At 63.7% G+C, this 57,249-nt stretch carries 48 protein-coding genes and 1 tRNA gene (2 of these 49 cut by a window edge); 27 read left to right on the top strand and 22 right to left on the bottom strand.

Features of this window, described 5'->3' with window-relative positions; genetic code table 11:
• On the bottom strand, positions 1-1,591 hold the 5' portion of the coding sequence (nirB, locus tag ACQ4WL_RS02145) for a nitrite reductase large subunit NirB (protein WP_436507753.1). The gene continues 974 nt to the left of window position 1, outside the view; only the first 1,591 of its 2,565 coding nucleotides appear in the window; it begins with the start codon at positions 1,589-1,591; the stop codon falls past the left edge of the window.
• Between the two features lie 10 nt (positions 1,592-1,601).
• Positions 1,602-2,909: an MFS transporter gene (locus ACQ4WL_RS02140; protein WP_436507751.1), complete on the bottom strand. Its 1,308-nt coding sequence runs from the start codon at positions 2,907-2,909 to the stop codon at positions 1,602-1,604.
• A 402-nt stretch (positions 2,910-3,311) separates the two neighbouring features.
• Here ACQ4WL_RS02140 and ACQ4WL_RS02135 point away from each other — a divergent pair, with 402 nt between their 5' ends.
• Complete coding sequence (locus ACQ4WL_RS02135) at positions 3,312-4,928, top strand: CehA/McbA family metallohydrolase (protein ID WP_436507749.1); 1,617 nt, start codon at positions 3,312-3,314, stop codon at positions 4,926-4,928.
• Positions 4,929-4,935: 7 nt separating this feature from the next.
• Here ACQ4WL_RS02135 and ACQ4WL_RS02130 read toward each other — a convergent pair whose 3' ends face one another.
• A complete protein-coding gene (locus ACQ4WL_RS02130; RefSeq protein WP_436507748.1) occupies positions 4,936-5,877 on the bottom strand; it encodes a LysR family transcriptional regulator in 942 nt (313 codons plus the stop codon).
• Positions 5,878-6,022: 145 nt separating this feature from the next.
• On the opposite strand from ACQ4WL_RS02130, the gene ACQ4WL_RS02125 reads away from it, so the two are divergent.
• Positions 6,023-6,418, top strand: a complete 396-nt coding sequence (locus ACQ4WL_RS02125; RefSeq protein WP_436508341.1) for a RidA family protein — start codon at positions 6,023-6,025, stop codon at positions 6,416-6,418.
• Between the two features lie 190 nt (positions 6,419-6,608).
• Positions 6,609-8,720, top strand: coding sequence for a prolyl oligopeptidase family serine peptidase (locus ACQ4WL_RS02120; RefSeq protein ID WP_436507747.1), 2,112 nt, complete (start codon positions 6,609-6,611; stop codon positions 8,718-8,720).
• An 81-nt stretch (positions 8,721-8,801) separates the two neighbouring features.
• On the opposite strand, the gene ACQ4WL_RS02115 is transcribed toward ACQ4WL_RS02120, so the two are convergent.
• The gene (locus ACQ4WL_RS02115; RefSeq protein ID WP_436507746.1) at positions 8,802-9,425 is read right to left on the bottom strand and encodes a glutathione S-transferase family protein; all 624 of its coding nucleotides are present in this window, start codon (positions 9,423-9,425) and stop codon (positions 8,802-8,804) included.
• A gap of 210 nt (positions 9,426-9,635) precedes the next feature.
• On the opposite strand from ACQ4WL_RS02115, the gene ACQ4WL_RS02110 reads away from it, so the two are divergent.
• Together ACQ4WL_RS02110 and ACQ4WL_RS02105 are read left to right on the top strand one after the other, a co-directional pair.
• Complete coding sequence (locus tag ACQ4WL_RS02110) at positions 9,636-12,341, top strand: M1 family metallopeptidase (RefSeq protein ID WP_436507745.1); 2,706 nt, start codon at positions 9,636-9,638, stop codon at positions 12,339-12,341.
• Between the two features lie 535 nt (positions 12,342-12,876).
• Positions 12,877-13,614: a YceI family protein gene (locus ACQ4WL_RS02105; RefSeq protein WP_436507743.1), complete on the top strand. Its 738-nt coding sequence runs from the start codon at positions 12,877-12,879 to the stop codon at positions 13,612-13,614.
• Here ACQ4WL_RS02105 and ACQ4WL_RS02100 read toward each other — a convergent pair.
• Complete coding sequence (locus ACQ4WL_RS02100; RefSeq protein WP_436507741.1) at positions 13,577-14,206, bottom strand: LysE family translocator; 630 nt, start codon at positions 14,204-14,206, stop codon at positions 13,577-13,579. The two genes, ACQ4WL_RS02105 and ACQ4WL_RS02100, sit on opposite strands and share 38 nt — an antisense overlap.
• A 94-nt stretch (positions 14,207-14,300) precedes the next feature.
• On the opposite strand from ACQ4WL_RS02100, the gene ACQ4WL_RS02095 reads away from it, so the two are divergent.
• Positions 14,301-17,261: a hybrid sensor histidine kinase/response regulator gene (locus ACQ4WL_RS02095; protein WP_436507740.1), complete on the top strand. Its 2,961-nt coding sequence runs from the start codon at positions 14,301-14,303 to the stop codon at positions 17,259-17,261.
• 79 nt (positions 17,262-17,340) lie between these two features.
• On the opposite strand, the gene ACQ4WL_RS02090 is transcribed toward ACQ4WL_RS02095, so the two are convergent.
• Entirely contained in the window at positions 17,341-20,484 is a 3,144-nt protein-coding gene (locus ACQ4WL_RS02090; protein ID WP_436507738.1) for an NAD(P)-binding protein, read from the bottom strand.
• A 199-nt stretch (positions 20,485-20,683) separates the two neighbouring features.
• Between ACQ4WL_RS02090 and ACQ4WL_RS02085 the strand changes: the two genes are divergently transcribed.
• Both ACQ4WL_RS02085 and ACQ4WL_RS02080 read left to right on the top strand, forming a co-directional pair.
• Positions 20,684-21,226 carry a phosphohydrolase gene (locus ACQ4WL_RS02085; RefSeq protein WP_436507737.1) on the top strand — a complete coding sequence of 181 codons (543 nt, stop codon included), beginning with the start codon at positions 20,684-20,686 and terminating at the stop codon, positions 21,224-21,226.
• Positions 21,227-21,586: 360 nt separating this feature from the next.
• Positions 21,587-22,186, top strand: coding sequence for a hypothetical protein (locus ACQ4WL_RS02080; RefSeq protein WP_436507735.1), 600 nt, complete (start codon positions 21,587-21,589; stop codon positions 22,184-22,186).
• A 417-nt stretch (positions 22,187-22,603) separates the two neighbouring features.
• Here the strand turns inward: ACQ4WL_RS02080 and ACQ4WL_RS02075 are convergent, their stop codons facing one another.
• A complete protein-coding gene (locus ACQ4WL_RS02075; protein ID WP_436507734.1) occupies positions 22,604-23,047 on the bottom strand; it encodes a hypothetical protein in 444 nt (147 codons plus the stop codon).
• On the opposite strand from ACQ4WL_RS02075, the gene ACQ4WL_RS02070 reads away from it, so the two are divergent.
• Both ACQ4WL_RS02070 and ACQ4WL_RS02065 read left to right on the top strand, forming a co-directional pair.
• Complete coding sequence (locus tag ACQ4WL_RS02070; RefSeq protein WP_436507732.1) at positions 23,046-23,633, top strand: chromate transporter; 588 nt, start codon at positions 23,046-23,048, stop codon at positions 23,631-23,633. The genes ACQ4WL_RS02075 and ACQ4WL_RS02070 overlap by 2 nt on opposite strands.
• Positions 23,630-24,214 carry a chromate transporter gene (locus ACQ4WL_RS02065; RefSeq protein ID WP_436507731.1) on the top strand — a complete coding sequence of 195 codons (585 nt, stop codon included), beginning with the start codon at positions 23,630-23,632 and terminating at the stop codon, positions 24,212-24,214. Before ACQ4WL_RS02070 ends, ACQ4WL_RS02065 begins: the two co-directional genes overlap by 4 nt.
• 2 nt (positions 24,215-24,216) lie before the next feature.
• Here the strand turns inward: ACQ4WL_RS02065 and urtE are convergent, their stop codons facing one another.
• From urtE to ACQ4WL_RS02035, 6 genes are all read right to left on the bottom strand, one after another.
• A complete protein-coding gene (urtE, locus tag ACQ4WL_RS02060) occupies positions 24,217-24,915 on the bottom strand; it encodes an urea ABC transporter ATP-binding subunit UrtE (RefSeq protein ID WP_436507730.1) in 699 nt (232 codons plus the stop codon).
• A 3-nt stretch (positions 24,916-24,918) separates the two neighbouring features.
• Positions 24,919-25,749 carry an urea ABC transporter ATP-binding protein UrtD gene (gene urtD / locus ACQ4WL_RS02055; protein WP_436507729.1) on the bottom strand — a complete coding sequence of 277 codons (831 nt, stop codon included), beginning with the start codon at positions 25,747-25,749 and terminating at the stop codon, positions 24,919-24,921.
• Complete coding sequence (urtC, locus tag ACQ4WL_RS02050; RefSeq protein ID WP_436507728.1) at positions 25,746-26,867, bottom strand: urea ABC transporter permease subunit UrtC; 1,122 nt, start codon at positions 26,865-26,867, stop codon at positions 25,746-25,748. The genes urtD and urtC overlap by 4 nt, the downstream gene beginning before the upstream one ends.
• The gene (gene urtB, locus ACQ4WL_RS02045) at positions 26,864-28,450 is read right to left on the bottom strand and encodes an urea ABC transporter permease subunit UrtB (protein ID WP_436507727.1); all 1,587 of its coding nucleotides are present in this window, start codon (positions 28,448-28,450) and stop codon (positions 26,864-26,866) included. The genes urtC and urtB overlap by 4 nt, the downstream gene beginning before the upstream one ends.
• 138 nt (positions 28,451-28,588) lie before the next feature.
• Positions 28,589-29,842 carry an urea ABC transporter substrate-binding protein gene (gene urtA / locus ACQ4WL_RS02040; protein ID WP_436507726.1) on the bottom strand — a complete coding sequence of 418 codons (1,254 nt, stop codon included), beginning with the start codon at positions 29,840-29,842 and terminating at the stop codon, positions 28,589-28,591.
• A gap of 200 nt (positions 29,843-30,042) precedes the next feature.
• Positions 30,043-30,849 (bottom strand): DUF4349 domain-containing protein, encoded by an 807-nt coding sequence (locus ACQ4WL_RS02035; protein WP_436507725.1) that lies wholly within the window; start codon positions 30,847-30,849, stop codon positions 30,043-30,045.
• A gap of 321 nt (positions 30,850-31,170) precedes the next feature.
• Between ACQ4WL_RS02035 and ACQ4WL_RS02030 the strand changes: the two genes are divergently transcribed.
• From ACQ4WL_RS02030 to ACQ4WL_RS02020, 3 genes are read left to right on the top strand one after another with little or no spacing between them, the layout of a single operon-like run.
• Complete coding sequence (locus ACQ4WL_RS02030) at positions 31,171-31,740, top strand: DUF2760 domain-containing protein (protein ID WP_436507724.1); 570 nt, start codon at positions 31,171-31,173, stop codon at positions 31,738-31,740.
• Positions 31,737-33,608: an Hsp70 family protein gene (locus ACQ4WL_RS02025; RefSeq protein ID WP_436507723.1), complete on the top strand. Its 1,872-nt coding sequence runs from the start codon at positions 31,737-31,739 to the stop codon at positions 33,606-33,608. The genes ACQ4WL_RS02030 and ACQ4WL_RS02025 overlap by 4 nt, the downstream gene beginning before the upstream one ends.
• Before the next feature lie 2 nt (positions 33,609-33,610).
• Positions 33,611-36,388, top strand: coding sequence for an Hsp70 family protein (locus ACQ4WL_RS02020; protein ID WP_436507722.1), 2,778 nt, complete (start codon positions 33,611-33,613; stop codon positions 36,386-36,388).
• 29 nt (positions 36,389-36,417) lie between these two features.
• Here ACQ4WL_RS02020 and ACQ4WL_RS02015 read toward each other — a convergent pair whose 3' ends face one another.
• Positions 36,418-37,986, bottom strand: a complete 1,569-nt coding sequence (locus ACQ4WL_RS02015; RefSeq protein WP_436507720.1) for a CHASE2 domain-containing protein — start codon at positions 37,984-37,986, stop codon at positions 36,418-36,420.
• A 79-nt stretch (positions 37,987-38,065) separates the two neighbouring features.
• Positions 38,066-39,385, bottom strand: coding sequence for a serine hydrolase domain-containing protein (locus ACQ4WL_RS02010; RefSeq protein ID WP_436507719.1), 1,320 nt, complete (start codon positions 39,383-39,385; stop codon positions 38,066-38,068).
• A 238-nt stretch (positions 39,386-39,623) separates the two neighbouring features.
• On the opposite strand from ACQ4WL_RS02010, the gene ACQ4WL_RS02005 reads away from it, so the two are divergent.
• Both ACQ4WL_RS02005 and ACQ4WL_RS02000 read left to right on the top strand, forming a co-directional pair.
• On the top strand, positions 39,624-40,766 hold the full coding sequence (locus ACQ4WL_RS02005; protein WP_436507717.1) for a sigma-54-dependent Fis family transcriptional regulator: 1,143 nt from the start codon (positions 39,624-39,626) through the stop codon (positions 40,764-40,766).
• A gap of 143 nt (positions 40,767-40,909) precedes the next feature.
• A complete protein-coding gene (locus ACQ4WL_RS02000; protein ID WP_436507716.1) occupies positions 40,910-42,718 on the top strand; it encodes an NAD(P)-binding domain-containing protein in 1,809 nt (602 codons plus the stop codon).
• Between the two features lie 143 nt (positions 42,719-42,861).
• Here the strand turns inward: ACQ4WL_RS02000 and ACQ4WL_RS01995 are convergent, their stop codons facing one another.
• Positions 42,862-43,428, bottom strand: a complete 567-nt coding sequence (locus tag ACQ4WL_RS01995; protein WP_436507715.1) for a YceI family protein — start codon at positions 43,426-43,428, stop codon at positions 42,862-42,864.
• Positions 43,429-43,454: 26 nt separating this feature from the next.
• Between ACQ4WL_RS01995 and ACQ4WL_RS01990 the strand changes: the two genes are divergently transcribed.
• The 5 genes from ACQ4WL_RS01990 to ACQ4WL_RS01970 all read left to right on the top strand — a co-directional run bounded on the left by ACQ4WL_RS01990 (position 43,455) and on the right by ACQ4WL_RS01970 (position 47,010).
• Positions 43,455-43,682 carry a hypothetical protein gene (locus ACQ4WL_RS01990; RefSeq protein WP_436507713.1) on the top strand — a complete coding sequence of 76 codons (228 nt, stop codon included), beginning with the start codon at positions 43,455-43,457 and terminating at the stop codon, positions 43,680-43,682.
• 215 nt (positions 43,683-43,897) lie between these two features.
• Entirely contained in the window at positions 43,898-44,356 is a 459-nt protein-coding gene (locus ACQ4WL_RS01985) for a YbaN family protein (protein ID WP_436507712.1), read from the top strand.
• A gap of 324 nt (positions 44,357-44,680) precedes the next feature.
• A complete protein-coding gene (locus ACQ4WL_RS01980; RefSeq protein ID WP_436507710.1) occupies positions 44,681-45,490 on the top strand; it encodes a methionine ABC transporter ATP-binding protein in 810 nt (269 codons plus the stop codon).
• The gene (locus ACQ4WL_RS01975) at positions 45,483-46,157 is read left to right on the top strand and encodes a methionine ABC transporter permease (protein WP_436507709.1); all 675 of its coding nucleotides are present in this window, start codon (positions 45,483-45,485) and stop codon (positions 46,155-46,157) included. The genes ACQ4WL_RS01980 and ACQ4WL_RS01975 overlap by 8 nt, the downstream gene beginning before the upstream one ends.
• Before the next feature lie 25 nt (positions 46,158-46,182).
• Complete coding sequence (locus ACQ4WL_RS01970) at positions 46,183-47,010, top strand: MetQ/NlpA family ABC transporter substrate-binding protein (protein WP_436507708.1); 828 nt, start codon at positions 46,183-46,185, stop codon at positions 47,008-47,010.
• A gap of 91 nt (positions 47,011-47,101) precedes the next feature.
• On the opposite strand, the gene ACQ4WL_RS01965 is transcribed toward ACQ4WL_RS01970, so the two are convergent.
• Positions 47,102-47,716 carry an OmpW/AlkL family protein gene (locus ACQ4WL_RS01965; RefSeq protein ID WP_436507707.1) on the bottom strand — a complete coding sequence of 205 codons (615 nt, stop codon included), beginning with the start codon at positions 47,714-47,716 and terminating at the stop codon, positions 47,102-47,104.
• 366 nt (positions 47,717-48,082) lie between these two features.
• Between ACQ4WL_RS01965 and fur the strand changes: the two genes are divergently transcribed.
• From fur to ACQ4WL_RS01930, 7 genes are all read left to right on the top strand, one after another.
• Positions 48,083-48,520: a ferric iron uptake transcriptional regulator gene (fur, locus tag ACQ4WL_RS01960; RefSeq protein ID WP_426070441.1), complete on the top strand. Its 438-nt coding sequence runs from the start codon at positions 48,083-48,085 to the stop codon at positions 48,518-48,520.
• A gap of 71 nt (positions 48,521-48,591) precedes the next feature.
• On the top strand, positions 48,592-48,957 hold the full coding sequence (locus ACQ4WL_RS01955) for a MerR family transcriptional regulator (protein ID WP_436507706.1): 366 nt from the start codon (positions 48,592-48,594) through the stop codon (positions 48,955-48,957).
• A 72-nt stretch (positions 48,958-49,029) separates the two neighbouring features.
• The gene (locus ACQ4WL_RS01950; RefSeq protein WP_436507705.1) at positions 49,030-49,620 is read left to right on the top strand and encodes an NAD(P)H-dependent oxidoreductase; all 591 of its coding nucleotides are present in this window, start codon (positions 49,030-49,032) and stop codon (positions 49,618-49,620) included.
• Positions 49,621-49,800: 180 nt separating this feature from the next.
• Positions 49,801-51,006: a SpoIIE family protein phosphatase gene (locus tag ACQ4WL_RS01945; protein ID WP_436507703.1), complete on the top strand. Its 1,206-nt coding sequence runs from the start codon at positions 49,801-49,803 to the stop codon at positions 51,004-51,006.
• A gap of 65 nt (positions 51,007-51,071) precedes the next feature.
• Positions 51,072-51,629 (top strand): SiaB family protein kinase, encoded by a 558-nt coding sequence (locus ACQ4WL_RS01940; protein ID WP_071322933.1) that lies wholly within the window; start codon positions 51,072-51,074, stop codon positions 51,627-51,629.
• Between the two features lie 22 nt (positions 51,630-51,651).
• Positions 51,652-52,050, top strand: a complete 399-nt coding sequence (locus ACQ4WL_RS01935; protein WP_436507700.1) for a DUF1987 domain-containing protein — start codon at positions 51,652-51,654, stop codon at positions 52,048-52,050.
• Positions 52,051-52,053: 3 nt separating this feature from the next.
• Positions 52,054-52,794 carry a GGDEF domain-containing protein gene (locus tag ACQ4WL_RS01930; protein ID WP_436507698.1) on the top strand — a complete coding sequence of 247 codons (741 nt, stop codon included), beginning with the start codon at positions 52,054-52,056 and terminating at the stop codon, positions 52,792-52,794.
• A gap of 14 nt (positions 52,795-52,808) precedes the next feature.
• On the opposite strand, the gene ACQ4WL_RS01925 is transcribed toward ACQ4WL_RS01930, so the two are convergent.
• From ACQ4WL_RS01925 to fdhE, 5 genes are all read right to left on the bottom strand, one after another.
• Entirely contained in the window at positions 52,809-53,522 is a 714-nt protein-coding gene (locus tag ACQ4WL_RS01925; RefSeq protein ID WP_436507697.1) for a substrate-binding periplasmic protein, read from the bottom strand.
• Positions 53,523-53,677: 155 nt separating this feature from the next.
• Positions 53,678-53,773, bottom strand: a tRNA-Sec gene (locus tag ACQ4WL_RS01920).
• Between the two features lie 12 nt (positions 53,774-53,785).
• Positions 53,786-55,741, bottom strand: coding sequence for a selenocysteine-specific translation elongation factor (selB, locus tag ACQ4WL_RS01915; RefSeq protein WP_436507695.1), 1,956 nt, complete (start codon positions 55,739-55,741; stop codon positions 53,786-53,788).
• Positions 55,738-57,159, bottom strand: coding sequence for an L-seryl-tRNA(Sec) selenium transferase (gene selA, locus ACQ4WL_RS01910; protein WP_436507693.1), 1,422 nt, complete (start codon positions 57,157-57,159; stop codon positions 55,738-55,740). The genes selB and selA overlap by 4 nt, the downstream gene beginning before the upstream one ends.
• Positions 57,156-57,249: the end of a formate dehydrogenase accessory protein FdhE gene (gene fdhE, locus ACQ4WL_RS01905; protein WP_436507692.1), read on the bottom strand. It continues 962 nt past the right edge of the window; 94 of the gene's 1,056 nt are visible here — the last part of the coding sequence; the start codon falls outside the window, past its right edge; it ends in the stop codon at positions 57,156-57,158. The genes selA and fdhE overlap by 4 nt, the downstream gene beginning before the upstream one ends.

Genomic DNA, 57,249 nt, shown 5'->3' with positions numbered 1-57,249 from the left:
GTTTGCACACGTCGCAACCGAGACCCTGGCCATGCGCGGACAACAGCGCGCCGAAGCTGCGAATCTTGCCCACGCGTACCAGGTGGTGCAATTCCTGGCGCGAGTACGCAAAATGTTCGCACACGTGGTTGTTCACCATCAGGCCCTGCTTCTGCATTTCCGCCTTCATGATCTGCGTCACCAGGGGCACGCAGCCGCCGCAGGCGGTGCCCGCCTTGGTGCAGCTTTTGAGCGCGCCTATCGTCGTCGCGCCATCGGCCACGGCCGCGCACAGCGCGCCTTTCGAGACGTCATTGCACGAGCAGATTTGCGCCGACTCGGGCAAGGCGTCCACGCCCAGGCCGACTTTTTGCTGGCCGTCGGCCTGCGGCAGGATCAGGAATTCGGGGGACGCCGGCAGCTCGATTTTGTTCAGCATCATCTGCAGCAAGGTGCCGTATTCGCTGGCGTCGCCCACCATCACGCCGCCCAAGAGATACTTGCCGCAATCGGAAACGACGATCTTCTTGTAGATCTGCTTGCGTTCGTCCATGAACTGGTAGGAGCGGCTACCCGGTGCATTGCCGTGCGGGTCGCCCAGGCTGGCCACGTCCACGCCCATCAGTTTGAGCTTGGTGCTCATGTCGGCGCCCTTGAACGTGGCTTCGCCCGCTTCTCCTTCCTCTTCCTGCAGCACATGGCGCGCCGCGATGCGCGCCATCTCGTAGCCGGGCGCCACCAGGCCAAAGATCAAGCCACCCCACAACGCGCATTCGCCGATGGCATAGATGTCGGGGTCGGAGGTGACGCAGCTGTCGTCGATGGCGATGCCGCCGCGCGGCCCCACGTCCAGGCCGCAGGCGCGCGCCAGCTCATCGCGCGGGCGGATGCCGGCCGAAAAGACGATCATGTCCGCTTCCAGGTGGCTGCCGTCGGCAAACTGCATGCGGTGCGTGGCCGCCTCGCCGTCGACGATGGCCAGGGTGTTCTTTTGCGTGTGCACGGTCACGCCCAATTCCTCGATCTTGCGGCGCAGGACGCGCGCGCCGCCCTCGTCGACCTGCACGGCCATCAGGCGCGGCGCGAATTCCACCACGTGGGTATCGAGCTTCAAATCGCGCAAGGCCTTCGCGCATTCGAGGCCCAGCAGCCCGCCGCCGATCACCACGCCCGTGGTGGACTTGGCGCCCCAGGCCAGCATGGCTTCCAGGTCTTCGATGGTGCGGTAGACGAAGCAGCCATCGCGTTCCTTGCCCGGCAGCGGCGGCACGAACGGCGTGGAACCCGTGGCGAACACCAGCTTGTCGTAGCTCAAGACTTCGCCCGTGCTGGCCGTGACGGTTTTCGCCGCGCGGTCGATGGCAATGGCCCGCGCATTGAGTTTCAGGACGACGTTGCCCTTGTCGAAGAAACCGGGTGCCACCAGGGAGAGGTCCTCGGCCGATTTGCCGTTGAAAAATTCGGACAGGTGCACCCTGTCATAGGCGGGGCGCGGTTCTTCGCACAAGACCGTCACGGACAAGTGCGGCGCGTTTTCCAGGGCCAGCCGTTCAATGAATTTGTGCCCGACCATGCCATGGCCGAGGACGACGATCTTAACGGGGTGGTTCATTCTGCTCTCCTCAGGCCGCAGCCATGTTCGGTTCGGCCGCCAGACCCGTGAAACGGGCGGCGATGGCGCACAGGGCCGAGATCACCACCAGCGCGCTCAAGATGATCAAGGTCTGGCGGATGTCGCCCGTGCCCTTCATCAGGAAGCCTGCCGCCACGGCGCCCACGTTGCCGCCCGCGCCGATGATGCCGGCCACGCCGCCCAAGGCACGGCTGTCGATGAAGGGCACCAGCGCGTAGGTGGCGCCGCACGCCATGTGGGTGAACAGGCCGAAGACCAGCATGGCGATAACGGCGTACGTGACGCTGTCGACTTTGGCAAACCACAGCAAGCCCACGCCTTCGCCGATCATCAGCATGAACAGCAGGGTCACGCGGCTGTTCAGGTTGCCGCGTAGGGCCAGTTTGTCGGACAGCCAGCCGCCCAGGGCGCGGGCAAACAGGGCCAGCAAGCCGAAGCTGCCGGCGGCCAGGCCGGCGGATTTCAAAGACAGGCCGAAATGGTCGACGTAGTACACGGCGGCAATGTTATGGATGAAAATCTCGATACCGAAGCAGGCGCCGTAGGTGACGAACAGCAGCCACACGCGATAGTTGGAACTTGCCGCCTTGAAACTGTCCCAGCCGCCGCTCTTGCCACCACCTTTGACGCCTTCGATGGCGCTGCCGGCGGCGCGCAAGTCCGAGTAATTGCCTTCAGGGCAATCCTGCGTATAGCGCCAGTAGAGAACCGCCATCACCAGCATCAGCACGCCCGGCACCAGCAGGGCGATGCGCCAGCCCAGCGATTCGGACACGCCCAGCATCAGCACGGCACCGAGCAGCAGCGGCATCAGCGCCTGCGCCGCACCGCCGCCCGCATTGCCCCAGCCAGCGGCAGCGGCATTCGCCGTGCCGACAACCCTGGGCGCGAACATCACGGAGGTGTGATATTGCGTGATGACAAAGCTGGCACCGACGGCGCCGATGCCCAGGCGGAAGAACAAAAAGCTTTCATAGCTTTGCGAGGCGGCCACGCCCAGCACGGGAATGGCGCCCAGCAGCAGCAAACCCGTATACGTCTTGCGCGGGCCGTAGCGGTCGCACAATGGCCCGACGATCAGGCGCACGAGGATGGTGATGGCGACAGCCGCGATATTGATATTCGCCACTTGCGCGAGGGAAAGGCCGAACTCGCCCTTGATGACCGGCATCAGCGGAGCGCAGGCGAACCAGGCGAAGAAACACACGAAAAATGCCATCCACGTCAGGTGAAATGCCCGCATGGGTGGCGTGGCGAGGGAGAAGAGCGCGATGCGCGTTGCTTTTTGGCTGGCCATGATAGGTTCCCGAAATATCCCGTTGATAAAACAAAACGGCGCCCGCCCCCGCCGATGAAAAATCAGCCAGAGCGGACGCCGTTGTCCATGTGGTCCGTCGTTGGACCGTTGTGCGTTTATTCAGGGGATCGCCGTTGATCCGTATCTTTTGTGTAGCAAGCGCCGTGCCAGCGCCCCAGATGGGCACACAGCGCCATTCGCCCTGGCTTTGCGCCAGATCATGGCACCTGACGGTGCAAGCACGCCACTTGCTGGTGCATGCAGGAACCAGCAAGTGGCAACGCTTGTCTAAACTACTATCTGAAGCAGTCGCGGGAGGCCACGATGGCCAAGACACTGCGCCGCCATTTTCGCTCACCCTGGCCACCCTGGCTAGCATGCGCATGCACCGGGCTGTTGCTGATGACATGGAGTAACAGTGCCGCCGCACAAGAGCCGAAGGAACACAGCGAGCTCGACGCCACCGTCGTCGCGCCCTTTCGCGCTGCGGTCGCTGCACGGACAACGCAGGCACGCACCTTTGTTGTTCGCCTTGCCTATCCCGACGAGGGCCGCACGCATGCCGTGCGCTGGCAGCTGACCTTGTCCGGCCCCGGCCCGCAAGGGACAGTGCTGCGGCGCTGGTCGGGCACGGAGCAGGTGGGGGCCGGTGGCCAGAGCATCACCCTGCCCTGGGATGGCCGCGCCGACGCGCGCGCGCGGCGCGTGCTGGTGCCGGACGGCTTGTACCAGCTGCGCCTGCTAGCCGTGGCGGATGCGGGCACGCCGCAGGAGGCGCAAGTGGAACAGCAATGGCCCATCCAGGTACTGCGGGGCCGCGGCACGACGACCAGGGTGCCCGCCTTCCAGGCGGGCTTGCAACAACTGTCGAGCCTGGATGGTCAGGTGGATTACCGCATCGTCTACGCCAACCTGCACAGCCAGACGCGCCACAGCGACGGCGGTGCGGCGCTGGACGCTTGCCGTGGCGCGCAGGAACCGCAAACGGCACCCTTCGGCCCCATCGATGCCTACAAGTATGCGCAGCAGCACGGCCTGGACGCCCTGCTGACATCCGAGCACAACCATATGTACGACGGCTCCGACGGGACGAATGCACTTGCCAACCCTGCCGAAGCAAAGGCCCTGTACCAGACGGGGCTGGCCGAAGCGGCCGCCTATACAAACGCCCACCCGGGATTCCTGGCCCTGTACGGCATGGAATGGGGCGTCATCAACAAGGGCGGCCATCTGAACATTGTCAATAGCGAGCAGTTGCTGGGCTGGGAAAAGAACGCCCAGGGCGACCTGCTGGCCGATGTGGAAACGCCGAAGGGCGATTACGCGGGCCTGTACGCGCTGATGCGCGAACGGGGCTGGATCGGCCAGTTCAACCACCCGGCGCAAACGGGCCAGTTTCTCGTCAACGGCCAGCCGCTGGGCTACACACAGGATGGCGACGCGGCCATGGTGCTGTGCGAAGTGATGAACACGTCCGCCTTTTCCACCAACGACCAGGAAACGGAGACGCGGCGCAGCAATTACGAGGCGGCCTGCAACCGGGTCCTGGCGGCCGGCTACCATGTGGCCTTCAGCAGCAACCAGGACAACCATTGTGCCAACTGGGGCGCGTCGTATGGCAACCGCACGGCCGTGCTGGTGGCCAGCCCGGCCGCCGGCATGCCCGTTTCACGCGACAATTTCCTCGCAGCGCTGCGCGCGCGCCGCGTGTTTGCGACCATGGACAAGCACGCGCAGCTGCTGTTTACGGCCAATGGCAAGTTGATGGGCGAGCGTTTCGAGAATAGCGGCCCCTTGCACCTGGTGATCAGTTTCAGCAACAGCGCGGGGCGGCAAGCGGCCGCCGTCGCCATTTTCCACGGTGTACCGGGAAGCAACGGCTCCGTCACACAAGTGTCGGACCAGGCCAAGGTCACCCTCACGCCCGCGTCCGGCCCGCATTTCTATTACGCGCGCCTGACGCAAGACGATGGCAGCGTCGTCTGGTCGGCGCCCGTGTGGGTCTATCAGTTGCCGTGAAGGGAGCTCACTGTCGAGGCAGAAATTCCCGCGTGTGTGGCTGCAGCGGCGCATGCTGTGTCATCAATTCAACGACCCAGTCGATGAAGACCCGCAGTTTTTTGCTGACATGCCGGTTCGGCGGATACGCCAGATACAGCGGCATCGGCTCGATCCGCCATGCCGCGAACAGGGGCACCAGCGCGCCTGCCGCCACGTGCGCCCTGGCCATGTAGTCTGGCAGCCACAGCACGCCCAGGCCAGCCAGCCCCGCCGCCAGGTAGGCGTTGCCATCGTCAATCGACAGCACGTACTGGCCCGTTATCGTTATGCTCTTGCCGCCCTGCCGCATCACCATGGAAAAACCGTTGCCGCCCCGTCCCCAGCGAAAGCGGACGATACGGTGCTGGGCGTCGTCCAGTTCCTGCGGATGACTGGGCGTGCCCGCGCGCTGCAGGTAGGCGGGCGCCGCGTACACGGCCAGCTGCAAGTCACCGATCTTGCGCGCCATCAAGGACTGGTCGCGCATCTCGCCGCCACGAATGACGCAATCGACGTTGTCGCCAATCACATCGACCATGCGGTCGCTGGCGCCCATATCCAGCTGGATGTCAGGATAGCGGACGTGAAATTGCGGCAGCGCCGGCACCAGCAGCATGCTGGCGAGCGGACTGGGAACATCCACCCGCAACTGGCCACGGGGCAGCGCCGCAGCACCGGGCAAGCTCGTTTCAATCTCGTCCAGGCTGGCCAGCACGGGCACGATGCGTTCGTAATACTCGGCGCCATCGGCCGTGACGTTGACTTTGCGCGTCGTACGGTTGAGCAGCTTCAGGCACAAACGCGCTTCCAGCTGTTGCACCAGTTGCGTCACGCTGGTGCGGCTCATGTGCAAGGTGTGGGCCGCCTGGGTAAAACTGCCCGTCTCGACCACCCGCACGAATGCCCGCATCGTATCCAACTTGTCCATCCTCACCTCCGCACCCTGATTGTTTGGATTATACAAACAGTCTTGGGGCAGCTTGCCCCTTTATCTGCGCGCCGGCCATGGCTAAAGTTCTCTCCAGGCCGCCGTTCGGCGGCAACACCCAAGGAGCCATGCCATGCGTAATGCAATGACCACCCGCGACGTCGTCTTTCCACCTGGACGCCAGGCGCTGTATGAAAAGAACCGCTATTCACCGGCCATACGGGCCAACGGCTTGCTATTCGTCTCCGGCCAGGTGGGCAGCCGCGCAGACGGGACGCCGGAACCGGAACTGGAAGCGCAAATCAGGCTGGCCTTCGACAACCTCAACGCCATCCTGCAGGCCGCCCATTGCACCTTCGACGACGTGCTCGACGTGACCATCTTCCTCGTTGAGCCGGAAGCGACCTTCCAGCGCATCTGGAATATCGTGCAGGCAGAATACTGGGGCGAGGCGCCCCACCCCACCGTCACGGCCGTGGGCGTCACGTGGCTGTACGGTTTCCAGTTCGAGATCAAGGTAGTGGCAAAGTTGCCGGATTAGCGGGGCATGCCAGCCCCGCGTGCGCCGCAGAATATACGGCTGGGCGGGCGAACGGCAAATATTATAGGAAAAACATGCCACCTCTTTACTGATATCCACGAGATACTGGTTCCCCACAGCAATCCATGGCACCATGGCTGCGCCGTTTTGCCTGCAACGCGGCCTCCACCGGACCAACCAGGAACCTTCTATGTCGTCATATCGTACCTTTGCCAGCAGCATGCTGCTCGGCCTGGCAGCAGCGGGCATCGCCCATGCACAAGCACCCACGCCCGCCGCGTCCACTGCTCCGGCCGATCCCCACCTGTGGCTGGAAGAAGTCCTCGGCGACAAGCCGCTGGCCTGGGTGAAACAGCACAATGCCGTCGCCACCAAGGAACTGGAAAGCCAGCCCGGCTTCCCGGCCCTGCAGGCGCGCCTGAAAACCATCCTCAATTCGAAGGAACGCATTCCCTACGTCAGCAAGGAAGGCGCGTTTTACTACAATTTCTGGCGCGACGCCCAGCATGTGCGCGGCATCTGGCGCCGTACCACGCTGGCGCAGTACCAGCTGGCCGAACCGACCTGGGAAACCGTGATCGACCTCGACCAGCTGGCCGCCGGCGAGCATGAAAACTGGGTCTGGGGCGGCGCCTCCTGCCTGTATCCGAAGGGCGAACGCTGCCTCATTTCCCTGTCGCGCGGCGGCGGCGACGCCAAGGTAGTGCGCGAATACGACGTGGCGAAACGCGCCTTTGTCGACGGCGGCTTCAGCCTGCCCGAAGCGAAGGGCAGCGCCAGCTGGATCGACCACGATACCCTGTTCGTCTCCACCGATTTCGGCCCCGGCACGATGACCAGCTCGGGCTACCCGCGCATCATCAAAGAGTGGCAGCGCGGCACGCCGCTGACGCAGGCACACACGCTGTATGAAGCCAAGGCCGACGACCTGAGCGCCGGCGCCTACAAGGATTTCACGCCCGGCTACGAACACCAGTTCATCGAGCGGCAAATCGATTTCTACAGCGGCGAAATGTTCCTGCGCGACGGCGCCGACTTGAAGAAGGTGCCGAAACCGGACGACGCGACGGCCTTCACCGTGCGCGACCAATTGATCATCACCCTGCGCTCGGACTGGAAAGTGAACGGCAAGACCTACCTGCAAGGCTCATTGCTGGCGACCGACTTCAAGGCCTTCATGCAGGGCAAGCAGGCACTGGAAGTACTGTACGCGCCCACGGCCACGTCGTCGCTGGACAATGTCACGGCGACGAAATCGGCCATCCTCATCACCACCCTGGACAAGGTCAAGAACCGCCTGACGGAACTGCGCCACGTGAACGGCAAGTGGCAGCGCCGCGCCGTCGATGCGCCAAAACTGGGCACGCTGGCCGTCAGCGCGCTCGACTCCGTCGACTCGAACCAATACTTCCTGACGGTGACGGACTTCCTCAACCCGACCACCCTGTACCTGGCCACGGCGCAAAGCGACAAACGGACAAAAATCAAGTCGCTGCCAGCTTACTTCGACGCGGCGCCGTACAAGGTGGAGCAGTTCGAATCGACGTCGAAGGATGGCACCAGGGTGCCGTATTTCGCCATCATGGGCAAGAACACGAAGTTCGACGGCAGCAACCCCACCGTGCTGTATGGCTACGGCGGCTTCGAAGTGTCGCTGAAACCAAGCTACAGCGGCACCACCGGCGTGGCGTGGCTGGAAAAGGGCGGCGTGTATGTGCTGGCGAATATCCGCGGCGGCGGCGAATTCGGCCCCCGCTGGCACCAGGCGGCATTGAAGGAAAACCGCCAGCGCGCGTATGACGACTTCATCTCCGTGGCGCAGGACTTGATCAAGCGCAAGGTCACCAGCCCGCGCCACCTGGGCATCATGGGCGGCAGCAATGGCGGCCTGCTGACGGGCGCCGTGCTGGTGCAGCGTCCCGACCTGTTCAACGCCGTCGTCAGCCAGGTGCCGCTGCTCGACATGCGCCGCTATAACAAGATGCTGGCGGGCGCTTCGTGGATGGGAGAATACGGCGACCCGGACGTGGCGGAACAATGGGCGTACATCAGCAAGTACTCGCCGTACCAGAACGTCTTCAAGGATAAAAAGTATCCGCGCGTGCTATTGACGACCTCGACGCGCGACGACCGGGTCCACCCTGGCCATGCGCGCAAGATGGTGGCCAAGTTGGAAGAGCAAGGCCACGACGTGCTGTACTGGGAAAACACGGAAGGCGGCCATGCGGGCGCCGCCAACAACGACCAGCAGGCGCTGATGTGGGCGCTGACCTATACCTTCCTGTGGGAGCAGCTGAAGTAAAACGGTGGTGTCGGATTACGCGCTCACGCACCTCGGCGGCCCCGCCAATCCGACCTACCCGACCTACAGCCCCTCAAACAATTACTTCGCCTGCGCGCTGGGGCGCTCGGCAATGCGGTCGCGGTAGGCCTGCAGGTTGGCCAAGCCTTCCGCGCCAGGCCGGTATTTCATCAGGCCGCGCGCAAATTCCAGCGCGCAGAAGGCCGTGATGTCGGCAATTGTAAACCGTTCGCCGGCGATGTACGGCTGGCTGCCCAGCACCTGATCCAGCCATTGCGCCGTTTCGCGCAGCTTGCCCGCCTGCGCCGTGGCGAAATCGGGAAACTGCGGGTTTTCCAGCGCTACCAGGGCCGGATGGCCATGGCGCACCCAGTTGGCGGCGGCACTGAACAGGTGCAGTTCCACGCGGCGATCGGCCATTTCGATAAAGGCCCGCTCTTCAAAGCCTTCGCCCATCAGGTTTGGCTGCGGGTGCAAGCCTTCCAGGTAGGTGCAGATGGCGCGCGTTTCGGTCAGCACGCGCCCGTCCGCCAATTCCAGCACGGGCACGCGGCCCAGCGGGTTTTTCGCCAGGAAGGCGGGATCGCGGTGCTGGCCCGCCATCAGGTCGAGCGCCACTTCCTCGATGCCGGTGATGCCTTTCTCGGCGATGAACATGGTGACGCGGCGCGGATTGGGCGTGCGTGGGCTGATAGTCAGTTTCATGTGCAGGTCTCGTCTCGTTATGGTGGTTCACAATCATACCAGCGCGCCATCATGGTGCAACGCCCCAGGCGCGTTGACTTTGCCCCCGTTTCCACTTAGATTGCTGTACGGGAACGCTGGCTTTCAGTTCCAGCGATGTCCCCCAACCGCCATCGACGCTCGCAGCCTATCCGGCTGGCGGGCGTTTTACTCATAAACGAAGGGCATACCATGCATCGCACACCGACTCCGCGTTTCCGCCGCAGCCAACTGGCTGCCGCCGTCCTGGCACTGACCGCCGCCACCGCTTTCAACACGGGCCACGCTGCCCCCGTCGTCAAATATGCCTCGGCCAGCCATGCCACCAGCACCACCACGCAGCTGCCGCGCGGCGTCACGCCTTTGCACTATATCCTGTCGATCACGCCGGACGCCGCCGCGGCCACCTTCAAGGGCGAAGCCGCCATCAAGGTGGCCGTCGACACGCCAACGGCCAGCATCACCTTCAATGCCCTGAATCTGGCGTTTGCCGCCGCCGCCATCGAAGGCGCAGGCGGCAGCAAGCAGGTGACGCGCAAGATCGATTTCGATGCGGACAAGCAGACGGCCACCGTGCATTTTGCCGAGCCGCTGGCCAAGGGCGAGTACCTGTTGCGCATCGACTACAGCGGCAAGATCGGCACGCAGGCGACGGGCCTGTTCTCGCTCGACTACGACACGCCGCAGGGTCGCCAGCGGGCGCTGTACACGCAGTTCGAAAATTCGGATGCGCGCAGCATGCTGCCATCGTGGGATGAACCGGACTACAAGGCCACCTTCGCGCTGGACGTGGTCGTGCCAAGCAACCAGATGGCCGTCGGCAACATGCCGATCACCCGCAGCGAAGACCTGGGCAATGGCAAGAAACACGTGTATTTCGCCACCACGCCGCGCATGTCGACGTATCTGCTGTTCTTCGGCCTGGGCGACTTCGAGCGGGCGACAAAGATGGCCGACGGCACGGAAGTGGGCGTCATCACGAAGAAGGGCGCGCTGGCGCAAAGCCGCTTCGCGCTGGAAGAATCAGCCGCCCTGCTGCGCGAGTACAACGACTATTTCGGCGTGCGCTACCCGCTGCCCAAGCTCGACAACATCGCCGCGCCGGGCCGCAGCCAGTTCTTCGGCGCCATGGAAAACTGGGGCGCCGTCTTCACCTTCGAATACGGCTTGCTGCTCGACCCGACCATCTCGACGCAGACCGACAAGGAAAACATCTACACCACCCTGTCGCATGAAATGGCGCACCAGTGGTTCGGCGACCTGGTCACCATGCGCTGGTGGGACGACCTGTGGCTCAACGAAGGTTTTGCGTCGTGGATGGAAAGCCGCACCACGGAGCGTCTGCACCCGGAGTGGAACACGGCCCTGTCCAACGTGGGCGGGCGCGAATCGGCGATGAGCCAGGACGCGTTGCGCACCACGCATCCGGTGGTGCAGCGCATCGCCACTGTGGAGCAGGCCAGCCAGGCCTTCGACGGCATCACCTATCAAAAAGGCGAAGCGGTGATCCGCATGCTCGAAGCGTACGTGGGCGCTGATACTTGGCGCACGGCGGTGCGCAGCTACATGCGCAAGCATGCGTATGGCAATACGGTGTCGGACGACCTGTGGCGCGAAGTCGATGCCGCCGCTGGCAAGCCTGTCAGCGCCATCGCCCATGATTTCACCCTGCAGCCGGGCGTGCCGATGATCACGGTGGGCCAGGCCGTGTGCAGGAAAGGCAGCACGCGCGTGACCCTGACGCAGACGGAATTTTCCAAGGACCAGCCGGACAAGAAACCGCTGTCGTGGAAAGTGCCCGTCATCGCTTCGACGGTCGGCAACGGCAAACTGGCCAAGGTGGTGCTCAAGGATGGCAAGGCCACCCTGAACGTGCCAGGTTGCGGCGCCCTGCTGGTGAATGCCGGCCAGAGCGGCTACTACCGCACGCTGTACGCGCCTACCGGCACGCGCGCGCTGGCGGGCAGCTTCGCGCGACTGGCGCCGATCGACCAACTGGGCTTGCTGGCGGACAGCCAGTCGCTGGGCATGGCGGGCCTGCAAGACCCGGCCGGTTTCCTGGAACTGGTGAAAGCCACGCCGCTGTCGGCCGACCCGCAAGTGCTGGGCCGGGTGGCCGGGTCGCTGAACGGCCTGTATGAGCAGTATGCGGGCGATAGCGTGGAAAGCAAAGCGCGCCAGCAGGCTTTCGGCCGCTTCGCCATGGCGCGCCTGGCGCCGATGATGGCGCAGACGGGCTGGGAAGCGCGCGCGGGCGAAGCATCGAGCGTGGCGACCCTGCGCGGACGCCTGATTGCCATCCTCGGCGACATGGGCGAACCGGGCGTGATCGCGGAAGCGCGCCGCCGCTATGCGGCCAGCGAACAGGATCCCACCGCCATGCCTGCGCCGCTGCGCCGCACCATCCTGGGCGTGGTGGCGCAGCATGCCGACGCCGCCACCTGGGAACAGCTGCACGCCAGGGCGCAGCAGGAAAAGACGCCGCTCATCAAGAACCAGCTGTACGACTTGCTGGCCTCGAGCGACGATACGGCCTTGGCGCAGCGCGCGCTGGCGCTGGCGCTGACGGAGGAACCTGGCGTGACCAACAGCCCGGCCATGATCTCGCGCGTGTCGCGCACGCATCCGGAACTGGCCTTCGACTTTGCGCTGGCGCACCTGGAGCAAGTCAATGCGCGCATCGACGCCAGCTCGCGCAGCCGCTACTTCCCGCGCCTGGCGGCCGGTTCGGCGCAGCCAGAGATGATCGCCAAGCTGGAAGCGTACGCGCAAGCGCACCTGCCGGCCAGCGCGCGCGGCGACGCCGACAGCTCCGTGGCCGGCATCAAGTACCGCATCAAGGTACGCGCCGAGCGCCTGCCGGCCGTCGATGCGTGGCTGGCGAAACAGGCAGGCTAGGCTGGATTCCCGGCGCCGCGGCGCCGGGAGGAAGAAAATACAGGCAAAAAAAACCGGCTTCGCAAATTGCGGTAGCCGGTTGAAACGCTGTTTCAGAGCGCAGGGATAAAACGGAAAACACATGAAAAAGTGGAAATCGTGCCGGTCATTGAGGTGTCCGGCAACCTTGCGCTCGGGGTTTCCGTGCGCCATGTGTCCACTATGCCAGCCCTTCGTTGACACAGGCTTAGGACTTCATTAAATCCCCGCCCGATCCTTGCATTTTCCCTGCCCCACCCTGCGATCATTGCTGCAAAATAAGTTTTACATGTCTGGTGCCGATGGTTGAGCTCACCGGCTAAGCTGTTGAGTCATGCCTGCATCCTATCGCTCCCGGAGCGTAGTGACCTGCGCACCGCATGCTATGTGCCAACAAGAGCATCATAGCAGCGCCATATGACCGCCTTATGACGTAGCTCTAACATTGCACGCGCATCGCCGCGCGGATCGCGTACTATTCCCCCATCGCCCCTGCCACTTCTGCCCCATCTGCCCCATGTTCAGCCAGAACCACCGCCTGTCGTCCGCCATCCGTGCCCCGCTGCTGCTTGCCTGCGCCGTACTGGCGGCCTGTACGCCCTTGCCGCCTGCTCCTGCCCAGACGCCTGCGCCGGCTGCCATGCCCGCGTCCGCGTGGCAGCAGCCGGGCGTGCATATCTTGCACATTGCCCCACAGGAATCCCTGCTGACCATCACCGTGCGGCGCGGCGGCCCGCTGGCGCGGCTGGGGCATGATCACGTGATCGCCAGCCGCACCTTGCAGGGCGTCGTGGCGCCCGCACTGGGGCGCGCGCAATTCCAGTTCCGGCTCGATGAGATGAGTGTGGATGAGGAAAGCTTGCGCCAGGCGGCCGGGCTGACGACGACGCCTTCGGCCGACGCCATTGCCGGCACGCGCCACAACATGCTGGTGCGCGTGCTCGAGGCCGAGCGTTATCCGTGGGTGCGTATCGATGCCCGCCGCGCGGGCAATGGCGAGGTGCTCGAGGCAGACATCACCCTGCATGGCGTGACGCGCACCTTGCAGCTGCCGGTGCGCATCGAGCAAGCGGCCGACGGACGCCGCCTGCAGGCCAGTGGCAGCCTGCTGCTGAAACAGAGCGACTTCGGCATCGTGCCCTTCGCCGTCCTGGGCGGCGCCATGGCCGTACAGGATCAGATGGAACTGGCGTTCCGCATTACCGCCCGGCAAGACCTCAGCGCGCCAGGAGCAGGCGCAAACCCAGGCCGATGAAAATGCTGCCGGCCACCCGGTCCAGCCACAGGCCGGCGCGCGGACGGCGGTTGAGCCACAGGCCGACGGCGCCGGAAAAATAGCCGAGCAGGCCGAACAGCACGCAAGCCTGCGCCGTGAAGACCAGGCCCAGCTGCGCCGTCTGCCAGCTGGCATTGCCCTGGCCCGCGACGATGAACTGCGGCAGGAACGAGAGAAAAAACAGCACGACTTTCGGATTGATACTGTTGGCAAACAAACCCTTGCCGAACAGGCGCAGCAGCGATTCGTCGTGCAAGGCCGCCGCGCCATCGACTCTGGCGCCGCCACGGCTGCGCAAGGCGCCGATGCCCAGCCACACCAGATACAGGCCGCCAGCCACTTTCAGCGCGGTAAATGCGGTGGGCGAGGTGGCCAGCAGGGCCGACACGCCGATGGACGCCAGCACCGTGTGCGTGAGGCAGCCAAGGGCGCAGCCCAGGCCGAACGCCATGCCCTGGCGGCGCCCGCGCGACATACCCACGCCCAGCACCATCAGGTTGTCGGGGCCGGGACTGGCGGTAATGAGGACGGCGGCGGCCAGGAAGGCCAGGAACTGGTCAGGACTGAGCATGGAGGACTCGCAGGCAAAAGGCGCCATGATACCGGAGCGCTCGCCATGCCGACAGGGCAGGAAATTGCCCGTGTGCCACCGAGAGTCGATTAAAATGAGTACTCCACAGCAAACAGCGCCGCCGCCAGTTCCCACGCGACCGTCACCCACCCCATCGATGCCAGCCCACCCGCCCCCTTCCCGCCCCCACGCTGCCAGCTCCCGCGTCTGCGCCTGGCTAGGCGGCTGGCCGCTGCTGTTCAGTCTGCTGTTCGCCCTGCTGGGGCTGGCGGGCGCGGCGCAGGCGGCCCCCTTGCCATTGGGCAAGCAAGGCATCGGGCACCTGGGCAGCGGCGGGCAACTGTTTTTCGCCGGAAATGAAGCCGCGCCCACCGATGCCGCCGCCCTGCCCGCCTGGCTGGCGCGCCAGCGCCCGGCCGACCAGGTCGACCTGTTCGGCGGCGCCTACTGGCTGCATGCGCAGGTGCGCAACGACAGCAGCGTGGCGGCCTGGGTCATCGACCCGAACGATACCCTGATCGACCTGGTCGACCTGCACGTGTATGGCTCCGGGCCGCACACGGCGCCGCAGACCTTGCTGACGGGCTACCAGCGCCCGCACGAATATTTGCTGCACTACGGCAGGAACGTGCAGCTGGCGCCGGGCGCCACGTATGACATCCTGATCCGCTTTTCCAGCCCCTACTACGCGCGCGCTCCCCTGTTCGGCATGAAGACGCAGCAGGACTACCGCAAGCTGGTGGGCAAGGAAAACTTCCTGATGGTGGCGTCCATCGGCGCCCTGCTGGCGCTGGGCCTGTTCAATTTCTTCATCTTTTCCATCACCCTGGAAAAAGCCTCGGCCTATTACGCGCTGTACGTGCTGACCTATGGCCTGGCCTGGGCCATGACCTTCCACGTCTTTGCCGACCTGTTCGACTGGCACCTGCTGCAGCTCCATTACGTGCCGTTTTTCCTGCTGCCCGTCTTCAGCACCCTGTTCTACACGCATTTCCTGCGCCTGCGCGACTACTCGCCCCTGCTGTACCGCATCAGCAAGGTCAACCTGGTGCTGCCCCTGCTGCTCTTGCCCAGCTGCTTCGTCGCCCTGTCGTATGCGCACACCCTGGCCACCATCGCCATCAGCATCTGGATGCTGCTGGCGCTCATCTGCGGCATCGTCGTCTGGTGCCGCGGCTACCAGCCGGCGCGCTTTTTCGTGCTGGCTTTCGTCGCCCTGATGCTGCCCGGTTTTCTGATCCTGCCGGCCAACCTGGGCCTGATGCCGGCCATGGTGGCCAACGCCCAGCTGGTGACCTTGCTCGGCGGCACGCTCGACGGCTTGCTGCTGGCGTTTGCCCTGGCCGATCAGATCCGCCTGCTGCGCAACAACCTAGAACAGCGCGTGCAGGAACGCACCCTGGCACTGACCCTCAGCAACGATGCCCTGCTGAAGGCCAAGGAGCACGCGGAAGTGGTCAGCCGCCACCGCATCGATTTTCTCTCCGCCATGAGCCACGACATCCGCACCCCGCTGGCCGGCGTGATCGGCATGCTGAAATTCGCCCTGCGCGACCAGTCCGTCAAAGGCCGCACGCAGGAATACCTGCGCATTGGCCTGCATAATGGCGTCTCGCTCTTGACCATTCTCAATGACATCCTCGATTTCTCAAAGATCGACGCGGGCAAGCTGACCCTGGAAACCGTGGACTTCGACTTGCTGGCGCTGATCGGCGACGCGGCCGGCATCGTGCAGGGCCAGGCCGATGCGAAGAGCCTGCTGCTGCGCCGCGAACTGGCGCTGGACCTGCCGCGCTACGTACGCGCCGATCCCACGCGCCTGCGGCAAATCCTCATCAACCTGCTGGGGAACGCGCTGAAATTCACGGCAAATGGCGAAGTGATGCTGGAAGTGCGGCGCGCCCGCACGCCGCCGCGCCGCGATGGCCGCAGCGCCATCGACTTCATCATCAGCGATACGGGCCCCGGCATCGACGCGGACACCTTGCCGCGTTTGTTCCAGAAATTCGAGCAGGCCGACCATTCCACCACGCGCCGCTATGGCGGCACGGGCCTGGGCCTGGCCATCTGCAAGGAACTGGTGGAGCTGATGGGTGGCACGATCGGCGTGGAAAGCCGGGTCGGCATCGGCTCGCGCTTTCATTTCACTTTGCCGCTAATGGACGGCAGCGCGCCGGCGACCGACGCGCGCCGGCCGGCACGCCACGCGCGCCACGCCTGCCGCCTGCGCATCCTGTGCGCCGAAGACGTGCGCACCAACCAGATCATCATCGGCACCCTGCTGGAAGGCATGGGACATGCCGTGACCATCGTGGAAAACGGCGAGCAAGCGCTGCGCGCGCTGGGCACGGCAGCCTACGACTGCGTGCTGATGGATGGCCGCATGCCGCTGATGGATGGCGAACAGGCCGCGCGCCTGATCCGCGACGGCGGCAACGCGCAATTCCCCATTCCCGACGCGCACATCCCCATCCTCGCGCTGACGGCCAACGCCAGCGAACATGACCGGCAACGCTACCTGGCTTGCGGCATGGACGACTTCCTCAGCAAGCCCGTCGACGAAGCGCTGCTGTTCGAGAAAATCGACGCCATCATCGACCTGCTGCTGGCGCGCGGGCACGCACTGCCGCCGGCCATGCCGACTGCGGACGATACCCTGGCGCGCCAGTTTGGCCTGGACGATGCCGCCGACGAGCCATCCGCGCCGGCCGATCCCATGACGGCGCCCGTGCACATTTTGCCGCTCACAGGCCTGTCGCCGCAGCACTTGCAGCGCATCGCGCAAGCGTTCCTGATGGAAGCGCCGCGGCGCCTGGACCTGGCCTGCCACGCCGTGCGCGATGGCAATGCCAGCGCGGCCGCTGCCGCCTTCCACGCCTTGAAAGGCAGCGCCGGCTACCTGAGCCGCCCCACTCTGCACGCCTTGTGCCACCAGATGGAAACCCTGGCCTCGAACGGCCAGCTCGATAATGTGGAGCCATTCCTGCCGCAGCTACAGGCGGCGCTGGATGCGGCGCGGCGCGACTTGAACGCGCCGGCCAGCGCCGGCGATTGATTCCGCGTCCCCAGCCAGCCATCTGCCTGCAGCCAGGCTGGCCGGCAGGCGAACAGAACGCAGTGAACCGCCATCAGACCTAGAAATCCGCCTCGCCCTGGATCACGGCCGGATAACCGGTCATGGCGCGCGAGGTCTGCATGCCGGCCATCACGGCCGCCTCCACGCAGCCCGCATTGAGGCCCGTCCTGATCCAGTCGCCCGTGAGGAACAGATTGGAAAAGCCTGACTGGTCGGTGGCCAGCCGGTACTGCGTGCTGCCCACCACCGACATCACGTAGCGCTCGGACGGGTCGACGTTGGCGCGCCAGTACTGGCTGTCGAAGCGCGCCGGCCCCGTGCCAGCCTTCGCGTCGACCAGCCATTGCCACGGAAACGCGCCGGGCCCACCCGCCTCGGGCCACAGCGCACCGATCTCGCGCTCCAGCTGGTGCAGCGCGCCCTGTTTCGCCCTGGCAGCGCAGCGGGCGGGAAAGCCTGTGTCGGTGACGGGCGGGTAGCTGTCGACGGGGAAAGCGCTGCAAAAATACGAGACGTTTTTCGGTTCCTGCCCCGCAGGCCAATCCTCGTGCGCCAGCAACTGATCCATCGGCGCCCACGTGTCGTACGGCTCCGTGAAGGCCGACAGCACGGGTTGTTGCCCTTTCGGCTGCCTGGTCCAACCCATCTGCGCCAGGTTTTTGTTCAGCCATACCTGATAGGCTTGCGTGGCCACGGTTTTTACCTTGTCGGCCGCCAGTTGCAGGGCCGGGCTTTGCGCCAGCAGTTGCGGGCACAGGGCGGGCAGCGAGCCGATGGAAATGCCGAACACCACCTTGTCGAAGTCGACGCCCTTCTTCAATACCGTGGCGGGCAGCGCGCGGCCGAACGCCTGCTGGTATTGCTGCGGCCAGTCGCTCCAGTACGATTCCAGGTTGACTTCCTGCGCTTGCAGCAGCGCCGCCTGGGCCGGCTCGATCTGCGCGTAGTCGGGCGCGCTGGGCCAGCAAGCCAGGCCTTTGACATCCACCAGCGGCGCGTAGCCGGCGGCCGGGTCCTTCAATTGCACCTGCTGCGTGATGCGGATGCTGTCGATGTCGCCCGCGCCCGGCACCAGCTCTTCCACGCGCTGGAAGAATTTGAATTCCACGCCCCTTTTTTTCAGTACTTCGTACAGCGGCGTGAAAATCGTGTCGCCCATTCCGGCCTGCATCTTGAACATGATGCCGCCCTTGTAGGCCAGACCGATGCGCGCCATCGCCCGCAACAGCGTCCCTGCCTCAATATTTGGCTTGGAAAAATCGCCGCCCTCGTAGGCGAACACCAGATCATAGAAGCCGCGCACGGGCGCCGAATTGACGCTGAACTGCTCGTCGCCGCCATGTTTTTTCAGCCAGGCGCGGAAGTCGATATCGTTGATGACGTCGAAGCCGTTCTTGAACACGCCATCTTCGAACATGCCCTTCATGACCGTGATGCCCAGGTCCAGGCAGGTGAACAGGCGGCGCAAGTCATCGTCGCCGTCGATCAGGGCGCGGTAGCGCAGGCGCAGCCAGGCGCGGATACCGTTCAGGGTGCTGGCCAGCAGCTGGTGGCGGGCCTGGTCGTGGCGCGTGGAGTCCGGCGCCAGGTCGGCCACCAGCGCTACCAGCGCGCCCACGGACAGGCCCACGTCGAGGCCCAGTTCATCGGCTTGCCCCACCACTTCGTCGGCCAGGCGGCGCAGCCATCCCGGCCACACGCCCTCGCCCTCGCCTGGCTGCGCGCTGGCGCGCACGATGCGCGCGTCGGCGTCGGCCACTTGCCGGATCTGGCGTATCCACTGCTCGATCCAGCCCACCATGGCGATGGCCATCTGCCACAGGGTGATGTCTTCGCCGCCCTCGCCCGGCTCGCCCGGCAAGGTGGGGAAGACGATGGACCAGTTGCGCCACTGACCCTTGACGTCTTCCGACAGGGCTACGTAATCGTGCTGCTTGAAAGCGTCGCGCCAGGTGGACAAAGGCGCGCCGGGCGGACGCTCCAGGCTGGCGTAGGCGTCCTTGATCATCTTGAAGGCGTTCGCGTAAAAGCCGAACCAGATGTGCAGGCCATGTTCCTCGATGCGCTGGCCCACTTGCGCATTGCGCCCGCTGGCGCCCTTTCCGCCCAGGCGCCAGCCCAACTGGTAGACGGTGATGGCATGCTGGTTTTGCCAGCCAGGCTGGCTCGTCAAATAATATGCCGCCGTCATGGCCGCCACGCCGCCGCCCAGGATGGCGATCTTTTCCGGCGCAATCTGCGAGTTGTCGACCAATTCCTCGCCCGGCATGGCAGTGAAGTCGAAGTTCACATGGAACGGCAATATCGCCGCCTGCGGCCCCAGCTGCAAGCCCAGTGTCTGGTCCAGCGGGAAGCTGTCGAACGCGTGCAAGGTGCATTCATACTCGTAGCCGAGCAGGCGCGCGCTGTGCAGGCGGTTGATCTCGGCCGGCGCGGCCACCAGGGCCTGGTACACGGCTTTCACGCCCGCGCTGTCGGGGAATTGCTTGAGGAAAATCTGGTCGATGCGGGGCTTGCGCAGCAGCGACAGGATGTCGGCCCAGCCGGATTGATCCATGTCGAAGAAATCCGGGATGGAGAGGAAAATCGTGAACGCTTGCTCGATGAGTTCCAGGAAACTGTTGACGCTCTTGTGCTGCCCCGTCTGCACGGTGGCGTTGACTTCCAGCAGCGGGTGCAGGGCCAGTTTGGTTTCCGGCGAAAAATGCTGGAAACCCTTGGCGGCGACGGCACAGCGCAGCGGCTCGCTGCCGGCGGCGGGAATGTCGTAGTCGCACAGGTATTTCGGATAGCCGAACAGTTCGCGCCCGTTGATCAGGGCCATCGCGTCATCGACAAAAATATGGCACGGGTACCAGTAGATAGGCGCGAGCTTGCCCGCCACATCCATCTGGCCGACCATGATCCAGGTGACGATGTCGACTTCCGTGATCCAGCCCTTGGCCTGGTCGACGGGGTTGGCCGAATCCGCATGGTTGACGCGCGTAAACGTCAACATCACATACGGCGACAGCGCTTTCAGGGTCATCTTGCGGCCCGCCACCTGGTTCAGGGTGGTATTCACGGTCGCTTGCAGTTTCGCCAGGTCGCCCCGGACGAAATAGCCGTACATTTCCGACTGTTTCAATTGCAGCGGCGAGTGCATCATCACCGAACCGCCCTGATAGATATACGAAGGTCTTGCCGAAGGTATCGCCGTCATTGCCCTGTCCCCTTTAAGTTTCATTCAAACAAGATTGCTACAGTGTGTGAGAAATATCAATAAATGATATGAAATAAATTAATGGATTTGCCAAGATGCATAGGCTCGGCAAGAAAGAGAAAATTACAAGCGCAAGGCAAGTGGCGGCCATCCGGTGTAGGATGGATCATCCGTGCAAAGCAGGTGAGCTAACCCAGAAATGATTACTACCGACTACGTATCCACCTATTCCGGCAACCGTTTTTATCCCTTGCGCCCGCATATCGACAAGGTCGCCATCGAGGACATCGCCCACGGACTGGCTTACCAGTGCCGCTTCAATGGACAGACGCAAGTGTTTTACTCGGTCGCCCAGCACAGCCTGATCGTCGCCGAGCTGGTGCCGCCCCATTTGCGCCTGGCCGCCCTGCTGCACGACGCGGCAGAAGCCTACCTGGGCGACATGGTGAAACCCTTGAAAGTGCTGTTGCCGGAATTTGCCGTCCTGGAAGACAAGGTCAGCGCCATCATCGCCGCCACCTATGACCTGGATTTTTCCGATTACGCGCCCATCAAGCGGGCCGACCTGATCGCATTGGCCACGGAAAAACGCGACCTGATGCCCCACTCGGCCGAGCGCTGGGCTTACCTTGACGGCATCGCCCCCTTGCCCGGTATAATCGAAACCATGGGTCCGGCCGAAGCCAAGCAGCGCTTCCTGCACGCCTTTGCCCAGCTGGGGGGACTTGGGCTGGCGGCATGACCACTTCTGCCGCTGCCTGACGAACGGGCGTAAGCCCCGGTTTTTGCACGGCTTTTCCAGATATCCACAGCAACTGTGGATAAAGTTGTTGATAAGCCCCTCTTGACACGCCGCAACACCAGTATTGATGCGGGTTTCAACAATTTGCTGATTTCACAGGCATTTTTTTATTCCAATGAAATCAATGGCTTGCAATCATGCATTTGCACTTGAGCAAACTTTCTCTACCACCATGAAAATATATTTTGCTGTGCATAAGCAATCCTGGCCAGGCCGTCTTGCTTGGACAGCATTGTTTTGACAAACCCCGCAGACTGGCATAGTGTGGAGTAGCGAGTACGATCAACGGTGGATAAACGCATGAATATGGAAAGCGATAGCGCCGCCAAGGGGGCGGATGAACCCGACTGGCTGGTCGACGAGCCACCCGAGCGGGCAGACGCGGCGGCAGAACCCGCCAACGCGGCGCCGTGGCGCGTGCTGATTGTCGATGACGATGTCGACGTGCACGTGGTGACCAAGTTCGCCCTCAGCCAGGCCAGTTTCCAGGGCCGCAGGCTGAGCTTTCTGCACGCGTATTCGGGCGCCGAGGCGCTGGCCTTGTTGCGCAGCACGCCCGATATCGCCGTGGTGCTGCTCGATGTCATCATGGAAACCCAGGATGCCGGTCTGCAAGTGGCGCGCCAGGTCCGCGAAGACCTGCACAACAGTGCCGTGCGCATCATCCTGCGCACGGGCCAGCCCGGCCAGGCGCTGGAACACCGCATCATCATCGATTACGACATCAACGATTTCTGGTGCAAGACCGACCTCACCACGCGCAAGTTGTTTACTACCGTGATCGCCTCGCTGCGTACCTACGCCACCTTGCGCGAAGCGCAGCAACAGGTCACCGAACTGGCTGCCGCCCTGGCCCAGTGCGGCGACGCGCCAGCGGAACCGGCCGACGACACACCGTGAACCGCCGCCGCTACTTTTAGTCATAAAAACAAGAGCACTGGATAGGCATACAGGCTTGTGCCCAGCCCCATTTTGGCCTGCCGCGACGCTGCATTTGCTGCGCCGATCCGGCGTCATTATCTAAGTGGCGGATTGTTAAGCGCTTTTTCAGATATCCACACGGACTGTGGATATCTTTGTGGATAAGCGCCTATTGACAGGCCTCAAAGCCACAGCCCGTGCGGCTTTCAATAAACTGCTCAATCAAACAGCAAAAATAAAATCCATTAAAATCAATCACTTAGAAAGTCACGCATAATCACAAGAAAATTATTTCGTCAGTTTCGCTAACCCATCATTTGTGCATAACTGAGCCGTAATGATCAATTCGACAACACCGGACTGCGGCTGCCGGCAACACAGTTGCCGTACGGTTACTCAATGCACGGTCTGACGGCGCTGCTCCGGGTGCAGCAGCACGCGCTCAATCAATTCGGGGGCAACATTGTATGACTTCAGGTATTCCAGTGCGCACAAGGTACTGAAGGCAGCCTGCACGGCGATGCCCAGGTTGACGATATCGGACATCTTCTGATCGAGCCGGGCGTGCAGCATCACGGTTTTGACGGGCATATGCAGCGTTTCTGTGGAATTAGGCATGATGAACAACTCCTGCGAAGGGGGAAGGAGGGGCGGAGATGGCATACCGGTGCGAACTGCGCCAGCGCGGACAGGAACAGCGGTCATGTTGCCGATAAAGTATTGCTGATAAACTCTCGATGTCAATGGCAGGGAAACATGAGCCACGGTTTTTTTCTTGCAGGCACAAGCGCAGCCGAAAGCGATGGACAAGCGCAATCGGCCACGGCGATAATCAGCCATGTCTTCCCCTCCCCCCCTTCCACCCGACCTGCCCCGCCCGCAACCGGCCTCACTGGCCGACCTGTTCTTCTCGTTCACCTGGCTGGCCCTGCAGGGATTCGGCGGCGTGCTGGCCGTGATCCAGCGCGAAATGGTCGAGCGCAAGCGCTGGCTGACACAAGAGGAATTCTTGGAAGACTGGGCCGTGGCGCAAATCATGCCCGGACCGAATGTCGTCAACCTGTCGCTGATGGTGGGCGGGCGCTATTTCGGTTTGCAAGGTGCGCTGGCGGCGCTGGCCGGCATGCTGGCCGTGCCCCTCGTCATCGTGCTGCTGCTCGGTGTGCTGTACACGCGCTTTGGCGACAATGCGCAGTTGGCGGGCGCCTTGCGCGGCATGGCCGCCGTCTCGGCCGGCATGATCGCCGCCACGGGCGTGAAACTGGCGGCCGCGCTGGGCAAGCATCCGCTGCCCCTGTGGCTGACCTTGTCCATCACCGTGCTGGGCGTGCTGATGGTGGCGATCTTCCGCTGGCCCCTGCTGTACATCCTGCTGGGCCTGGGCGGCATAGCCTGCCTGCTGACCTACCGAAAACTGTCCGCATGACGCCGCCTTTGCAACTGGTGTTGAGCGCGGGCGACTGGCTGAACCTGTTCAGCCACTACCTGATGCTGTCGCTGATGTCGATTGGCGGCGCCATTTCCACCACCTCCGAAATGCACCGCTTCCTGGTCGAGCAGCATGGCTGGCTGACGCAGGCGCAATTCAATGAATCGATCGCCATCGCGCAAGCCGCACCGGGCCCCAACGTGCTGTTCGTCGCCCTGATGGGTTGGAACGTGGGCATGAATGCGGGCAGCTACACGGCCGCGTACCTGGGCGTGCTGGTGACCATGGTGGGCATCATGCTGCCCAGCACCACCCTCACCTACGTGGCAGCCCAGTGGGGCTACCGCAACCGCGACCTGCGCCCCGTGCGCGCCTTCAAGCAAGGCATGGCGCCCATCGTCGTCGCCCTGCTGATTTCCACCGGCATGATACTGGGCGGCGCCAATCACGACATCCGCACGGACTGGCCCCTGTGGAGCCTGTCCATCGTGGCTGGCCTCATCATCTGGCGCACGAAAATCCATTTATTGTGGCTGCTGGCGACCGGCGCCATGCTGGGCTGGTTCCAGCTCGTCTGACCTTACACGGCCAGGTGCCGCCTCACGTCCTCGCCATCCATCTGTGCAGCCAGTCCGCTGGCGACGACACTGCCGCGCGACAGTACGATGAATTCGTCGGCCAGTTCGCGGGCAAAATCAAAATACTGTTCACACAGTACGATGGCCATGTCGCCCCGCTGTTTCAACAGGCTGATCACGCGGCCGATATCCTTGATGACGGAGGGCTGGATGCCTTCCGTCGGCTCATCGAAGATGATCAGCTGCGGTTCGGCCAGCAAGGCGCGCGCGATGGCCAGCTGCTGTTGTTGCCCGCCGGACAAATCGCCACCACGCCGCTGCAGCATCTCTTTCAATACCGGAAACAACTCATACACGTGGGGATCGATGCGCGAGGCTAGCCTGCCCGTCTTGACGGCCATGCCCATCAGCAAGTTTTCCTCGACAGTCAGGCGAGCAAAGATGTCGCGCCCCTGTGGCACATACGCCATGCCCAGCTTTGCCCGCGCATGCGGCGCCAGCCTGGTGATATCGCGGCCATCGAGCACGACCTGGCCCTGCGCCACGGGCAGCACGCCCATCAGGCATTTCAAGAGCGTCGTCTTGCCCACACCATTCCTGCCCAGCAAGGCCAGGCATTCACCCTTGCGCGCCGACAGGTTGATGCCACGCAAGGTGTGCGAGGAGCCATAGTATTGATTTAATTGTTGCACTTCGAGCATGGCTTACCTTCCCAGATAGACTTCAATGACCCGCTCGTCGGCTTGCACTTCGTCCATGCGCCCCTGCGCCAGCACGGCCCCTTCATGCAGCACGGTGACAATGCCTTGCTGGGCAATCTCCGTAACGAAACCCATATCGTGCTCGACCACCATGATCGAATGCTTGCCGCGCAATTCATTGAGCAACTCCGCCGTGCGCGCCGTTTCCGCATCCGACATGCCGGCCACCGGTTCGTCCAGCAGGATCAGCTGCGGCTCCTGCATCAAGAGCATGCCGATTTCCAGCCACTGCTTTTGCCCATGCGACAGCAAGCCGGCCGGCCGCGCCTCGTGGCCATTGAGGCGTATCAGGCGCAAGATCGCTTCGATCTTGCCCGCCTGCTCCGACGTCAAACGGGCAAACAGCGTGGGCGCCACGCGCTTGTCCATCTTCATCGCCAGTTCCAGGTTATCGAACACCGTGTGCTGCTCGAACACGGTGGGGCGCTGGAACTTGCGGCCAATGCCCGCGTGGGCAATTTGCGCTTCCGTCATCGTCGCCAGATTCATGGTTTGCCCGAACCAGGCCGTGCCGGACGTGGGCCGCGTCTTGCCCGTGATGACATCCATCATCGTCGTCTTTCCCGCACCGTTCGGGCCGATGATGCAGCGCAACTCGCCCACGGAAATATCCAGGCTCAGCTTGTTAATCGCCTTGAAGCCATCGAAGGACACGCTGATGTCTTCCAGGTACAAAATGGCGCCATGCGTCGTATCGACGCCCTCGCCTTTCACGCGCGAATAGGTGGCGCCCGCTTCCGCGCTGGCCATGCCGGGCAACATGCGGATGCTCATGCGGCCTCCTCTGCCACGACGGCCACCTTTTTACGTTTGAGCTTGCTCAATACACCGAGCATGCCTTGCTGCATGAACAGGGTGACGACGATAAACAGCAAGCCCAGCGCGAACAGCCACAACTCCGGCAAGGCAGCCGTGAACCAGCTTTTCAAGCCGTTCACGGTGAAGGCGCCCAAAATCGGGCCGAGCAAGGTGCCGCGCCCGCCCACGGCCACCCACACGACCATCTCGATGGAATTCGCCGGTGACATTTCGGACGGATTGATGATGCCCACCTGCGGCACGTACAGGGCGCCGGCGATGCCGCACAGCACGGCCGACAAAGTCCACACAAAGAGCTTGAACCATAGCGGGTTGTAGCCGAGGAACATCAAGCGCGCCTCGCTGTCGCGCACGCCCTGCAGGACGCGGCCCAGCTTCGAGCGGACGATGGCGCGCGCACCGATCAAGGCCACCAGCAGGAAGGTGAGCGTCAGCAGGAACAGCACGGCCCGGGTGGCGGGTGCCGTGATGCTGTGGCCCAATATCGTCTTGAAATCCGTGAAACCGTTGTTGCCGCCAAAGCCGGTGTCATTGCGGAAGAACAAGAGCATGAAGGCATACGTCATCGCCTGCGTGATGATGGAAAAATACACGCCCTTGATGCGCGAGCGAAAGGCAAAGTAGCCAAACACAAAGGCCAGCACGCCCGGCACCAGCACGACGAGGGCCATGCAATACCAGAAATGTTCCGTAAACGCCCAGTACCACGGGTAGGTTTTCCAGTCGAGAAAGACCATGAAATCGGGCAAGCTGCTGTGGTACTGGCCCTGCTCGCCGATGGCGCGCATCAGATACATGCCGTGCGCATACGCGCCCAGGGCAAAGAACACGCCGTGGCCAAGCGACAGGATGCCCGTGTAGCCCCAGACGAGATCCAGCGCCAGCGCGGCCAGCGCGTAGCACATGAACTTGCCCACCAGCGCCACCGTGTAGGCGGACACGTGCAGCGCATGGCCTTCGGCAAACGCCAGGTTAAAAACCGGCAACAGCGCCGCCAGTACCGTGCATGCGGCAATCGCCAGCCAGACGGGCCGCGTGAACAGACCCTGTTGGGATTGATAGGAGGTAGTCATTCGACGCTGCGTCCCTTCATGGCAAACAGGCCCTGCGGCCGGCGCTGGATAAAGATGATGATGAACACGAGAATGGCGATCTTCGCCAGCACGGCACCCGCCACCGGTTCGAGGAATTTATTGACTTCGCCCAGGCCCAGCGCGGCGATCACGGTACCGGCCAGCTGGCCCACGCCGCCCAGCACCACCACCATGAAGGAATCGACGATGTAGCTTTGGCCCAGGTCCGGCCCCACATTGCCCAGCTGCGACAGGGCCACGCCGCCCAGCCCGGCGATGCCGGAACCGAGACCGAAGGTCAGCATGTCGACCTTGCCAGTGGCCACGCCCACGCAATCGGCCATGCGGCGGTTTTGCGTCACGGCCCGCACGAACAGGCCCAGGCGCGTCTTGTTCAGGATCAACCACACGGCCACTACCACGACGATGGCGAAGACGATGATGGCCAGCCGGTTGTACGGCAGCACGAGGCCACCCAGCACGGTCACGCCGCCCGACATCCAGGCGGGATTGGCCACTTCCACGTTTTGCGCGCCAAAGATCGTGCGGACAAGCTGCATGAGGATCAGGCTGATGCCCCAGGTGGCCAGCAGGGTTTCCAGCGGCCGCCCGTACAGCCAGCGTATCACCGTGCGCTCCAGCACCACGCCCACCAGGCCAGCAACAAAAAATGCGGCAGGCAGCGCGGCCAACAGGTACGCATCCTGCATGCCGGGCAGGTAGGTACGGAAAAACAGCTGGCACAGATAGGTCGTGTAAGCACCTATCATCAGCAATTCGCCATGCGCCATATTGATGATGCCCATCAAGCCAAACGTGATGGCCAATCCCAGGGCGGCCAGCAGCAGCACGCTGCCCAGTGAAATGCCGTAAAACACATTGCCGGCCAATTCCATGCGTGACACTCGTCCCTTGATCTGGCGCATGGTCTCGATGGCGGCAAGCTGCACACCCTCGTCCGCCTCACCTTCCTTTTCCAGCATGGCTTGCAGCACGGGCAGCAAGCGCGCATCGCTGCTGCCAGCCAGCGCCTGCACGGCGGCCTTGCGCGTGGCGGCGTCCGGCGCCTGCAGGTTGGCGCTGGCGATCAGCACTTGCAATATCTGCTGGATGTCAGCATCGCGCTCCTGCGCCAGCGCCTTGCGGATCAGGGCAATTTGCGCGGGATCGACAGCCTTTTGCAAGGCTTGCGCGGCCGCCAGCCGGGCGCTGCGCTCCGGCGCCAGCAGCTGCAAGCCCGACAAGGCGCCCGCCACGGCCGCGCGCAAGCGGTTGTTGACCACCACGCCGTCGATGCCTTCCGGCACCGGCACGTTCTGGCCAATTGCAGGGTCATACGCCTGCTCGCCATCGACGACATACACCTTGCCATCGGGCGCCGCGTACAAGGCGTCGTCCTGCAAGGCTTGCAGAACCTTGGCTGCCTCGGGCGTGGCCAGGGCGGCGATCTGGGCCACGGCGGCCAAGCGGGCGTCGGGGTCATCGCCGGATAGCGGTTTCAGCAAGTCGGGAGGAATGACGGCCTGCGCCAGCGAGGATAGCAACAGGCAGGCGAGGACCAGCAGTTTGGGGAGGAGCTGCATGCGCATGGAGTCCTTTTATTGAAGCAGATGTCTCGATGGACATCCTTACCCCCCAAGGCAAGGACAGGGGTCAGACCCGGCGGGTCTGACCCCTGCTCTTTGCCTGGGGTTGCGATGACGATTCGACGCGCAAGCTCTTTACAGCTTCTGCTTACCCTCATTGCCCTTGATATACGGGCTCCATGGCTGGGCGCGGATCGGTTCCTTGGTTTTCCACACGACATTGAATTGCCCATCGGCCTTGATCTCGCCGATCATCACGGGCTTGTGCAAGTGATGGTTGGTCGGGTCCATGGTCAGGGTAAAGCCAGACGGCGCCTTGACGCTCTGCCCGGCCATGGCGGCGATCACCTTGTCCGTGTCCGTCGATTTGGCTTTTTCCACCGCTTGCGCCCACATGTGGATGCCCACATAGGTCGCTTCCATGGGGTCGTTCGTCACCACGGAACCCGCGTTCGGCAATTTTTGCGCTACGGCATACGCCTTCCACTGCTTGATGAAAGCCGCGTTGACGGGATTCTTGACGGACTCGAAATAATTCCATGCCGCCAGGTGGCCGAGCAAGGGCTTGGTATCGATGCCGCGCAGCTCCTCCTCGCCGACGGAAAACGCGACGACGGGCACGTCCGTGGCTTTCAAGCCCGCATTGCCCAGTTCCTTGTAGAACGGCACGTTGGAATCGCCATTGATGGTGGAAATGACGGCCGTCTTGCCGCCCGTGGAAAACTTCTTGATGTTGGCCACGATGGTTTGATAGTCGGCGTGACCGAACGGCGTGTAGACCTCGCTGATATCGCTATCCTTGACCCCTTTGCTTTTCAGAAAGGCGCGCAAGATCTTGTTGGTGGTGCGCGGATACACATAATCCGTGCCCAGCAGCACGAAGCGTTTGGCGCCGCCGCCATCCTTGCTCATCAGGTATTCGACGGCGGGAATCGCCTGCTGGTTCGGCGCGGCGCCCGTATAAAACACATTCTTTTCCAGCTCCTCGCCCTCGTATTGCACCGGGTAAAACAACAGGCTGTTGAGTTCCTTGAACACGGGCAAGACGGATTTGCGGGATACCGAGGTCCAGCAGCCGAACACGACGGCAACTTTATCCTGCGCCACCAGCTGGCGCGCTTTTTCCGCGAACAAGGGCCAGTTCGACGCGGGATCGACCACCACGGCTTCCAGCTTCTTGCCCAGCACGCCACCCTTGGCATTGATTTCCGCGATCGTCATCAGGGCCACGTCTTTCAGCGACGTTTCGGAAATGGCCATGGTGCCCGACAGGGAGTGCAAGATGCCCACCTTGATGGTGTCGGCGGCCAGGGCTGCCTGCATGGTGGTGGACATGGCCAGGGCCAGTGCGCCGGCGGCGGCCGCTTTCAGGATGATGCGTCGTGACATGGGGACTCCTGTGAATGGTTCGTGGGGGTCGAGCTGGGCATACGATGTTGTTAAAGCAGAATGCATGCCAACGCCGGCAGGCGTGCGCCATGGTGCATGCGGCTCTCGCCGCACGAAAAAAAACCTGGCTGCACAAGGACTGTGCAGCCAGGTTTCAAATTGCCGTAAAACGGTGCGCCGAAGAAGTTAATCCATACGCATCAATCCTTGCGCGGCAGGCCTCTCAAGCGGCGCCAGCCCTTGCGTCCCAGCGGGAACAGCAGCACGAAAGCGATCAGCCACGGCAGGATGTAGGCCATGGCCGTGATGGCGTTGGCCACGCCTTCCGACAGGTTTTCCGTGAAATTGCCCAGCGCCCGCTTGACGGGGCGCCAAAACGACTGCTTGCCTTCGGCGCTGATGGCCACAGTCAGCAAGTCTGTGTCGATGCGCTGCATCAACAGCGCATTGGCCGCCGTCGCCTGCTCCAGTTCCACTTGCACGGTGGCCAGTTCCTTGGTCACTTTGATGAGGGCGTCGACGTTCGTGCCCGAGCGCTTTTCCAGGTCTTGCAGCTGGGCCTGGTATTGCTTGAGCATGTCCAGGCGTTTCTTGCTGTCGAGCACAGGACGACCCAGGTCTTCCACCTTGGTGCCCTCGCTGGTGACGACGCCTTCGGCCGCGACCAGCGCGACGAGCTTCTTGATGCCGGCCGGCTTGGCGCGCATGCTGATGCGCGCATGTAGGTAACGGCCACTGTCGACGCTCGAGTCGAGCAGCAGACAGCCGTTTTCCGTATCGGCCTTGCAGGCGGCGACCACTTTTTCATACAGGGGCCGCACTTGCGCCTCGTGCGTATCGACGCTGACATTGTGTTCATAGGCAAGAAACTCGCTGCCTTTTTCCTTGCCATCGAGGCGCGCGGCGCTAGATTGCCCGCCGCTCTCGCCCTTGCTGCCGCAGCCGGCCAGCACGATCATGCCGGCCACTGCCAGCAGCCGCATGCCTGTGTATAAACGGGTGTTCATGGATTCCTCTTGTTATCTTGTTAGTTAAGCGTGATGCGTGGCCTTGCGCATGCCAAGTTTATTGCCACATAAAAATCATGAGGAAAAAACAAGGGGCGATTTTAGTCGAAAGACGGGCCTATCCGCTGTTCTTCTGCGCCAGCGCAATAAAAATGCGGCCTGTTCCCCGCAGTGAGCGGCCGCTGCGGCTTTGGCGCCGGCGCCGTAGCTGGTATCATGCGGGCAAACGCAGCCGGCCATATTGGCGCGGCACATGCACTACCCTGCGAAGCGGCCCCCGCCGCCGACGCCACCCCTACAGATCAGAGAAACGAGTTCCCTATGAACACTTCATCGTCCCACCCATCGTTCTGGCGCCGCATCCCGCTGGCTTTCGGCGCCTTCTTCAGCACCCTGTCGGACGCCGCCTATGCGGCCCGCGTGGAAAAACTGTCCTTGCCCGAGGCCGCCCCCGTGGTGCCGGTGGCCCCTGCCCCGGCACCAGCCGCCGCACCCATCATTTTGAAGGAAGCGACACCGGACGCCGCCCTGCAATTGCTGGCCCTGCTGCAACGCGAAGCGCGCCTGATCGACTTCACCCAGGAAAACCTGGGCAGCCATGCCGATGCCGACATCGGCGCGGCCGCCCGCGTGGTGCACGAAGGCTGCGCCAAGGTGATGCGCGAATACTTCACCATCGAGGCCGTGCGCCAGGAAGCCGAAGGCAGCCGCATCGTCCTGCAGGAAGGCTTTGACAGCGCCCAGGTACGCCTGACGGGCAACGTCGTCGGTTCCGCGCCATTCACGGGCACACTCAGCCACCGCGGCTGGCGCGCCTCCAGTGTGCGCCTGCCGAAACTGATCGAGCAGCACGACGCCGCCATCCTGGCGCCAGCCGAGGTGGAACTGTGAACGATACCGTCAACCCTGGCCCGCGCTACGCCATCGGCATCGACCTGGGCACCACCCACAGCGCCCTGTCGTATGTGAACCTGGTCGAAAGCGATGGCGAACAGTCCAGCCATGGCGTGCTGAAAGTGCCGCAATTATCGGCGCCCGGCACCGTCGAAGAGCTGCCTCTGCTACCTTCCTTCGTCTACCTGCCGCACGCCGACGAAGTGGCGGCGGGCGACCTGGCCCTGCCCTGGGTCACCGAGGAAGCCGAAGCACCGTTCGTCGTGGGCGAAATGGCCCGCAGCCGCGGCGCCACCACGCCCATCCGTCTGGTCTCCAGCGCGAAAAGCTGGCTGTGCCACCCGGGCGTGGACCGCCGCGCGGCCATCCTGCCAAACGACGCGCCGGCGGAAGTGGCGCGCATTTCGCCCATCACGGCCGCCACGCGCTACCTGACGCACTTGCGCCAGGCCTGGGACAACGCCCACCCGCAAGCGCCGTTCGCCGAGCAGGAAATCACCGTCACCATCCCCGCCTCGTTTGACCCGGCCGCGCGTGAGCTGACGATGGAAGCGGCGCAGGCGGCCGGCTACACCGCATTGACCTTGCTGGAAGAGCCGCAAGCGGCCCTGTACAGCTGGATCCAGACCAGCGAAGGGCGCTGGCGCAAGGAAGTCAAGCCGGGCGACATCATCCTGGTCGTCGACGTGGGCGGCGGCACCAGCGACTTTTCGCTGATCGCCGTGCTCGAACGCGATGGCGTGCTGGAACCGCACCGCGTGGCTGTCGGTGAACACATCCTGCTCGGTGGCGACAATATGGACCTGGCACTGGCCCACCTGGTGGCCCGCAAGCTGGCCGCCAACGGCACCACCCTCGACGCCTGGCAGATGCGCGCGCTCACTTATGGCTGCCGCAGCGCCAAGGAAAGCCTGCTGGCCGACAGCGGCATGGAAACGGCACCGATAGTCGTGCCGAGCCGCGGCTCGAAACTGATCGGCGGCTCCATCCGCACGGAACTGACGCGCGCGGAAGTGTCCACCTTCATCCTCGACGGCTTCTTCCCGCAGGTGGAAGCGTCGAGCCGCCCTGCCGTGCGCACGCGCGCCGGCCTGACGCAACTGGGCTTGCCATATGCGCAGGACGCGGCCATCACGCGCCACCTGGCGGCGTTTTTGGGCCGGCAATTGGCGGCCACCAGCGAACTGGAAGGTTTTGCCGGCCGCCAGGCGGATGGCGCCAGCTTTTTGCACCCGACGGCCGTGCTGTTCAACGGCGGCGTCTTCAAGTCGGACCTGCTGGTGCAGCGCATCATGGCGACAGTCAACGACTGGCTGTACCTGGAAGGCGCGGAACCGGCGCGCATGCTGGCCGGGGCCGACCTGGACCTGGCCGTGGCGCGTGGCGCCGCCTACTACAGCTACGTGCGGCGCGGCCATGGCGTGCGCATCCGCGGCGGCACGGCCAGCGCCTTCTACGTCGCCATCGAATCGGCCATGCCGGCCATCCCCGGCATGGAACCGCCGATCCAGGCCCTGTGCGTAGCGCCGTTTGGCATGGAAGAAGGCAGCGAACTGGAACTGCCAGGCCAGCAATTCGGCCTGGTGGTGGGCGAACCTGTGCACTTCCGCTTCTTCGCCTCGTCCACGCGGCGCAACGACCAGATCGGCGACCTGCTCGATTTCTGGGGCCCCGATGAATTGCAGGAGCTGAGCGAAATCCAGGCGACGTTATCCGCCGAAGGCCGGTCGGCCGGCGACGTGGTGCAAGTGAAACTGCACGCGCGCGTCACGGAAGCGGGCACGCTGGAGCTGCTGGCCGTTTCCCCTGACGGCGCCGAGCGCTGGAAAGTGGAATTCGACGTGCGCGGCACGCCGCAGCCATAAGCATGCGCAGCGCTGTGGGCAAGCCGGCCTTCCTGGTCGGCATCGACCTGGGCACCACCAACACGGTAGTGGCCTATGCCAATGCGGCCGATGCGCAGGCAGGAATAAACCTGTTCGCCATCGAGCAACTGGTCGCTCCCGGCGAAGTGGGCGCACGCCCCCTGTTGCCCTCGCTGCGCTACCACCCTGCCGCCGGCGAACTGGCGGCGGGCGACTTGCAGCTGCCGTGGCCACAAGTCGAGGCGGCGGGCGAGGAACCGCCAGTGCTGGGCGCGCTCGCGCGCCAGCTCGGCGCCCAGGTACCCGGCCGGTTGATCACCAGCGCAAAGAGCTGGCTGTCGCATGCGAACGTGGATCGCCAGGCGCCGATCTTGCCATGGGGTGCCGATGCCGAGGTGTCCAAGGTGTCGCCCGTGGCGGCCAGCGCCAGCTACCTCACCCATGTACGCGCCGCCTGGAATCACCGCTTTCCCGACGCGCCCCTTGAAGAGCAGGAACTGGTGCTGACCATCCCCGCCTCGTTCGACGAGGGTTCGCGCGCACTCACACTGGAGGCAGCCCGCATGGCGGGCCTGCCCACCTTGCGCCTGGTGGAAGAACCACAGGCGGCGTTCTATGATTACCTGCAGCGCCGGCGCGCCACCTTGCGCGACGACCTGGCCAATACCCGCCGCATTTTAGTCTGCGACGTGGGTGGCGGCACCACCGATTTCAGCCTGATCGACGTCGCCTTCGGTGACGATGGCGAACCGCAGCTCACGCGCAGCAGCGTGGGCAACCATTTGATCCTTGGCGGCGACAATATGGACCTGGCGCTGGCCCACCTGGTGGAAACGCGCATGGCGGCAGGTGCCGAAGGCGGCATGAAGCTGTCCGCCGCGCGATTGTCGCAGCTGATGGAACGCTGCCGCGCCGCCAAGGAATTGCTGCTGTCGAACGATGCGCCGGAGAGCGCCAGCGTCACCCTGCTGGGCGCGGGCTCGCGCCTGATCGGTGGCAGCCGTTCCATCGACATCACGCGCGAGGAAGTGGCGACCCTGGTGGTCGACGGCTACTTCCCAAAGGTGGAACTGGGCGAGGTGGCCAGGAAAGGCCGCGCCGGCATCGTCGAATTCGGCCTGCCGTATGCCCAGGACGCGGCCATCACGCGCCACCTGGCCAGCTTCCTGCAGCAGCACGCCGGCGAACTGCCAGACACCCTGCTGCTGAACGGCGGCGTGTTCCGCGCCGATGCGCTGGCGCGACGCCTGGCCGAGACGCTGGCGCACTGGCGGGGTCAGCCCCTGACCATACTGCACAACGATAATCCCGACGTGGCCGTGGCCCGTGGCGCCGTCGCCTACGCGCTGGCGCGTCGTGGCCAGGCGCCGCGCATCGGCGGCGGTTCGCCGCGCAGCTACTTCCTCGTGCTGGGCGAAGCGGGCAAGGAACACCGCGCCGTCTGCATCCTGCCCCGTGGCAGCACCAGCGGCGAGGAAATCTGCCTCACGCAGCGCCTGTTCGCGCTGCGCCTGGGCCGGCCCGTGCGCTTCCACCTGGCCACGTCCCTCTTTGAGGCGGGCACGCCGCCGCAACTGGGCGAGATCATCGACCTGGATGCCGGAGAATACTTGCGCCTGCCACCGCTGGCCAGCGTGCTGCAAGCGGAAGGCGGCGACAAGCGCGACATCACCGTGCAACTGGCGACAGTCATGACCGAGGTAGGCACTTTGGAAGTGCACTGCGTGGCCGCAGCCGATGCCAGCCAGCGCTGGCTGCTGGAATTCCAGTTGCGCGCTGGTCAGGAAGAGCAAGGCGATGGCGAGGCTCACGCCGTCTCGCCACGCATCAAGGAAGCGGTCGAGAAGATCGAGCGCATCTTCGGCGGCAAGGCGCAAAAGGTCGACACCAAGGACGTGCGCCAGCTGCGCCAGCACTTGGAACGGGGGCTGGGCGGGCGCGAGAGCTGGGATACGCCATTGCTGCGCCAGCTGTTCGACGCCTTGCTACAACGCGCGCGTGGCCGGCGCCGCTCCGCCGAGCACGAGCGGGTCTGGCTGAACCTGGCAGGCTACTGTTTGCGGCCCGGCTACGGCGACGCGCTCGACCCGTGGCGCATCGAGCAGCTGTGGGCCCTGTTCGACACGGGTATTCAGCATCACAAGGACAGCCAGGTGTGCGCCGAATGGTGGACCCTGTGGCGCAGAGTCGCCGGCGGCTTGAGCACGCAGCAGCAACTGCGCCTGCTCGACGACTTCGCCTTCAACCTGCAAGCCGATGCGGCCCAGCGCGGCAGCCGCCCCGTCACCCTCGTGAACGGCAGCGACGACGACATGCTGCGCCTGGGCGCCTCGCTCGAGCGCATCCCGGGCGCCTACAAGGCGGAAGTGGGCGCCTGGCTGCTGAAACGCCTGCAAAAGGCCAGCAAGAAGGAAGAAGCGGCGGATACGAATACCCTGTGGGCGCTGGCCAGGGTGGGCGCGCGCCAGCCCTTCCACGGCAGCGCGCATGAAGTGGTCGACAGCGCCACCGTGGCCGAATGGCTCACTATGCTGCTGGCGCTGGACTGGAAAAAAGTGGAACCGGCGGCGTTTGCCGCTACCCACCTGGCACGCATGACAGGCGACCGCTCGCGCGACATCGCCGACGAGCTAAGGGCAACCATCCTCGCCCGCCTGAAAGCCGTCGGCGCCCCGCCCCTGTGGCAGGCCATGGTCAGCGAAGTGACGCAGCTGGATGAAGCTGTTACCAAGCGCATGCTGGGCGAGGCGCTGCCGCCGGGGTTGAAGCTGATCGGCTGATCGGCTTCCAGCGCAGCCTGTCCCCCACCCTACACCAGCGCCACCACCAACACCAACACCGCCAACGGTGCCTGCACCAGCACGATGCCGGGATGCGTGCGACGCAGCTGGGCCCAGACGGACAGGCCAGGCACTTCTTCGTGCGGATGGTGGGCTTCGTCGCGCAGCGACATCGCATGCAGGAACATGCCGGCGATCAGCGGGCCGGGGTTGACCCACCAGCCCTGCTCGAGCAAGCCGCGCGACAGGTAGATGGCCAAGGCGCCGATGACGAACGGCGACGCCCAGACGGCGGCCAGCATCAAGCGGATGCCATAGAATTCAGCCAGGGTGCCCATGCGGTGCAGGCGGCTGAAATCGTGGTCTTGCATGCGCCGGTCGATGGCCAGTGCGGCACGGCCGTACAGCGTCCACAGGCCGCCGAACAGGCAGCCCAGCAGCACGCCGATGACGATGTCGGCCACGAACACCGCATATTTGTTGACGTCGGCCGTGCCGATGCCCAGCGACGTGTGGGCGGCCGCATGCAGGTGCAGGCCGGCCTGCTCGCCTTCGGCCGTCGTATAACGGTCGCGTACGTCGTACGTGCTGCCGATATACACGACGTTCTTGCGCAGTGTATCGTCCGCCACGCCAGCCTGGTCATCGATCAGTTTGACGCCCGCGCGCGTGGGGTTCAGGAATTGCGGCGCCACGGCGGCCGGGTGAAACGGCGCGGTGACGGCGTTCTGTTCGGCCGCCGCCTTGGCGTCGCCGTGGATCACGGGTTCGAACGCCCAGCGCGCCAATTCCTTTTCACTGTCCGTGCGCCGCGCCAACTGGCACACGCGGCCAGCCAGCGCCAGCACTTCCTTTTGCTCGGACAAGACGGCAGGCATGGGCTGCTTCTGCTCTTGCTCGTCGGCGCCATGCGCCAGCTCGAAGGCCACGGCCGCCAGCACAGGACTTTTCAGCTCGATGCGCGTGACGGCACCCATGCGTTCGCGGATCTGCGGGCTGGCGAAGTGGATGCCGGCCGCGCAGCGCGCGCGTATCCAGGGCAGGTTCGCATTCCGGTCCGATTGTTCGGGCAGGATCAGCACCAGTTGCCGGCCATCGGCGGCCAGCCGGTCGAGCAGGCGGTCCAGCGGCCGCTCACCCGCCTTGTGCTGTTCATACACGGCCGGCGCCAGGTCCAGGTCGATGGCCAGCACCTTGCTGCCGCGCGCGGCAGCGCTGGCGATCAATTGCTCCAGGCGTGAACGCTCCAGCGGTTCACGCTCGTCGAAGACCCGTTCGAACGCGGGCTGGTCGATTTCGATGATGCCGGGCCGGTAGGCGGCGCCCGGGTCCTTGCCCCGGTTCAGCAGCTGCCCCTGTTCCGCGCTGGCGCGCAGCATCGCCGCATCGAGCCATTCGAGCACGTGAAAACCTTCCAGCGCCAGCATCAGCGCGGCGATCAGGCTGGCGCCGATCACGTGGTGCAACAGATGCGTGCCCGTCAGTTTGAAGGCCGAGCCTAGCTGGGCGATTGGCCACAGCAGGCGCCGCCAGAGCGGCGGGTGCGGTTGATCTGGCGAGCTGGTTTCCACGGTGTGCTTCCCTTGCGTGCGGCGCATGAATTTCCATTCAGGCAACAGTTAATGACAAAAGGATAGTGTATTCCAGTTGTGCCCAGCCCGCCGCACGGCTGGCAGCCTATTTCGGCTTGGCCAGCAGCAGCTTGCCCAGCGCGTCGAAGGCTGGCGTGGTGGTCGGGTCGTTGGCCGCATTGGCCGCCGTCGGCGTCGACGCAAAACGCACGATCACCATTTCCGCCTTCGGATCGATATAGATGCGCTGGCCGTACACGCCGCGCGCCATGTAGGCGCCATGGTCGTTATGCGTGACCCACCACATGTCGCGGTAGCTCCAGCCCCTGAGCAAATCGTAGCCGCCCTTGGCGAACAGCTGCTTGTCGCCGCCGCGGCGGATATCCTCGACAGCCGCCTTGGGCAAAATCTGCTGGCCGTTGTAGCGGCCATCATTGCGCAGCATCTCGCCGAAGCGGGCCAGGTCGCGCAAGCCCGCATTCAAGCCGCCGCCGGCAAACGGCGTGCCGGTCGAATCGACGGTCATGTAGGCATCCTGCTCGGCGCCCAGCTTTTGCCAGATATGCTCGGACAGGTATTCGTTGACGCTCTGCCCCGTGACACGGGCGATGATCCAGCCCAGCACGTCGGAGTTGACCGTGCGGTAGCCGAACGCCTCGCCATGCCGGCCTTCGTGCTGCACCATTTGCAGGTACTCGAAATAGCTGCGCGGCCCCGTGTAATCCTTGGGCTTGGGCAGCGGGCTGCCGGCCGCCGCATGCTGCCACACTTCCGCTTTCGGGTCGGCATAGTCTTCGCTGAATTTCAGGCCCGTGGTCATGTCGAGCACCTGGCGCACGGTGGCGTCGCCAAACGCCGATTTGGCCAGTTCCGGCACATACTGTGCCACTTTCCTGTCCGGATCGAGCTTGCCTTCGGCCACCAGCGCCGCGCCGATGGTGCCCATCACGGACTTCGTCACCGACATGGCGCCATGCTGGCCACTGTCCTTCAGCACGCCAAGATAACGTTCATACACGATGCGGCCCCGGTGCAGCACCACGATGCCATCCGTGTAGTTGGCGCCCAGCGACTGCTCCCAGGTCATGGTTTCCTTCGCGCCCAGGGGCGTGAAGCGCAGGCTGTCGATATCCTTGCGCAGCGCGCGCGGCAAAGGCACGGGCGCGGTCAGACCGCGCGACACCTCCACCGTCGGCATCAGCTGGCGGAAGTGCGACACGCTCCAGCGCAGCTGGGGGAAATTGAAATAGCTGCCATCGTCGAAGCGGATGATTTTATCGGCTGGCGGCGGCGCGCCCACCATCCATTTCAATGCAGCCGGATCGCTGGCGGCGGCCGACAGAGGCGCTGCCGCATGGGCGCCGGCGGCCAGTGCCAGGCAGGCTGCAGCCAGAGCCAGGCGGCGGGTTGGTGGCAGTGTCTTCATGCATATTCTCCTGTCATGGCTGGCGCCGGCAACGGCGCTCGCTTCATGCGATGGATGCTAACAGAGAAACTTTTTATCTTGCCACACAGCCCCCTGTTGTGCGGCCCACGCACTGAGACAAACGTCTCACGCGCGCGCCATGCTGCAGCGCAGGATGCGCTGCCCGGCGCTTCGTGCTAAAAACGGAGACAACAAGCAAAACACCATCAAAACCAGACACGAGACACTGGAGAGCGCCATGCCCTACGTCCGCCAGACCAGCCATATCGACCGCGTGCGCGACCTGATTGCCGGCCGTATCGTCAATCCAGGGGCCGACACGGCCAGGCTGGCCTCGTCGTACCGGCGCTCGCTGGACGACTACCGGCTCGACCCCGCCTCCACCACGGGGCCGCGCATCCTGACGGGTGCCGAACTACGCGCCATCCAGCAGTCCGAGGAAAATTTTCTGCGCTCCACGGGCCAGTGCCTGCCGCGCCTGCACGCCATGGTGCGTGAAGCGGGCTACTGCGTCATCCTCGCCAATGCGCGCGGCGTGACGATCGACTACGCGGTCGACACGGACCAGCGCAAGGATTTCAAGAAGGCGGGCCTGTATCCCGGTTCGTGCTGGTCGGAAGAAGAGGAAGGCACCTGCGGCATCGCCTCCGTACTGCTCGACCACGAAGCCATCACCGTGCACAAGACCGACCATTTTCGCGCCGCGTTCACGGGCCTCACGTGCAGCGCCGCGCCGATCTTTTCGCCGCATGGCGATTTGATCGGCGTGCTCGATGCCTCGGCCTTGAATTCGCCCGACGCGCGCGACAGCCAGCGTCTGGTTAGGCAGCTGGTGCGCCAGGGCGCGACCCTGATCGAGGACGGCTTTTTCCTGAAATCCTACAGCCATTGCTGCATCCTGCTGGCGCACCGCAACCGCCACTTCGTGGAAGTGCAGCCGGAGATACTGCTCGCCATCGACGAACATGGCAACGTCGTCGCCGCCAACGGCTGCGCGCGCGACGTCATCGGGGGCCTCGATAGCCTGCCGCGCCCCGTCGCCGAGGTACTGGAAGTGCGCGCCGAGCGGCTATTCGATGCGCGCGCGGGACGCAGTCTGCTGTCCTTGCGCCTGGCCGGCGGCAGCACCTGGCTGCACGCCCGCTTGCGCGCGCCGCTGCGCCAGGCCAGCGCGCGCCTGCGCGCCACAAGCGAGGTACCGGCGGCCGAAGAAAGCGTGGAATACACGCCGCCGGAGCTGGCCGAGCGCACGCGCATCGTCAACGCCATGCATGCGGCCAAATGGCGCCCACTGCAGGCGGCGGCCATGCTGGACATCTCGCGCGCCACGCTGTACCGGCGCCTCAAGCACTTGAAAATCGTGGCGCCGCACCGGCAGTAAGCAACAGAAAAAGCTGAGATTTCCGTCTCAAACGCCGCCATGCTGCACTGCAGGATGCGGGGCCAGAACGCCAGTGTTACAACATCGTCAGCGGCAACACAGCCGCATCCCATCATAAAGTCAGCAGACTTGGAGGAGACACGATGCAAACCGATAGCAACCCGCACGACCTGGCCGTGGCCGGCATCCTGGAGCAGCTCGAAGGCTGTCTTCGCGCCAGTGACAGCAAGGGCGCCGCACAGCTGTTCGAACCAGACGGCTACTGGCGCGACCTGGTGCTGTTTACCTGGAACCTGAAAACCCTGGAAGGCCGCGAGCAGATCGCCGCCATGCTGGCCGCCCAACTGGGCGCCGTGCAGCCCGTTTCCATCCGCATCGCCGACGGCGAACATGCGCTGGAAGCCGGTGGCGTGCTGCAAAGCTGGATCACGGTGGAAACGAACGTGGCGCGCGGCGTGGGCTTCCTCCGCATCCGCGACGGCAAGATCTGGACCCTGCTCACCACCATGAGCGAATTGAAGGGTTTTGAAGAAGCCAAGGGCGGCCGGCGGCCCATGGGCGCGGAACACGGCGCACGCACGGACCGCAGCAGCTGGCTGGAACAGCGCGAGCAGGAAGCGACGGAACTGGGCTACGCGCGCCAGCCCTACTGCGTCATCATCGGCGGCGGCCAGGGCGGCATCGCGCTGGGTGCGCGGCTGCGCCAGCTCAATGTCCCAACCATCATCATCGAGAAAAATGCGCGTCCCGGCGACAGCTGGCGCAAGCGCTACAAGTCCTTGTGCCTGCACGACCCCGTCTGGTACGACCACATGCCGTATATCCCCTTTCCGGATAACTGGCCCGTCTTCACACCGAAGGACAAGGTCGGCGACTGGCTGGAGATGTACACCAAGGTGATGGAGCTGAACTACTGGGGTTCGACGTCATGCGAATCGGCCAGCTTTGACGCAGCTACCGGTGAGTGGACGGTGCAAGTGCTGCGCGACGGCCAACCCGTCACCCTGAAGCCGAAACAGCTGGTGCTGGCCACGGGCATGTCGGGCAAGGCGAACATGCCCAAGTTCAAGGGCATGGACGTGTTCCAGGGCGAACAGCAGCACTCGTCGCAGCATCCGGGGCCGGACGCGTATGTCGGCAAGAAAGTGGTGGTTGTCGGCGCGAACAATTCCGCGCACGATATCTGCGCCGCCCTGTGGGAAGCGGGCGTGGACGTGACCATGGTGCAGCGCTCGTCGACGCACATCGTCAAGTCCGATTCCTTGATGGACCTGGCGCTGGGCGACCTGTATTCGGAACGGGCGCTGGCGGCCGGCATGACGACGGCGAAGGCCGACCTGACGTTCGCCTCGATTCCATACAAGATATTGGCTGACTTCCAGAAACCCGTCTTCAAGGCCATCCGCGAGCGCGACGCGGATTTTTATGCACGCCTGGAAGAACGGGGCTTCATGCTCGACTTCGGCGACGACGATTCCGGCCTGTTCATGAAATACCTGCGCCGCGGCTCCGGCTACTATATCGACGTGGGCGCCTCGGAGCTGGTCGCCGACGGCAAGATCAAGCTGAAAAGCGGCGTCGGCGTGCAGGAGCTGAAAAGCCATTCCATCGTACTGTCCGACGGCACGGAACTGCCGGCCGACCTGGTGGTGTACGCCACCGGCTACGGCTCCATGAATGGCTGGGCGGCCGACCTGATCTCGCCCGAGGTGGCCAACAAGGTGGGCAAGGTGTGGGGCCTCGGCTCCGCCACGACGAAGGACCCGGGTCCGTGGGAGGGAGAACAGCGCAATATGTGGAAGCCCACGCAGCAGCAAGCCTTGTGGTTCCACGGCGGTAACCTGCACCAGTCGCGCCACTACTCACAATACCTGTCGCTGCAGCTGAAGGCGCGCATGGAGGGGCTCGATACACCCGTGTATGGGCAGCAGGAGGTGCATCACCTGTCCTGAGCCACTGTGTAGAGACGAAAAAAAGGCGGCGGACCGATGTCCGCCGCCTTTTTACGTTGCAGCGAAAATGTGGGGTCAGACCCGCCGGGGGAATGTTACCCAATGGGGAACATTCCAATCACGCAGTGACTGACCCCAGCAGTTTATTGTTTGATCGCTTCGATAGCGAAAGTCAAGGTGACATCATCGCTGACGGCTGGCGCATATTTGCCGGCGTTGAATTCCGTGCGCTTGATCTTGGCCGTGGCGTTGGCGCCGCAAGCGTCTTTCTTCAGCATCGGGTGCGGTGCGCAGGTGAACGAAGTGACGGTCAGGGTGACTGGCTTGGTCACGCCTTTCAGGGTCAGGTTGCCTTCCACGGAGGCCAGCTTGTCGCCATCAAAGTTGAACTTGGTCGATTTGTAGGTGGCGACCGGATACTTGGCCGTGTCGAGGAAGTCTTCGCCCTGGATGTGCGAGTTGAACAGGGTCGAACCCGTATCGACGGACTTGGTGTCGATCAGCACTTCGACGGCGCCCGTCTTGGCGGCGCGGTCCAGCGTGACCTTGCCGGTGGTGTTATTGAAACGGCTTTGCTGCGTCGAGAAACCCATGTGGGTGTACTCGAAGCGGGGGAAGGTGTGGCTGCCATCGATGACATAGACTTCAGGAGCGGCAACGGCGGACAGCGAGAAGCCGGCGGCGGCGATAAAAGCGAGCAGTTTTTTCATTGTAAATTCCTGATTGGGAGTGGAGGATGTCAAAACCGCAAGCAGCTGCAGGCGAACGGCGCATGCGGCTGATTGTCTGGCTTCAGTTGCAACAGATTATGCATGGCATGAAGATCGATGTAAAACGGAAAATATGCCTAGTTAGCATCGATAAAATCGATAATAAGGACGATACTGGCCGCGACAGCGCCTTCTGCTGCCGATTATTGTCTGCATTGTCAAAAATATCCAGCGTTATCCAGCGCCTCAAATAATACATTAATGAGAATGATTCTTGTTATTATTCTATGAGATGGTTATCATCGCGGCCCTGGCGGGCATGCAGCGTCGCCTTGATTCATCCATAATAGAGCCGAAAACAGAGCAGAAAAAACATGACGGCCACCCGCCACGATAAGAGCACAGTGAACGCGCACCCCACCACCTCCCCGTCCCGCAGCCTTGGCCTGACAGCTGGCGCCTTGGCCTGATGCAGGAGCCGCACGCCCATACACCTCTGCGCGAAGCGCATGGCGTGCGCCTGCGCCGCTGGGCCTGGACCGCCGCCGGTGCCGTGATGGTACTGCTGGGTATCATCGGCGCCATGCTGCCCGTCATGCCGACGACAATTTTCCTGATCCTCGCCCTGGCCTGCTTCAGCCGCGCCTCGCCGCGCCTCGAGCACTGGCTGCTGCACCATCCCCGCTTCGGTCCGCCGCTGCGCCAGTGGCGCGAACACCGCGCCGTTTCGCGGCGCGGCAAGGCCATGGCTTGCCTGGGCATGGCCATCGGCTTTGTCGCCATGTGCCTGGGCCATCCGCCGTGGTGGGTCATCGCCATGGTGGGCGCCATGGAAATCGCCGTCCTCGTCTACCTGTTGCGGCGTCCCGAAGGCCCTGCCGCCAGCGGAGCAGAATCTGCCCGCGAAGAAGGCATTGGCAGGCAATAAACCGCCCTGCCCGCGTCGAAAAAACGGCAAGTCGGCCAAACTTCACATAAAAACACCGTGATGCCCACGCAGGGCGCGTCGAACTTTTCACCAAGATGCGGCCTCGCTGCGCCAGTGCGCGCAATTAAATGCGGCAAGACCGCCACTTTCCCGCTTTTTCAACTTGAAAACCGACGCATAGACATTATTTGCATATTCAAAGCAAGATTCTGTCGTAGGAGTAATAACACGATCGGAGGTATACTACGCAACCGACGTGGCAGGCCGGGCGATTTGGCCCCTGCAAGCAAGCCTGTCACGGTCCAATAAAAAAGGAAACACTGCATGACCACACCACACCGTACGCCGGTGATTCGCATCGATGGCGCCAACAAGACCTTCGCGCTGCCCAAGGGCGAACAATTCCACGCGGTCAAATCGGTCACGCTGGAAGTCTATCCCGGTGATATTTTCGGCCTGATCGGCAAGAGCGGCGCCGGCAAATCGACATTGCTGCGCCTGATTAACCTGCTCGAACGTCCCGACAGCGGCACCATTACCGTAGCCGGGCGCGAACTGACCCGCCTGGGCAAGAGCGCATTGCGCGACGCGCGCCAGAACATCGGCATGATTTTCCAGCAATTCAACCTGCTGCAAAACGCCAGCGTCTTCGACAACGTCGCCTTCCCCTTGAAAATCCATGGCACCACCAAGGGCGAGCAGATCTCCGCCCGCGTCGAGGAATGCCTGGCCCTCGTGGGCCTGTCCGACAAGCTGCACAGCTATCCGGCGCAATTGTCCGGCGGGCAGAAACAGCGCGTGGCCATTGCCCGCGCCCTGGCCAGCCACCCCGACGTGCTGCTGTGCGACGAGCCGACCTCCGCGCTGGACGCGGAAACAACGCGCGCCCTGCTCGACACCCTGCGCGACATCAATGCGCGCCTGGGTGTGACCATCGTCATCGTCAGCCATGAACTGTCGGTGCTGGGCGCCATCTGCAACCGCGTGGCCGTCGTGGAAAACGGCGCCATCGCCGAACAATTCGATTTGAGCGACACGGCCACCGCGCGCAAGACGGCGCTGGGACGCGAGCTGGCGTATTACGGCACCGAGGCGTTTGAAGCCACCGCATGGAAGGATGCAACACATGTTTGAAGAATCGATCAATAACGTCATCAAGCTGCTGCCGGAAATCTGGGTGGCGCTGGGCCAGACCATGACCATGCTGGGCATCGGTCTCACCGCCGCGATCCTGATCGGCGGCCCGCTGGGCATTGTGCTGTTCCTCGTCTCGGAAGGCCAGTCGCTGGAAAACCGTCCGCTGTCGACGATTTTGGGCTGGCTGGTCAATACCGTGCGCAGCTTCCCCTTCATCATTTTGCTGGTCGCCCTGACGCCGTTTACACGCATCATCGCCGGCACATCGATCGGCCCGCTGGCGGCTGCCGTGCCGCTGTCGTTCGCCGCCATTCCCTACCTTGCGCGCCTGGTGGAACAAAACCTGCGCGAAGTGCCGCGCGGCGTGATCGAGGCGGCGCATGCCATGGGCGCGTCGGAAATGCAGATCATTTTCCGCGTGCTGCTGGTCGAAGCGCGCTCCGGCCTGGTGCTGGCCCTGACCGTGCTGTCGATCAGCTTCCTGTCGTATTCGGCCGTGGCCGGCGTGGTGGGCGGCGGCGGCATCGGCGACCTGGCCATCCGCTACGGCTACTACCGCTTCGAGACGGACATCATGGTCGTCACCGTGGCCATCCTGATCGTGCTGGTGCAAACCATCCAGTTCGCCGGCACGCGCATCGCCAAGCGCCTAGACAAACGTTAATTCCTATTCAGATACAAGGACCTACATGAACCACCTTCGCCGCAACCTGCTCCTGGCCGCCACCAGCCTGGCCTTCGCCACCGCTGCCTACGCCAAGGACCCGAAAGAACTCGTCATCGGTACCAGCTCCGGCCCGTATTCGGACCAGCTGAAGCTGGGCATCAAGCCTATCCTGGAAAAACAGGGCTACAAGGTCAAGATCGTCGAATTCAACGACTACGTGCAGCCGAACTACGCGCTGGCAGAGGGGTCGCTGGACGCCAATGTGTTCCAGCACATCGTGTATCTGACCAAGTTCGCCACCGATAACAAGCTGCCATTGAGCCCATTGATCACCGTGCCGACCATGCCGATCGGCCTGTACGGCGGCAAGCAAAAAACCCTGGCGGAAGTCAAAAACGGCGCCACCATCACCATGCCGAACGACCCGACCAACCAGGCGCGCGCGCTGGTCATGCTGGCAAAGATGGGCTGGATCAAGCTGAAACCGAACGTCGATCCGCTGCGCGCTTCCGAGCGCGACGTGCTGGAAAACCCGAAGAAGCTGAAACTGGTGCCGCTGGAAGCGGCGCAGCTGCCACGTTCGCTGGCGGATGCCGACTACGCCTTCGTCAACGGTAACTTCGCCCTGGCCGCCGGCATGAAGCTGACGTCGGCCCTCGCCGTGGAAAAGATCTCGGACAGCTACATCAACCTGGTGGCCATCCGCACGGCTGACAAAGCCAAGCCATGGGTCAAGGACCTGGAAGCGGCCTACCGTTCGCGCGCCTTCCTCGACGCGACGAACAAATACCTGGCCGGCTACGAAAAGACGGACTACCAGCTGGCGCTGGAAAAGACACTGAAAAAATAAACCGGCGCAGACAATGCAAAAAGGACGGCCAGGTGCAAACCCGGCCGTCCTTTTTTATTCTGCGCGCCACGCGGGCGCTGTCATGCCATGCTTAGAAGCGGTAGCCGACGCCTACACCGATCAGGATAGGATCGATCTTGACTTCGCTGACCTTGGCACCGGCAGCGGTCATGACGTCGCTGCGGATCTGTACTTTCTTGATGTCGAAGTTCAAGGACCAGTTTTTGTCCAGTTTGTAGTCGACACCGGCTTGCAGCGCGAAGCCCCAGCTGTCGTGTTCCAGGCGCAGGCCAGGAATTTTGACATCCGAGATATTCGTGTAGTTCACGCCAGCACCCACGTATGGGCTCAACTGTTTTTCAGGCATGAAGTGGTATTGCAGCGACAGCGTCGGTGGCAGGTGCTTGAAGGTGCCGGCTTTGCCGCCGTCGAGCTTGACGTCATGCTTTTGCGGGTAGGTCAGGATCAGCTCGGCAGCGATATTCGGTGTGAAAAAGTACGAAATATCGATTTCAGGAATCGTCTTGCTGCTGACCGTCACGCGGTCGGATGCGCCGGTGCCACCAAGAGGCGTAGATTTATCGGCCGGATCGATGTGCACGGCGCGGGCGCGCACCAGCCATGGGCTTTCCTGCGCCATTGCATTACCGGCGAATGCGCCGATGGCGGCCAGGACGATTGCTGCTGCAGTTGCGGACTTCTTCATTCTAGTTCCCTCTTTTTTGTCGTTAAGTAACGCTGCGAAGTCTAAGAGTGCAGTGCAACAAAAACTTTGATCCACATCAAATAGTGCTAGATGGCATCACTAAAGCGATTTTTTTCTTTACCCAGATCAAGAAAATGCGGCATTGCAGCGTGGCCGCTCGCATTGCCCCCGTTTCTCCGGCGGCCAGCCCGCCGCGCCAGGCGGACCCCAGTTGCCCGCCGCGCAATCACCACTTGCACAGATGTCACTGGATTGCCGCCTGCGCGCGCAGCATACTATGTCCGGTTCGCACATGAGAATGGTAATGATTATCATTTGCGATATAATGACGTACCTCGCTAGGCGACTATACAAGGAATGGGAGACATGGATATATTGAGGGAACTGCGTGAATCGGGCTTGAAAGTGACCATCCCCCGCTTGCGGATTCTGCAGCTGTTTCAAGAAGGCACGATCAAGCACCTGAGTGCGGACGATGTCTACAAACTCTTGCTGGCTGAAAAAATCGACGTGGGTCTGGCCACCATCTACCGCGTGCTGATGCAGTTTGCCGAAGCGGGCATCCTGTTCCGCCGGCATTTCGAATCAGGCCATGCCGTCTTTGAACTGAACGAAGGCCAGCACCATGACCACCTTGTCTGCACGGGTTGCGGCAAGGTCGATGAATTCGTCGATGAAGGCATCGAACTGCGGCAAAATGAAATCGCTACCGAGCGGGGCTTCGTGCTGCATGAACATGCGCTGTCGCTGTATGGCACTTGCGCAGAATGCACGGCGAAGAAAATCCCGCCGCGCCGGGCCTGAAGTCGCGCTTGAGCGGCCCAAGGCAACGCTGCCTTGCGGTAAGATTCGCTCAAGCTTGATAAAGGACAGCCATGTACATCGGAGAAATCGCCCGCCTGGCGGGCACCTCGCCCAAGGCCTTGCGCCACTATGAAGCGCTGGGCTTGCTGGGCGACGTGCGCCGTTCCGGCGTCTACCGCGTCTACACGCAGCAAGACCTGGCGCAAGTCAAACTCATACGCCAGGCGCAGGCGCTGGGCTTTCGCCTGGCCGAGCTGCTGCCCATCCTGGCCGGCGACGACACCGACTGGGCCGCTCTGTCCCGGCATATCGCCGCCAAGCGCGCGCAAGTACAGCAGGATATCGCGCACCTGCGCCGGCTCGATGCGCAGCTGGGCGAGATCGACATGGAAATCCAGGATTGCCTGGCGGGCCAGGCCCTGCCGGCGGCGGCCTGAAACCGGCGCTTGACTCTGCCACTAGGGGCAGGCTTTAACATGCAAGCTATTCTTTTTTTGAAAGCATGCAGCATGGCGACAGTTATCGTAAAACGCATCCTGGTCATCCTCGGCCATCCCTCCAGCGACAGTTTTTGCGGTGCCCTTGCCGACGCCTACGTGGCAACGGCGCGCGCGGCCGGCCACACGGTGCGCGAACTGCGCCTGGGCCAGCTGGACTTCGACCCCATCCTGCACGAAGGCTACCGCCAGGTGCAGCCGCTGGAAGCGGATTTGCTGGCGGCGCAGGAAGCCATCAGCTGGGCCGAACACCTGGTGTTCGCCTACCCCATCTGGTGGGGCGGCGCACCGGCCCTGCTGAAAGGCTTTGTCGACCGCGTCTTCCTGCCCGGCTACGCCTTCAAGTACCGTCCCGGCAAGGCATTCCCGGCCCAGTTGCTGAAAGGCCGCACGGCGCAACTGCTGGTGACGATGGACACGCCGCCCTGGTATTTCCGCTGGGTCTACCACATGCCCGGCATCCACCAGTTGCGCAAGACGACCCTGGAATTTTGCGGCATCAAGCCGGTCAGGGTGGCCAGCTTCGGCCCCATCTTGAATTCCACCGAGGCGCAGCGCGCGCGCTGGCTGGAACAGGCGCAGGCACTGGCACGGCGCCTGTAGGCCCGGCACCGGCTTGCCATGCAGCCATCTTGCATACGGTTTTGACAAGCGGGTAATCAAGCCGTCATATTCCAAGGCTACCATGATGATATTGCCTGTTTGTCAGTCGCCTTGCCGTCGCGACAACAAGGGGCCGATCGTCATGTAAAGGTAACCGCTGTGGAGTTCAACGCTTCTCGATTGCATCTTCCCCGCTATCGCACCTCCGTGGCGTTTGATCTGTGCATCCCCACGGAATCGGTGCAGGCCGACGCCAGCAATTTCGCCGTGCTCGAGCTGTTCACGGAACGGCGCGACATGATGAGTCTGCCCGTCACGGAGCAGCAGCGGCCCATCGGCTTGATCAGCCGCAACATCTTCATGTCGCAGATGTCCAAGCCCTTCTACCACGAGGTGTACGGCAAGAAGAGCTGCATCGCCTTCATGGACAAGGAGCCGCTGATCGTCGATGGCGCCATGAGCATCGAAGACCTCACCTTCCGCGCCGTGGAAGCGGGCGAAAAGGCGCTGGCCGACGGCTTCATCATCACCGCCGATGGCGCGCTGGCCGGCGTGGGCTTCGGCTTGCAGCTGATGAACGTGGTAGCCACCATGCAGGCCGAAAAGAACCGGCAAATCATGCACAGCATCGATTACGCCAGCGTGATCCAGCGCGCCCTGCTGCGCACATCAAGCGCGGAATTGCGCGCCACCCTGCCCGATGCGCACCTGGAATGGCAGCCACGCGACGTGGTCGGCGGCGATTTTTACTTCTTCGAGCGCCACGCAGGTGGCTGGTTCGCCGCCATCGCCGACTGCACGGGCCACGGCGTGCCGGGTGCCTTCATGACCCTGATCGCCTCGTCGGCCCTGAGCCAGGCCTTGCGCGAACTGGGGCCGCGCGACCCGGCCGCCCTGATCGGCGCCGTCAGCCGCGCCATCAAGACTTTGCTGGGCCAGGACGGCGCCGGCAGCGGCAACGCCGGCTCGAACGACGGCATGGATTGCGCCTTCCTGTGCCATGACGACGCCAGCGCCAGCCTGCGTTTCGCCGGCGCGAAACTGGCGCTGCACGTGGTCGCGCCCGGCGAAGAGGCCGTGCGCGCCATCGATGGCGCGCGCATGGGCGTGGGCTATGTCGATACGCCGGCCGACTACTGCTGGCACAACGAGACGCTAGCCATCCCCGCCGGCAGCCTGTTGTTCATCACCACCGACGGCTTGCTCGACCAGATCGGCGGCGCGCGCGACATCGCCTATGGCAAGCGACGCATGCGCGAGCAGCTGCTGGCGCAGCGCGGCGCGCCCGCCAGCGACGTGGCGGCGGCGCTGCTGCAGGATAGCGCCGCCTGGCAGGGAGAGCAGCCGCGCCGCGACGACCTGACCTTTTTCTGTTTCCGCCTGTAGTTTTGGCGCCATCGAGCCACCTTATCAACAAGAAACCGGGTCACCGGCTAGCCAGGAGCACGGACGTGCTGTACGAAGAATTCAACGAGTTTTGGGATGTGGCGCGCAAGCGCAACATCATCTTTTTTTACGTGGGCTATTTCTCGCAGCACGTGGTGAGCGCCATTTCCGAAACCATCAAGGCGCGCCTCGACACGGCCGGCGCGGCCGGGCCCACGCGGCGGCGCATCTTTTCCTCATTTATCGAGATGTCGCAAAACATCATGCATTACTCCGCCGACAGCTTGACGCCCGATGCGCAACTGGACCAGCAGATGCGGCGCGGCTCATTTTGCATCGGCACGCGCGGCGACAGCTTTTTCCTGCTGTGCGCCAACCCTGTCTCGACCGACAACGTGGCGCAAATCCGCGCCCGCCTGGAGCCGCTGCACACCATGACGATGGAAGAAATCCGCCTTGCCTATAAAAAGGCGCTACGCGAGGAAACGCCGGCCGACAGCAAGGGCGCGGGCCTGGGTTTTCTTACCATGGCGCGCGACGCCAGCGAGCCGCTGGAATTCGAATTCGTCCAGGATCCCCAGGAGCCGGGCCACACCATCTTCTGCATCAAAGCCATCATTTGAAAGAGCCGACTCAGGAAAGCATATGCAATTACCGTCACCACTGTTCATCGCCGCGACCCCGAGTTCGCCCGAAATCGACTTCCGTTTCGAGCAGCACACCCTGTCGATCAAGGGCGAGTCGTATCCGGAAAACGCGGCCGCCTTCTATGGCCCGCTGATCGCCACCGTGCGCGCCTATCTGGACGCCTGCCGCGAGAGCGCCATCACCGTCAACGTCTCGCTGGCCTACTTCAACAGCTCCAGCACGAAGATGCTGTTTACCTTGTTCGACACCCTGAACCAGGCGGCCGTGGAGGGCAACCAGGTGCGCCTGAACTGGTATCACGACGAGGATGACGACACCATCCTGGAATTCGGCCAGGAGCTGCAGCAGGACTTTACGGCGCTCGATTTCCGCGACCATCCCGTGCTGGGCAGCTAGGGCATGCGCGCCGCCATCTCCGAGTCCAGCCTCGAACCCGACCTGTTCACCGTGGAAGCGGCGGCGCTGGCTGCCGCGCGCCGCATGCACGCCGACGTCCATGCCAGCGGCGAGGCGCAGCGCCGCGTGCTCGGTGAACTGATCGTTCACTACGAGCGGCTGATGCGCGAGACGCGGCGCCTGATCGGCCGCAGCGACCGCGCCGAACGCGACATGCATTTGCTGAACCGGCAATTGCAGACGCTGGCCGGCCAGCTCGAATACCGCGCCACGCACGACCCGCTGACGGGCGCCCTGAACCGCGGCGCCGTGATCGACCATGCCTCGCGCTGCCTGGCGCAGGGCGACATGGCGTTGATCGTGCTCGACATCGATCTGTTCAAGCAAGTCAACGACGATTTCGGCCACCCGGCCGGCGACGGCGTGATCCAGGCCGTGGTCGACTGCCTGAAGGGACTGCTGGGACAGGAGACGGCCATCGGCCGGGTCGGCGGTGAAGAGTTTTCCGTAGTCTGGCCCACCTCCTCGCGCGACGACGCGGCGACAGTGGCGCAGCGCATCTGCGAGAGCGTCGGCCGCCAGCGCCATGCGGCACCCATCACGCGCCCCATCACCGTCAGCGTGGGCCTGAGCTGGAACCGCGCCGGCACCGCCTTCGAGACGGCCTACAGCCATGCCGACCAGGCCCTGTACCAGGCCAAGCGAGAAGGACGCAACTGTGTACGCCAGTGGATGGAAAGCTGAATCGATACCTTGATTCAGCGCAGCTGTTCGCGCGCCATGCTGCCGTCACGGCGCATGTCGGCTGCCGCACGCTGCATGGCCGCCACCTGCGCCTCGGGCACCTTGAGGTTACAGGCCAGGTAAGTCTGCACGCGATTAAAGGTCAGCAGCGGCTCCACCTTGCCCTCCCACTCCTTGCCGGCAAACGGCTTGCTGCCCACCGCCATGCCCACAGCCCACAGATCGATGCGCCCGAGCAGCAGTTTTTGCGGATTGAGCCACTCCTGCGTCACGGGCGCCACGCTCAAGCCACGCTGGCGCAGGTAGTCGTCGCGCGCGTCGCCCAGCACCGTGCCGATCACTAGGCCACGCGCATCGGCGAGCGTGCGCAGCGTCAGATGCCGCTCGGCCAGGCCATACAATATCCACTCCGCTTCGTTGAGGGGGCCGATCCAGCGAAATTGCGCTTCGCGCTCTGGCGTGCGCGTGGTGGAAAAGATGCAGGTATCACGCTCGCGCAGCGCCTGCGCGTACGCGCGCTTCCACGGTAGCAATTCGATACTGTAGGCAATACCGGTGCGCGCCATAATCTCGCGCACCTTCGCGGTTTCGCGCCCCACGACAACATTGCCTTCCATCATGCTCGATGGCGGCAAGTGCTCGCCAACGATGCGCAGACCTGCCGCCGCGGCCAGCGCCGGCACCAGCAGCATCGCTGCCAGCAACCATGCCATGCTTGCTTGTTTCATGCTTGCTTTCATCTGCTACAGGGGATTTCCGCCGATGTTACCATCGGCCCGCGCCGGCATCGCTGCATATTGTCAATTACACCATTTATTTTCCGCAACGTGGCAACAAGCCAACGCCGGGACGATCACGATGCAGGGGAAAAGGGAAGAGTAACTGGCGGAAAACAGTAGGAGTCGAACCTACGGGAGAACGTCTGACGCCCTCCACCGGGTTTGAAGCCCGGCCACATCACCGGATGAGTGTGCTTTCCGCGGTGCCTGAGCTAGCTGTTGGGCAAGGCGGCACTGTAGGACCACAGCGCCTGCGGGCGTAATAGATGCCCATTGCCAACACGGCGAGTATAACCGACGCGGTCAAAGAATTCCAAGACCTGGATCGCCCGTTTGCGGCCCAGGCTGCTGGCATCGCGGAAGGTGGCCGCGCCGACGGCGCCATTGCCGGCCGGCAAACCTTCTTCCTGTTCGGCTTTGTCGGCCAGACTGCGCACCAGTTGCGCCAGCTCGGCCAGCGCCGCCTGGTGATAAAACAGGTCGTGCACCACCTGGCTGATCTGCCCGGCCTTGGCAAGTTTGCGCAACAGCCTGCGCGTGTCGTCCTCGGCCAGGCCGGAGTCGCGCGCCAGGTCGCGCGTCCACGGCGGATCGAAACGCCCCTGCAGCAATGCCGCCAGCAAGGGCTCGGCCACCGTTTGCTCCTGCGCCGTCAGTGCCACGCTGTGCGTCGGCAGATGCAGGCTGGCGCCGCGCGCCTGGAGCTCGCCGCGCGCCAGCAAGCCTTCGACCAGGTGGCTCCACAAGGCGTCTTCCATCTCGGCGTCGACAATGCGTTTCAGGCGCCACAGTTCCGGCCCCGCTTCATCGGGCGCGCGCGCGTGGAAGACAGCCAGGGCGGCCAGCACCCGCTCTTCCAGCGCAGCCTGCGCCGCAGGCGCCAGCAGCAGGGCATCGTCACCGCGCAGGGCGATGCGCCGCGTATCGGGCGGCAGCGCGATGGCGCCCGCCGGCAGCAGCGACAGGCGCACCAGCAGCGACTCGCGCAGGCCCAGCGGGCTTTGCGCCAGCAGGGCCGCATAGTCGCCCTGCGCGACAAAGGCCGCCAGGGCATCGAGCCAGGCAAGCCTGGCGGGGCTGCGCCGCTTGCGCGCGGGCCCGAACGGATCGAGCACCATGCCGCCGCCCACCGTTTGCGTCGCCTGCGCATTGCGCACGACGAAGCGGTCGCCGGGCACGGCGTGCATGGGCGTCTCGAACACCAGCTGTACTCTACCCGTCTGGCCCGGCGACAGGGTTACGCCATCAAGCATGACGGCGCGCGCCAGTTGGTGCGCAGCGCCCAGATGCACGTGCAGCGGCGACCAAGCTTTCAATTGCACGCCGGCGTCGGGCAGCAAAGTCAGTTCCACGTCGATACGCTCCGAGCATTGCGCCAGTTCCGGCGCAACGATCCAGTTGCCCCGTTCAATGCGCTCGCGGTCGATGCCGGCCAGATTGAGCGCCAGGCGCTGGCCCGCCATGCCCGTCCCGGCTGCGCGGTTCTGCGCGTGGATGCTGCGCACGCGCGCTTGCGCGCCGCCGGGCGCCAGTTGCAGCATGTCACCCACCTGCACCCTTCCCGCCAGCGCCGTGCCGGTGACGATGGTGCCCTGCCCCGACAAGGTGAACACGCGGTCCACACCCAGGCGGAACAGGCGCCGCTCGTCGCGCTGCGGCAGGCTGCGCGAGACCTGCGTCAGGTGCGCCAGCAAGGCCGCCACGCCGGCATCGTTGTCGCGGCTGGCGGCTGTGGGGAAGATGGGACTGCCCGCCAGCGGCGTGCCTGCCAGCAACGCCTCGATCTCAAGCTCCACTTGCGCCACGCGGGCCCCGTCGGCGCGGTCGATCTTGGTCAGCGCCACGGCGCCGCGCGTCACGCCCAGCAACTGCAAAATGGCCAGGTGCTCGTGCGTCTGCGGCATGATGCCATCGTCGGCCGCTACCACCAGCAGGGCAAAGTCGATGCCCGTCACGCCGGAAGCCATGGTGCGGATGAATTTTTCGTGGCCGGGCACGTCGATCACGCCCAGCACCGTGCCGTCCGCCAGCGGCAGATAGGCATAGCCGAGTTCAATCGAGATGCCACGCGCCTGCTCTTCCTTCAGGCGGTCCGTGTGCACGCCCGTCAGCGCACGCGTGAGCGTCGTCTTGCCATGGTCGATATGGCCTGCGGTGCCGACGATCATGCGGACAACTCGTCAAGCTGCGCAACGAAGGCCGTCTCGTGCGCCGCTTCCAGGCAGCGCAAGTCCAGCCACAAGGTATCTTGCCCGATGCGCCCGATCACGGGGCATGGCAAGGCGCGCAGGCGCTGCTCCAACGTTCCCAATGGATTGCTCAGGCGCGAGCCGGAAGCGCTGCGGATGGCCAGGCCAAAGCTGGGCAGCTGGTCGACGGGCAAGGCGCCGCTGCCGATCTGGCTTGTCATGGCTTCAGCCGTCACCACGTACTGCAGGCCCAGCGCGCCTTGCAGCAGCGGCAGCAGGGTGTGCGCCTGCGCGCGCATGGCGGCCGCGGGGCGCGTCAGCAAACGCAAGGTGGTCAGCCGTTCGGCCAGCAAGTCCGGCGCGCGGTACAGCTGCAGCACCGGGGCCAATGCGGCCAGCGTGAGTTTGCCTACCCTCAGCGCGCGTTTCAGGGGGTTGCGCTTGATCTTCGTGATCAGGTCGGCTCGTCCGACGATGACGCCGCATTGCGGGCCGCCCAGCAATTTATCGCCGCTGAAGGTCACCAGGTCGGCGCCCGCTGCGATGGTTTCGCGCACCGTCGTTTCATGCGGCAGGCCGTATTGCGCCAGGTCGACCAGGGTGCCACTGCCCAGGTCCACGGCCGTCGGCACGCCGTGTTGAGATGCCAGCGGTACCAGTTCATCGAGCTCCACGCTTTTCGTGAAACCGGTGATCGCGTAATTGCTGCAATGCACCTTCATCAAGAGGGCCGTGTGTTCATTCACGCCATTCGCATAATCGGCCAGGTGCGTGCGGTTGGTGCTGCCCACTTCACGCAGCACGGCACCCGCGCGCGTCATCACGTCGGGGATGCGGAAGGCGCCGCCGATTTCCACCAGTTCGCCGCGCGAGACGATGACTTCCCTGTTCTGCGCCAAAGTGTTCAGCATCAGCAGCACGGCGGCCGCGTTGTTGTTGACGATGGTGGCCGCTTCGGCGCCCGTCAGTTCGCGCAGCAATTCCTCGACCAGGTCGTCGCGGTCGCCCCGCTTGCCCGTTTCCAGGTCGAATTCCAGGTTCATCGGCCACTGCAGCGCTTCCACCACGGCTTGTACGGCCGCGTCGGGCAGCAGTGCGCGGCCCAGGTTCGTATGCAGCACGGTGCCCGTCAGGTTGAACACGGCGCGCAGCTGCGAACGCGATTGCGATTCCAGGCGTTCGGCCATTTGCGCGACGATGGCGGCAAGCGATGCGCCCTCTTCGCCGAATTTACCCAAACCCTCACCGGCCAGCATGGCCGTGCGCAGTTCGGCCAGCACGGCGCGCGCGCAGGCCAGGGTTTGCACGCGGCCGTAGTGGGCTATCAGATCCAGGCAAGCCGCGTCGCCCAGGATGCGATCGACCGACGGCAGGCGCACGGTTTGCCCCGTCGTCATGCTTGCTGGCCCTCGCTGCTGTCGCTTTTGCCCAGCCACAGCAGCGGATTGCCGCTGGCGCGCTGGTAGCCCGCTTCGCCCACCAGCAGG

Origin of the sequence: Janthinobacterium kochi (assembly GCF_051380715.1) — a bacterium.
Classification (GTDB): Bacteria; Pseudomonadota; Gammaproteobacteria; order Burkholderiales; family Burkholderiaceae_D; genus Janthinobacterium.
The sequence above is the reverse complement of the archived record's forward strand: the minus strand, read 5'-3'. Positions and strand labels throughout refer to the sequence as shown.

Excerpts from the sequence above, each read along its gene's own strand:
- urtA (WP_436507726.1), bottom strand. The coding sequence starts at position 29,842 with ATGTCACGACGCATCATCCTGAAAGCGGCCGCCGCCGGCGCACTGGCC.
- fur (WP_426070441.1), top strand. The coding sequence starts at position 48,083 with ATGGATATATTGAGGGAACTGCGTGAATCGGGCTTGAAAGTGACCATC.
- ACQ4WL_RS02080 (WP_436507735.1), top strand. The coding sequence starts at position 21,587 with ATGAATATGGAAAGCGATAGCGCCGCCAAGGGGGCGGATGAACCCGAC.
- urtB (WP_436507727.1), bottom strand. The coding sequence starts at position 28,450 with ATGCAGCTCCTCCCCAAACTGCTGGTCCTCGCCTGCCTGTTGCTATCC.
- ACQ4WL_RS02100 (WP_436507741.1), bottom strand. The coding sequence starts at position 14,206 with ATGCTCAGTCCTGACCAGTTCCTGGCCTTCCTGGCCGCCGCCGTCCTC.
- ACQ4WL_RS02000 (WP_436507716.1), top strand. The coding sequence starts at position 40,910 with ATGCAAACCGATAGCAACCCGCACGACCTGGCCGTGGCCGGCATCCTG.
- ACQ4WL_RS02095 (WP_436507740.1), top strand. The coding sequence starts at position 14,301 with ATGAGTACTCCACAGCAAACAGCGCCGCCGCCAGTTCCCACGCGACCG.
- ACQ4WL_RS02135 (WP_436507749.1), top strand. The coding sequence starts at position 3,312 with ATGACATGGAGTAACAGTGCCGCCGCACAAGAGCCGAAGGAACACAGC.
- ACQ4WL_RS02070 (WP_436507732.1), top strand. The coding sequence starts at position 23,046 with ATGTCTTCCCCTCCCCCCCTTCCACCCGACCTGCCCCGCCCGCAACCG.
- ACQ4WL_RS02030 (WP_436507724.1), top strand. The coding sequence starts at position 31,171 with ATGAACACTTCATCGTCCCACCCATCGTTCTGGCGCCGCATCCCGCTG.
- selB (WP_436507695.1), bottom strand. The coding sequence starts at position 55,741 with ATGATCGTCGGCACCGCAGGCCATATCGACCATGGCAAGACGACGCTC.
- urtE (WP_436507730.1), bottom strand. The coding sequence starts at position 24,915 with ATGCTCGAAGTGCAACAATTAAATCAATACTATGGCTCCTCGCACACC.
- urtC (WP_436507728.1), bottom strand. The coding sequence starts at position 26,867 with ATGACTACCTCCTATCAATCCCAACAGGGTCTGTTCACGCGGCCCGTC.
- ACQ4WL_RS02110 (WP_436507745.1), top strand. The coding sequence starts at position 9,636 with ATGCATCGCACACCGACTCCGCGTTTCCGCCGCAGCCAACTGGCTGCC.
- ACQ4WL_RS02120 (WP_436507747.1), top strand. The coding sequence starts at position 6,609 with ATGTCGTCATATCGTACCTTTGCCAGCAGCATGCTGCTCGGCCTGGCA.
- ACQ4WL_RS01930 (WP_436507698.1), top strand. The coding sequence starts at position 52,054 with ATGCGCGCCGCCATCTCCGAGTCCAGCCTCGAACCCGACCTGTTCACC.
- ACQ4WL_RS01955 (WP_436507706.1), top strand. The coding sequence starts at position 48,592 with ATGTACATCGGAGAAATCGCCCGCCTGGCGGGCACCTCGCCCAAGGCC.
- ACQ4WL_RS01995 (WP_436507715.1), bottom strand. The coding sequence starts at position 43,428 with ATGAAAAAACTGCTCGCTTTTATCGCCGCCGCCGGCTTCTCGCTGTCC.
- ACQ4WL_RS02115 (WP_436507746.1), bottom strand. The coding sequence starts at position 9,425 with ATGAAACTGACTATCAGCCCACGCACGCCCAATCCGCGCCGCGTCACC.
- ACQ4WL_RS02005 (WP_436507717.1), top strand. The coding sequence starts at position 39,624 with ATGCCCTACGTCCGCCAGACCAGCCATATCGACCGCGTGCGCGACCTG.
- ACQ4WL_RS01925 (WP_436507697.1), bottom strand. The coding sequence starts at position 53,522 with ATGAAACAAGCAAGCATGGCATGGTTGCTGGCAGCGATGCTGCTGGTG.
- ACQ4WL_RS01975 (WP_436507709.1), top strand. The coding sequence starts at position 45,483 with ATGTTTGAAGAATCGATCAATAACGTCATCAAGCTGCTGCCGGAAATC.
- ACQ4WL_RS02085 (WP_436507737.1), top strand. The coding sequence starts at position 20,684 with ATGATTACTACCGACTACGTATCCACCTATTCCGGCAACCGTTTTTAT.
- ACQ4WL_RS02035 (WP_436507725.1), bottom strand. The coding sequence starts at position 30,849 with ATGAACACCCGTTTATACACAGGCATGCGGCTGCTGGCAGTGGCCGGC.
- ACQ4WL_RS02140 (WP_436507751.1), bottom strand. The coding sequence starts at position 2,909 with ATGGCCAGCCAAAAAGCAACGCGCATCGCGCTCTTCTCCCTCGCCACG.
- ACQ4WL_RS02015 (WP_436507720.1), bottom strand. The coding sequence starts at position 37,986 with ATGCGCCGCACGCAAGGGAAGCACACCGTGGAAACCAGCTCGCCAGAT.
- ACQ4WL_RS01970 (WP_436507708.1), top strand. The coding sequence starts at position 46,183 with ATGAACCACCTTCGCCGCAACCTGCTCCTGGCCGCCACCAGCCTGGCC.
- ACQ4WL_RS01965 (WP_436507707.1), bottom strand. The coding sequence starts at position 47,716 with ATGAAGAAGTCCGCAACTGCAGCAGCAATCGTCCTGGCCGCCATCGGC.
- ACQ4WL_RS01950 (WP_436507705.1), top strand. The coding sequence starts at position 49,030 with ATGGCGACAGTTATCGTAAAACGCATCCTGGTCATCCTCGGCCATCCC.
- ACQ4WL_RS02130 (WP_436507748.1), bottom strand. The coding sequence starts at position 5,877 with ATGGACAAGTTGGATACGATGCGGGCATTCGTGCGGGTGGTCGAGACG.
- ACQ4WL_RS02090 (WP_436507738.1), bottom strand. The coding sequence starts at position 20,484 with ATGACGGCGATACCTTCGGCAAGACCTTCGTATATCTATCAGGGCGGT.
- ACQ4WL_RS01935 (WP_436507700.1), top strand. The coding sequence starts at position 51,652 with ATGCAATTACCGTCACCACTGTTCATCGCCGCGACCCCGAGTTCGCCC.
- selA (WP_436507693.1), bottom strand. The coding sequence starts at position 57,159 with ATGACGACGGGGCAAACCGTGCGCCTGCCGTCGGTCGATCGCATCCTG.
- ACQ4WL_RS02065 (WP_436507731.1), top strand. The coding sequence starts at position 23,630 with ATGACGCCGCCTTTGCAACTGGTGTTGAGCGCGGGCGACTGGCTGAAC.
- ACQ4WL_RS02010 (WP_436507719.1), bottom strand. The coding sequence starts at position 39,385 with ATGAAGACACTGCCACCAACCCGCCGCCTGGCTCTGGCTGCAGCCTGC.
- ACQ4WL_RS01980 (WP_436507710.1), top strand. The coding sequence starts at position 44,681 with ATGACCACACCACACCGTACGCCGGTGATTCGCATCGATGGCGCCAAC.
- ACQ4WL_RS02020 (WP_436507722.1), top strand. The coding sequence starts at position 33,611 with ATGCGCAGCGCTGTGGGCAAGCCGGCCTTCCTGGTCGGCATCGACCTG.
- ACQ4WL_RS02125 (WP_436508341.1), top strand. The coding sequence starts at position 6,023 with ATGACCACCCGCGACGTCGTCTTTCCACCTGGACGCCAGGCGCTGTAT.
- urtD (WP_436507729.1), bottom strand. The coding sequence starts at position 25,749 with ATGAGCATCCGCATGTTGCCCGGCATGGCCAGCGCGGAAGCGGGCGCC.
- ACQ4WL_RS02105 (WP_436507743.1), top strand. The coding sequence starts at position 12,877 with ATGTTCAGCCAGAACCACCGCCTGTCGTCCGCCATCCGTGCCCCGCTG.
- ACQ4WL_RS02075 (WP_436507734.1), bottom strand. The coding sequence starts at position 23,047 with ATGGCTGATTATCGCCGTGGCCGATTGCGCTTGTCCATCGCTTTCGGC.
- ACQ4WL_RS01990 (WP_436507713.1), top strand. The coding sequence starts at position 43,455 with ATGTCAAAACCGCAAGCAGCTGCAGGCGAACGGCGCATGCGGCTGATT.
- ACQ4WL_RS01985 (WP_436507712.1), top strand. The coding sequence starts at position 43,898 with ATGCAGGAGCCGCACGCCCATACACCTCTGCGCGAAGCGCATGGCGTG.